The following is a 57,671-nucleotide window of genomic DNA, read 5'->3' as shown; positions in this document are numbered from 1 at the left end:
CATTCCGAACTCAGGCAAACTCGCAATAAATCCCGGATGCGGCAAAACAAGCAATAAACCTGCCAAACCAAATACCATTGCAATAACGTGGCTCCACAATAAGTATTCTTCCGGTTTGAGACTTATTTTCTTCATAACGAACGATGACCTCCTAGCATTCCCGTGGCGCGTTGGCTTGAGACCAAGGGCAAGTAATACTCCCTAGTTTACAAAAAATTGTTAAAAAAAATGTATTTTTATTGCGCCGTTTGTGAAATAGATTCTCATTCAATAGACTTTGATGCGTTTCTCTTATCCTTTCCAGAAATACCGATTCCCAAGCACTAGCCTTACCTACAGCGCTAAACACTCATAAATTTTTTTATTCACAATTTTTCCTGTGATGTCAAAGCATCGCAACATCTCACGAGATACAGTCAAATTCCTGAAGTTCAGCTTGGAGTATTGATCAATTAAGGCGATCGCCCCCAGCACTCCCGTATATTCAAAGCGAACAAGACTATCGACTTTGCGCATAAACGCTGAAATATCGACAAAATCATTGAGGAATGATAACTTTTCAGCAATTTTCCCGATGTAATTTTCAGATTTTTAATCGAAAGCCATTAAGCTGTAGGGTAATAGCCTTAGCTTTTTTGTCCGAAAAGCTTCTTTCCTAACTACTCTCACCTACATTTACTGAACGCAATTGACATCATGAAACGAGTTTTGGTCGTAGATGACGACCCTATCCTACGCAAAATATTGCAAAATTTTCTGGCCCAATGTGGGTATCAGGTTGAAGTAGCAGTCTCTGGGGATATGGCTCTCCAAATTTGGGAAAAATACCAACCAGATGTGATCGTTTCAGATGTAAATATGCCCTCAATGAATGGGCTAGAGTTTTGCCAGCGCCTACGGGCTACACCATCTGGCCAGCTCGTTCCCTTCATTTTTCTTTCCGGTCAAGATGAACTTGAAGATCGTCTCAAAGGTCATTCCTCTGGTGGCGATGATTATTTAACGAAACCTTTTGAGATGCAGGAGTTGCTCGCAAAAATTGAGCGGCAGCTAGAACGTACTCAGCAAATCCATGCAGAAATTCTGCGTCTCGTAAATTCGGTCAATATAACAGAAGCGAAGCCAGAACCAGAACCAGATCCATTACCTCTAACTCCCGCCGAAATCCGTGTTTTTTGGGAAGTGGTTCAAGGCCTCACAAATAAACAGATTAGCGAAAATTTATTTATTAGCCCCCGTACAGTACAAACTCATTTAAGTAATATCCTAGGTAAATTACAACTTGATAATCGTGCTCAATTAGTGCGTTTCGCCTATGAAAATGGCTATCGAGCACCAACAAAATCAGAAGATGAAGAATGATCAGGAAATGGATCAGGTTTATAGCTTGGCTGAGCTAAAGCAGGCGATCGCCACAAATCCAGAGCAATGGCGGCCCCTCATCTTCACCAATGGCTGCTTTGATTTATTACATGTGGGACACACTCGTTATCTTGCTGCCGCCAAAGCCCTCGGAAAAACCCTAGTGGTTGGTCTCAATAGCGATCATTCTATCCGTCAGATTAAGCCACAACCCGCCCATTTGCCCCAACGTCCCATTGTCCCTGAAGCTCAGCGCGCTGAACTACTCACTGCTTTGGGTGCAGTAGATGCGGTTGTCGTTTTCGATGAGCCAACAGCTCAAGAGGCGATCGCAGCCTTACAGCCCGACATTTACGTCAAAGGGGGCGACTACACCCCTGAGACTCTTCCCGAAACACCAACTGTAAATAGCTATGGTGGCAAAATCGAACTTATTCAAATCGAAATTCCTACATCGACCAGCGGAATCATCAAAAAGATTCTTAAAGAACAGTAAACATTTCTCATAGTCTCCTGTGATAGTGTGGTTTGATAGCGAATTACATCGATTTAGCTTTAAGGAAAGGTGCGCAGCACATAAGTTTTGTTTCGTTCCTGATCGCAAGCTCGATTAACAATAGAACTGATCCGACGGAGAACCAATTTGTATGGAGGCAACTAGCGATTTACTGCAAGATTTTTCTGCATTGACTGCTAAAAAGCAGCTTGCTGAAATTCCTGCGCTAGTTAATCAAGGTGAGCTTGGCTTTAAGTGTTTGCGGGACTATCTACTCTCCCAACAAGATCAAGATCCAACCCCAGTGATGGGACGAATCGTGCAGGTTCTCAATCAGCACCAGACTTCTGAGAATTTACTTTTTCTCCAGCAAGAATGTCCCGAAGGGGTTGTTGAACTGACATCGACGAAGGGAGTGAACTACCAAGAAATTCAGGATAAGTTAATCGAAGAGGATTTTCTTGAAGCTGATTTACTTACTGTCCGCAAAATGTGGGAATTGGCAGGGGCATCTGCAGTAAAGCGAAAATGGCTTTATTTCACTGAAGTTGAACGTTTCCCTGTCCAGGATCTCTATATGATCGATCTGTTGTGGCGTGTATATTCTGGTGGGAAATTCGGTTTCTCAGTACAGCGTAAAATTTGGCTTTCTCTAGGCAAAAATTTCAATTCGCTCTGGGATAAGATTGCTTGGCGTAATGGCCGAACATTTGCAAGATACCCTAGTGCCTTTACTTGGAATTTAGACGCTCCGCAGGGTCATCTACCCACAACAAACCAACTCCGAGGCACAAAGGTTATTTTGGCTTTATTTCAACACCCAGCTTGGCAAAAGAAAGATTAAGTCCTTTGATAAGAAGGATTGCCAAGGGTCAATAACTTTTCTTCAAAGTTGGACGTAGGTTCTAGTCGTAAACTAGCAAAGGACTAATTTACGAATGTTTTGCTATGACGATGGAATACCGCATTGAAAAAGACTCGATGGGCGATCGCCAAATTCCCAACGACGCCTACTACGGCATCCAAACTTTACGGGCAACTGAGAACTTTCCGATTAGTGGTATTAAGCCTCTACCAACTTATGTTGATGCCTGCGTCCTAATCAAAAAGGCAACGGCGATCGCCAATGGAGAGCTTGGCTGTATTCCCCAAGACATTAGCGATGCCATCGTCAAAGCAGCAGATGAAGTCCTTAAGGGCGGATTACGAGAGCAATTTGTGGTGGATGTCTATCAAGCTGGTGCAGGCACATCCCATCACATGAATGTAAATGAGGTACTTTCTAATCGTGCCCTCGAAATTTTAGGTGGCGAAAAAGGTGATTATAAAAAAGTCAGCCCCAACGACCATGTAAATTACGGCCAATCTACCAATGATGTCATTCCCACAGCAATCCGAATTGGCTCTCTCTTAGCCCTTGAACATTGTCTCTACCCAGCTCTCTCTGGGGCGATCGCCACCCTTGATAATAAAGCGGAAGAATTTGCCCACATCGTCAAATCTGGCCGCACCCACATGCAAGATGCCGTGCCTGTGCGTCTCGGTGAAAACTTTTGGGCATGGGCGGAAATCCTTACGGCTCATATGGGTCGTATCGAAACCGCTGCCAAAGATTTAACAGTCTTAGGTTTAGGTGGTAGTGCCACAGGAACAGGCTTAAACACCCACCCAGACTATCGTTTTCGTGTAGCCGAAATCCTCGGTGAGTTAATCGGACAGCCATTAACCTCAGCGCCTCATTTAATGGCAGCAATGCAAAGTATGGCACCTTTTGTAAATGTGTCCAGCTCCCTTCGTAATTTGGCCCAAGATCTCGTCAAAATTTCCCACGACCTCCGTCTGATGGATTCGGGGCCAAAAACAGGTCTAAAAGAAATTCAGCTACCTCCTGTACAACCGGGCTCCTCGATTATGCCCGGCAAATATAATCCTGTGATGGCAGAAATGACATCGATGGTTTGCTTTCAGGTGATGGGCTATGACACGGCGATCGCCTATGCAGCCCAGGCTGGTCAACTCGAACTAAACGTAATGATGCCACTGATTGCCTACGATCTCATTCACAGCATCGAAATCCTTGGCAATACAATCAAAGCTCTCAGCGAAAAATGTCTTGCGGGTATCACTGCCAATGAGACCAATTGCCAAAACTTTGCCGAAGGTAGCCTTGCACTTGTCACGGCATTAAATACTCATATTGGTTATTTGAATGCAGCCGATGTGGCAAAAGAGTCGCTCAATACAGGTAAACCAATCCGCCAAATTGTTCTCGACAAAGAACTAATGGACGAGGCAACCCTTGCCCAAGTCCTTGACCTCGAAAAGATGAGTCAAATACCCACAAATTAATCAGATAAAAACTGGATGATTAACGTGAGTTCTGGATAAGGAAAGAAAAGGAGAAAGCCCATATCGTGGAAGTTGTAACGAATCCACAGCTTTCTCCTATGTCTAGTCTAGAGGCTCTGTTTTGCCATGTTGATGATTTCTGTCAAATCTTTGAACCCTTATGGCATGAAGCGTTACTCAGCTCTGGCAAAAAGTACCGTCACCGTCAGAGAAGCCTCAGTCTGAGTGAGGTGATGACTATTCTCATTGCTTTCCATCAATCTCACTATCGAAATTTCAAGCATTTCTATCTCATCAAGGTGAAATGCGATTGGCAACAAGAGTTTCCTCTAGCTGTGAGCTATCAACGCTTTGTGACATGGATACCATCGAGCTTGATTCCTCTCTGTACATATCTGCGACGATGCTTCGGACAATGCACTGGCATTAGCTTCATTGATGCCACCAGCATCAAGGTTTGCCATAATCGCCGTATATCTCAACACCGTGTTTTTGGAGGTCATGCGGCAAGGGGCAAGACTTCGGTGGGATGGTTCTTTGGCTTCAAGCTGCACCTGGTCATCAATGAGCGAGGAGAATTACTCAACGTCCAAGTGACGCCCGGGAATACTGATGACCGCAAACCTGTAGTGGAGTTATTGCAATGTTTATGGGGCAAAGTCTTTGCCGATAAAGGCTATGTCTCACAATCTTTAACCCAGCATCTTCAAGAGGAACATGAGGTTCTCCTAATAGCTAAACCTCGTCGAAATATGAAGAATCATTTGATGGTTTATCAAGATAAACTTCTTGCTCGTAAGCGGGCTTTGATTGAGACAGTCATTGACCAACTGAAGAACATCTCACAAATTGAACATTCCCGACATCGTAGTCCCGCAAACTTTTGTGTGAACTTGCTGTGTGGGCTGATTGCTTACTGCCATCAACCCAAAAAACCTTCTTTACAGCTTGATTAGAGCTATCATTTCTTATCCAGAACTCACGTGGATGATTACTTCTTTTTTCTGGAGTGATTATTCAGTTTTGCATTAATTAAAAGCCTAGGAATTACAAATCGAATTCACCATTAGCAATTAATCTGACCTTCTCCCAATCAATAATTCTTTGGGTTAGCTTCCAACTCTTACTAATTTTCCAAAACCAACCTAAATCTTGACTCAATGCCCCAATAAAAATACCTCCAGCAACTAAAAACAAAACTTGGCCGCTGATGTTAAACCCATAGAAGCTTAGAGCAATCAAGATTATTCGGAACCCAAATAAACGCTTTGAACGATTAAGCAATCTTAAGATGGTCAGTCCTTTAGCTTGGTTTTCTAAGAGGAGTTTACATTCTCTTTTGGCATTCATCTATTTATTACTCCGCGGCAGACAATAACAGAACCACTTGTAGATAACATTAAAGTGAGAATCTCTAATCACCCAAAAAGACAAAACCTCAGACAAAATTTTTACAACACAGAAAGACTTCATCTAGGGTCGCAAAAGGGGAAAGATCAAATGTAAAGTTCATAATAGTGCTCGCCTTTTGAAAAATAATTTCATTGTAATCAACAATAAAAAAGTGGATTAGCCTTACAACTAATCCACTTTTTTCATAATTTAACGAATTTCAGTTCGATTTATTGTCCCTTAAGCCAATTATCATCGATCATTGCATCATCGTTAATCACGGGAGGTTTTTCACGCACATTAGACGGAATCGGCGTGTCATCGGAAATCAGCTCATCACCCGAGATGATCGCTGGGTCATTGTTACTTGGACTAGCAAAAGCCCGAGCCGTCTTATCATCAAGAATCTCACTACCATCCAAGTCCTTATAAGAACGATGGGACACAACATTAGCACCAGTCTCTGTGTTGTCAGGAACGACATTACTATAACCAGTAGCGACATTGCGATTAGTACCGAGATCGTCCGCAGAATCATCTTGGTTATTAAAGCCTGTACCAGCAGGAATCAAGCGACCAATAATCACATTTTCCTTTAGACCACGTAACCAATCAGACTTCCCTTCGATCGCAGCTTCCGTCAACACACGTGTTGTTTCTTGGAAGGACGCCGCCGAAATAAAGCTATCAGTATTCAAGGAAGCTTTCGTGATACCAAGCAATACAGGTGTATAACGTGCAGGAGCACCACCAGTAATCGACATCGCCTCATTAACTTGCTCAACTTGACGCAATTCGATCAATTCACCAGGCAGCATAATTGTGTCACCACCATCATCAATCCGAACTTTCGCGGTCATTTGACGGACAATCACTTCGATGTGTTTATCAGAAATATCAATGCCTTGGGATTGATAAACGGCCTGTACTTGTTCCACGAGGAATCGCTGTGATTCTCGCAAACCAACTAATGCAGCATCGTAAATACCTTCATTTTCTGCGTAATATTCGAAGAAAATCTCAAGGATTTCATGGGGATTATTCAAACCATCTGTAAGAGGTTCCGCAGGTCCCACCTGCTGACCATCGATTACCATCACGCTCTGGTTGATGTTGACAGGGTAGTCTGTCACGACGCCATCGTCTTCAATGACTTTAACGTCAACGCTTTCATCTTCTTCATAAACCACTTGGCAGGTACCAGGACGACGCGCCAAGAGTGCAGCCTCCTTAGGTTTCCGTGCTTCAAGGAGTTCTTCAATACGTGGTAGACCTTGAATAATGTCACCAGTCTTCGCACGTTCAAAGACGAGAAGAACAAGGTTATCACCTCGTTGCACGAGATCACCTTCATCAATGTGCAGAATCGCACCACCGGATACGCGGTAAGGACGTGCATGACGGACGATGATTGCGGAATCACTAACCTCTAGAATCTGAGCTGATTCTTCAATGAAGATTCCTTCTGCAATTTCAGTACCAGAAACAACGAGTTCATCAGCGCTGACTTTAGGATTACCGTTAATCTCGATGGTGTGGCGATCGCTATCCCGAACGATTAACAAACGACGAATCGCTTCCTCACCACTGCGGATACCACGAACTTCACCAACTTCCTTACATTGAATTTCTGTACGAGCGACAACGGCTCCTGGCTCCAATTCCTGGCCATCTTCGACCATTAAGCGGGTTTGAATCTGACCACCTAAAGGATCGCTATCAGAGTCGCGGCGTAGAATTAGAGATTCGAGAATCACAAGTTGTAATCGCTGAATCTCAGAGTCAGTGGCATCTTCTTGTAATTCAATATCTGCGTAGAGGTTCGCAAGCACATCATCGTCTTCGCCCTCTATAGCTTCGATTTCAATAATGAGCTGTGTGCTGAGCAGGGAAACGCCATCGACAGATTTAACACGCTCACCATCTTTATGGAAGAGGCGCTGCACAGAATGGAGTGTAATGTTACGACCAGCATCCTTTTCATTAATCGAACCTTGGGAAGGTTCAATCGGCTTATCGTTAACTTGATATTCTTCAACAGGGCGAACAAGGAGGGCAATCCCCTCAGTGCTAACGATTTTTTCACCGTAGCTGAGAGATTCAATTGTGACACCTTCAATTACTTCGGTACCTGGTTGGATTAGTTGTTCATGGTATTGATCGGCGATCGCCTCATCCGTGAGATGCAATTCACCGGGCTTCACAATTACTTCGCGTAGAATGTCATTCTTTTCAATGACCTCAACGACACCTGCGGATTGCGAGAAGATATCCTTAACAACTTCAGTACCAGCTTCGATAAACTGACCATTATCAACAATACGAAGAGAACTATCCTTGTTGACTTCGTGGCTTTCCTCAGGAATCCAGAGTAATGTGCCACCCTTAGTAACTTCATAGCCTAGCTTCTTCGTACCCTTAGCGATTTCAACCCCAGCATATTTGAGGATACCGCCAGTCTGAGTTTGGTAACGACTATCAATTAACTCAGCAATATTGGTATTGTTTTGAACCTTTGTACCAGGAGCAGTCTTTAAGAGGAACTGATCACCACGGGACGTTTCGATGACATATTGCTCCGTACCACCACCACTTTCGAGCAGCACTTTTGCCTCATCAAGAAGGACAGAAGCTGTAACAATTTCAATCTCGCGGCTATCAGGCACCAAACGCACCACACCACCAGACAGAGAAACCAATTTTGTTTCTGCAAGAACATCGCCTTGGACAACATGAGTGTTGTTCTCGACCACAGGTTCGGCACCAGCAGGCAGATTATAAACATCACCAGCAAGCACCCACATTAAGCCACTTCTTTGGGCCGAACGAGTCATATTGCCTTGGCGGTCTGTTTTCTCTTCTGCCACCAAGTTATCGAATAAGACTTCCCCGGCAAGATCAGAGGAAACGTCCTTCGTTGCCTTCTCAGTAGATTTTTGGGTTTTCTTCGCAGAAGCCGCCTCAACCAAGAGATCACCTTTTTTCACCGAGGAGCCTTCCGGTGCCCAAACCAAAGAACCTGTCGGTAGAGAGTGGGTAATCATTTTGCCGTTATCGCTTGGCTTAATAACAAGATTACCTGCAACTTCAACTTGCTCTACTTCATCACCATGGCTTGTACGGACACGACGGGTGCTTAGGCCATCCTTAAATTGGATCACACCAGCTTTAGAAGCACGGATTTTCTTCGCGGCTTCCTTCGTAAATACACCACCAGTGTGGAATGTCCGCATTGTGAGCTGTGTACCGGGCTCTCCAATAGACTGCGCAGCAATAATACCAACGGCTTCGCCCATATCCACCATGTGACCGTGAGCCAAACTCCAGCCATAACACTTACGGCAAACGGAACGGGCAGCTTCACAAGTCAAAGGCGATCGCACTTCAACTTCTTTAACCGTTTCAGCAATCTTCCTGGAAAGATCCTCATCCATATCCTGGTTTCTAGTGGCAATCACCTCACCAGTCTTCGGATCGACAACATCAGCATTCAAAACACGACCAAACAGTCGGTCCTCAAGGGGAATCTGAACCCTCTCACCATCGGTCATTGCCTGAAGCTTTAGACCTCGGGCAGTACCACAATCCTCTTCACGGACAATTACATCTTGTGAAACGTCGACTAAACGACGGGTCAAATAACCAGAGTCAGCTGTACGCAACGCCGTATCTACAAGACCTTTGCGCGCACCATAAGACGAAATAATGTACTCAGTAACCGTCAAACCTTCACGGAAATTCGTCTTAATGGGAAGGTCAATAATTTCACCTTGCGGATCTGCCATCAAACCTCGCATACCAACAAGTTGACGAACTTGAGACAGATTACCCCGCGCCCCACTAAACGCCATCATATATACCGAGTTCAACGGGTCAGTATCACGGAAGTTTTTAACAACCTCTTCTTTCAGTGCTTCAGATGTACTGTTCCAAGTATCAATTACCTTTTGGAAACGCTCAACTTCTGTGATTTCACCTCGGGAGTAACGCGATTCAGTCGTCCGAATTTCCTGTTCTGCGCTTTCAAGCATTTGACGCTTAACGGGTGGTACTTGCAGATCATTCACACTAATCGATACACCGGCTTGGGTCGCATAGCGAAATCCCATAGTCTTTAGTTCATCTGCCATCGTCGCACAATGGGCAGAACCATACTCGGTATAGGCCCAAGACATCAGCTTCTTGAGACGACCTTTATCAATAATGCGATTGTAAAAAACGGCTGGCTTTTCCTTTGTCATTGTTTTTAGGCGTTGGGATATGGGCAGAAGAAAATTAAACGAGGTAATAATTCAAGTGAGCGAAACAACCAGATTACTGATTTCGACTCACTACAGCAGCAACGTTAGATGACAACAGTCTCTAAATTAGAATTGGGGTTCAGACCAAGGGCATCTTGAATTGTTTTGTTATAAATAATTCGTCCAGGTGTGGTCTTAATGTATTGGCTTAGTAGCTCACCATCAGCAGACTCTCTGACCTTACGCTCTCGATAAACTTTCAAAACTGAACCGTCTTCACTGGTTTCACTTTCAAGCACTTCGTTATCGGCTTCGTTGGTATCCACATCACCGAGATAACGCAACCAGATATACGCATGAAGGTCAACATCACCGAGTTCATAAGCTCGAACAGCATCTTCCATGTTGCCAAAATATCGACCTGCTCCTCTTTGAGCACCAGGATTATCGGCTGTGAGGTAATAACACCCCAAAACCATATCCTGGGAAGGTGCCACAATCGGCTTACCTGTTGCAGGGGACAAGATGTTATGACAAGCCAGCATCAATAAACGTGCTTCAGCCTGAGCCTCTAGGGATAAAGGCACGTGAACAGCCATTTGGTCACCATCAAAGTCAGCGTTAAACGCCGGACAAACGAGTGGGTGTAACTGAATCGCACGACCTTCTACAAGAATTGGTTCAAAAGCTTGAATACCAAGACGGTGGAGTGTCGGAGCACGGTTAAGCATGACAGGGTGACCGCTGATCACTTCAGCCAATACATCCCAAACGCTCTCATCACCACGCTGAATTAATTTTTTCGCAGCTTTGATGTTATTCACCATGCCACTCTTGATGAGGCGGTGAATGACAAAGGGTTGGAATAACTCAATTGCCATCTCACGAGGCAGACCACACTGATAAATCTTCAGTTTGGGACCCACAACGATTACGGAACGGCCAGAGTAGTCAACACGCTTACCTAGTAGGTTTTGCCGGAAACGACCTTGTTTACCTTCAATAATGTCCGAGAGGGATTTGAGGGGACGGTTATTTGCTCCAACAACGGTACGTCCACGACGACCATTATCAATGAGTGCATCTACTGCTTCTTGAAGCATCCGTTTTTCGTTACGGACAATGATTTCTGGCGCCAAAATTTCTTGGAGACGAGCCAAGCGATTATTCCGGTTAATCACGCGACGGTATAAATCATTCAGGTCGGAAGTCGCAAAACGTCCACCGTCTAGTTGCACCATTGGACGCAAATCAGGCGGAATAACTGGGATGCTATTTAATACCATCCATTCTGGACGGGCTCCTGTTGCGATGAAATTATCGATAACCCGCAAACGCTTAATGAGCTTGGCGCGTTTTTGTCCTTTAGATCCGGCGATCGCCTCTCTGAGTTCCTCGGCCGTTTCTTCGAGCTCTAGCTCCTGTAGTAAGCGCTCCACGGCTTCAGCACCAATGCCCACTTCAACATCTTCGAGTTGGGAATCTTCGCTATAAAGCTGTTCTTCAATTTCAAGCCATTGATCCTCTGTGAGGAGCTGCTTGTAGTTTAGGTTAGTTGCATTACCAGGATCTAGAACAACATATGCATTGAAATAAACAACTTGCTCAACGTCGCGGAGCGCCATATCAAGCAAAATACTCAGATAGCTCGGAATACCCTTGAGATACCAAACATGAGTAACAGCGGCTGCAAGCTTGATATAGCCCATGCGGTGACGACGCACTCGAGATTCTGTAACCTCCACACCACAACGTTCACAAACAATGCCACGGTGACGTACACGTTTGTATTTACCACAATGGCATTCCCAATCTTTCGCAGGACCAAAAATGCGCTCACAGAAAAGACCATCCATTTCCGGCTTTAACGTCCGGTAATTAATCGTCTCTGGCTTGGTCACTTCGCCCACAGTTTGACCATTAGGCAATGTACGCTCACCCCACTGCCGTACTCGCTCAGGGGAAGCGATACCAATTTTGACGTAATCGAAATGTTGTTCTTGTTGATGTTTCATGTCTGTGGCTGTTGCTCGTTCTCTACTCAATAAAACTGCACAATGATTTGTGATCACAAAAGGGACGGCGATCGCCCCTTAGCGCTAATTTGTCCTAGGATTCAGTGGCTTCAACCTTAGGTTCAGATGGCTCTTCATTGGAAATCGATTCATAGGTCGGACGATTCGGTGCACGACGCTGATTATCCATCATCAAATCAACCTCAACATCACGGCTCGTACCATCCTCAGCCGCTTCCACCTTATGCACCGCAATATCAAGACCCAGAGATTGTAGCTCTCGCATCAAGACCTTAAACGACTCAGGCGTACCTGGACGAGGGATTGGCTTGCCCTTAACAATGGCATTCAGAGCTTCATTTCGACCCTGCATATCATCAGATTTCACAGTCAACAGCTCTTGGAGTGTATAGGCTGCACCATAAGCTTCAAGGGCCCAAACCTCCATCTCACCAAAACGCTGACCACCTTGCTGGGCTTTACCACCAAGCGGCTGTTGTGTAACGAGGGAGTAAGGACCAGTCGAACGAGCGTGAATTTTGTCATCCACAAGGTGAACAAGTTTCAGCATGTAAGCCTTACCAACAGTCACTGCACGATCAAAAGGTTCACCAGTTCGGCCGTCATAAACTTGAATCTTACCCGGATCATCTTCATTAAAGACCCAATCTCGATTCGGCTTTTTCGATGCTTCACGAATTTTGCCATGCACCGTCTCACGGGATGCTTCAGCCCCATGCATTTCATCGAATGGCATCATCTTAAAACGCGCATTGAGATGTTCACCAGCCCAACCCAGAAGACACTCAAAAACCTGACCGACATTCATACGAGACGGTACACCGAGAGGGTTCAACACGATATCAATCGGGCTGCCATCAGGGAGATAAGGCATATCTTCAATCGGTAAAATCCGAGAAATAATACCTTTGTTACCGTGACGGCCAGCCATCTTATCGCCGACCTGAATCTTACGCTTCTGCGCCACGTAGACACGGACAACCATGTTGGCACCCGGCGGCAATTCATCACCTTGCTCACGAGTGAAAACGCGGACATCAACGACACGACCCTTCTCACCATTAGGAACTTTCAGAGAATTATCCCGAACATCCCGTGCTTTTTCACCGAAGATTGCGCGGAGTAATTTCTCTTCAGGCGGCTGATCAGATTCACCCTTAGGCGTTACTTTACCGACGAGAATATCTCCAGATTCTACCCAAGCACCAATCCGGATAATGCCTTGCTCATCAAGATTTCGAAGAGAGTCTTCACCGACATTAGGGATTTCACGGGTGATTTCTTCAGGGCCCAGCTTCGTTTGGCGCGCTTCAATCTCAAATTTCTCAATGTGAATACTGGTATACACATCGTCATAAACCAAACGCTCACTGATGAGGATCGCATCCTCATAGTTGTAGCCTTCCCAAGGCATATAAGCGACAGTGACATTTTGACCGAGAGCAATTTCACCGCCCTCTGTCGCAGAACCATCAGCTAAGACCTGACCAGTAACAACATCTTCACCAATATCTACTAATGGACGTTGGTTTAAGCAAGTATCCTGGTTCGAGCGTTGATACTTTTGGAGATAGTAGACAATTTCCCGAGCATTTTCTTGACCTTCGCCAGTGGGTTGAACACGGATCACCGTTGCATCGACAAAGGTAACAACACCATCACCACGCGAAACAATCACCATACCGGAGTCACGGGCAGCTTGTGCTTCTAAGCCAGTACCAACAAGAGGACGTTCAGGCCTTAATAGAGGCACAGCCTGACGTTGCATGTTCGAGCCCATCAGAGCACGGTTCGCATCATCATGCTCAAGGAAAGGAATCAGGGATGTTGCAACAGAAACAATCTGAAGTGGAGAAACGGCTACATAGTCAACTTGTTCAGGCGTTGTTGTCGAAAACTCCCGACGATAACGGACAGGAACAGTTTCACCAAGGATATTGCCATTTTCATCGCGAGGGACATCTCCCGGCGCGACGCGCATGTCATCCTCTTCACCAGCTGTTAGATAGACAGATCCTTTATCAAATTGGATCTTTCCGTTTTCAACGTGATAATAGGGCGTTTCGATAAAGCCATACTCATTAACACGGGCATAGGTTGCAAGAGAGCCAATCAGACCTGCATTAGGGCCTTCAGGTGTTTCAACAGGACAGATACGGCCATACTGAGTAGGGTGAATGTCGCGGACTGCAAAACCCGCACGCTCACGGGTCAAACCACCAGGACCAAGCGCAGACAAACGGCGCTTGTGAGTCAATTCAGCTAATGGATTTGTTTGGTCCATAAACTGAGACAGTTGTGAAGATCCGAAGAATTCTTTAATCGCGGCAACTAAAGGCTTCGGGTTCACAAGAGAAGCTGGTGTCAAAGAATCAGATTCACTGACAGTCATCCGCTCACGAATAATTCTCTCAAGACGGTTGAGACCAACACGAACTTGGTTCTGTAACAATTCACCAACTGAACGCACACGACGGTTACCCAAGTGGTCGATATCATCGATATTACCGGTGTCAAATTCAAGGTTGATCAGATAGTCGATCGCCGACAAAATATCGACGGGCGTCAATACGCGAACAGTATCAGCAATGTTGAGACGTAACTTTTTATTAATCTTGTAACGACCTACCTTACCGAGGTCATAACGCTTATTATCGAAGAATCTTGATTCTAAAAGTTGCTGACCACCACTTACTGTCGGAGGCTCACCCGGACGCAGCTTACGATAAAGTTCGAGGAGGGCATCTTCTTCGCTAGGATTACCTTCTTTATCAAGGGTCTTTTGATAAAAGTCAGCGTGGCGGAGGGCATCCAGAATTTCGCTATCAGACAAGCCCATTGCCTTCAACAAAACTTGGGCAGATAGCTTACGCGTTTTGTCAATTCTGACCCAAACGATATTATTTTTGTCGGTTTCAAATTTCAACCAAGCGCCACGGTTGGGAATTAGAGACGCGGAGTATGTCCGACGGCCATGCTTATCAACTTCTGACTTGTAATAGACACCAGGCGATCGCACGATCTGATTAACGATGACTCGTTCAGCACCGTTAATAATGAAAGTACCGCGATCCGTCATTAGAGGCAGATCACCAATAAAGACTTCCTGCTCTTTAATTTCACCTGTTTCTTTATTGATTAGACGTGTGGGTACATACATCTGAACGCCGTATGTACTATCCCGACTCTTCGCCTCAGTCATACTGTACTTAGGCTCTTTGAGACGGTACTTTTCTCCAATGAAATGTAGCTCTAGCTTCCCTGTGTAGTCCGTAATCGGCGAGAAACTATTTAATTCTTCAATTAACCCTTTTTCAAGGAACCAGCGAAAGCTTGACCGTTGAATATCAATCAGGTCGGGAAGCAGGCTTTGGGTGATGTGAGTCATAGGAGTTGTCTTTGGTCGGGATAACTGGGCAACAATGGCGCAATGCAGATTTTGGCAGCTAATCGGGCGATCGCCTTTTAAAGATTTTCGCGTCAGAATAAAGTCATAAGAAATTATTTACAAAACAACAAAACGTCAAAAGACATCCTCTGTGGTGTAGGTCCAGAGAACGTCATCTAAATATGAAATTACAATGCAAATCGGAATAGTTCACTTGCATTTAGAGTTGTTTGCCTCGCAAGGGTGTCTAGGGCTGTACCACGTAGCTCAGCGAGATAAGTTGCAACATGCTGCACAAATGCGGGTTCATTGCGTTTGCCTCGCTTCGGCACAGGTGCCAAAAAAGGGCAATCTGTTTCAATTAAAAGCCGCTCATTTGGGACAAGCAAAGCAGATTCTTTAACTTGTACTGCATTTTTAAAGGTCACTACGCCACTAAAACTGACGTAAAAACCAAGATCCAAGAACCACTGAGTTTCTTCAGGTGTACCCGTCCAGCAGTGCATCACCCCTCGCAAACTACGACCACTAGCAACAAAGTTTTCGACAACTTGCCTAAACTCTGGTGCAGCATCTCGACAATGCACAATAATCGGCAAATCTAGTTCAGCAGCCACCTCTAACTGAGATTCCAAAACGTGGATTTGATGCTGCTGATTGTCGGCTTTAAAAAAGTCTAGACCTAACTCACCAATAGCAACCACTCGGCGATCACTTTTTGCATAATCACGAATCTCAGCAGCCATACCTTCCGTCCATTTATCTGCATCTAGGGGATGGAGACCAACTGAAAATTTCAGTTCAGGAAAACGGTCAGCGAGAGATCGAATTACAGGAAACTCAGATGGTTCGACGCAAGAATGTACTAGGTGGGCTACATTTGCATCACGCCATCGCTGGGCAACTAAATCGATGTCATCTTGGAAAACGTCAAAGTTGATGTGAACATGGGTGTCAACAAGTTGCATGCAGTGCTAGATAGCTCCTCAAAAAATGACGAAATACGTTCTAACGGCAACGAAAGCGAAACTTTACGCCAGATTTATGCGGTTGCAGCTTGCTTAAACTCTTTCGCTAAACGAGCTTTCTTACGAGCACCAGTGTTGCGGTGGTAAACACCTCTTTTTACAGCTTTATCAATTTTGCTGTAAGTTTCGGAGATACATTGTTGAGCCTCAGCTTTTGCTGTATCTGAAGGTTCAGTAGCACAAGCTTCGATAGCCTGAAAAGCTTTCTTTGTTAATGTTTTAACAGCAGATTTGTAGGACTTATTGCGGAGACGATTGCGCTCGGCAACCTGAATTCGTTTAAGAGCAGACTTAATATTAGCCACGGTTGTCTGGATTAACTTTAGGTGAACAAGTGAGTATAGACGATCAAAGAGTTCATTGTAGCAAATAAGTGTCTACAACATGAGGCGATCGCAAGAAAAATAAAATTTCAGAGAAAATATTCCGATGTGAGATCTTAGCACAAAAGAGTGAACAGGACGAGAATGGTCATAACCAATGAGGTATTAAATTCAGTAGAATGGGATGAGATTTTAAAAATACCTGTTCAATAAAGATTATTTTTTCTATGCTGCGAATCCTTTATCAGCAAGCTGAAGCAAAAGATGAATTAGTACGAATCGCAAATCGAACATCTCATGATGTGGCAGTGGAGCAAGAAGCGACGGTCAAAGAGATTGTTAGTGCGGTGAAGGAGTCGGGCGACCAGGCAGTATTAGCGTTTACAAAGAAATTTGACCATCAAGATTTGACATCTGATCAATTACGGATTTCTGCAGCGGAATTAGACGCGGCTTATCAGCAGATCGATCAATCATTATTGCAAGCGATTCAGTTAGCAAGTAAGCAGGTTGAGGCTTTCCATCGTCAACGGACACCGAAATCTTGGGTGCAATTTGGAGACAATGATGTTGTGCTGGGAAAACGCTACACAGCAGTTGACCGGGCTGGTTTATATGTCCCTGGTGGACGAGCATCTTATCCAAGCACAGTTTTGATGAATGCGATTCCGGCGAAGGTTGCTGGCGTACCGCGTATCATAATGGTGACTCCGACAGGAGAAGCTCAAAAAATCAATCCGGCGGTTTTGGTAGCAGCACAAGAAGCAGGGATTGAGGAAATTTACCGGATTGGTGGGGCTCAGGCGATCGCCGCGCTAGCTTATGGAACAGAAACGATTCCAGCGGTGGATGTCATTACAGGGCCAGGGAATATTTATGTCACCCTCGCCAAGAAAATGGTTTACGGACGGGTCGGCATTGATTCTCTAGCAGGGCCTTCTGAAGTGTTAATAATTGCGGATGAAAGTGCAGATCCCGCCCATGTAGCAGCAGATCTTTTGGCACAGGCAGAGCATGATCCCCTTGCGGCAGCGATTTTGTTGACACCCAGTAAAGATTTTGCAAAAGCAGTACAGACAGAAGTTTCGAAGCAACTCCAAGGGCATCCTCGTCAAGAACTAACAGAAAAGGCGATCGCCCACTACGGCATTGTCGTTGTTGTTGATTCTCTTGAAGATGCAGCAGAATTATCAAATTTATTCGCGCCGGAACACCTGGAGCTTGAAATCGACGAACCATGGGAACTGTTGCCCCAAATTCGTCACGCTGGAGCAATTTTCCTTGGACATTCGACACCAGAAGCAGTGGGAGATTATTTGGCAGGGCCAAACCACACATTACCGACTGCCGGTGCTGCTCGTTATGCTTCAGCCCTTGGTGTAGAAACCTTTATGAAGCATTCCAGCATTATTCAATATTCTGAAAAAGCGCTACGGAATGTTGGTGATGCCATTCAATCGCTCGCACAGGCTGAGGGGTTAGCTTCCCATGCCGAGTCGGTCAGAATTCGTGTCGAGAAAAAACCAAAAGGTTAAATACCAAATGCAATAAATTTTTGGAGATAATTCACCCATTTTGCGGCTAAATCAATTTGGGTAAATGGAATTTGAGTGCTGTCCTGTTCTTCCTTGTAGTTAAGGCTGAGGACAGCTTTACCTTTGGCGGGTAATGCATCTAAATTTTCAGGGTCGACCTCTGCAATGGTTTCACCATCAATTTCGAGACTAATGTCTGATAGTTTGGCGATCGCAACTGTTTGGGTCTCAACAATGCCTTTGCGGGTAGCTTTCCCCCAAGTAATTTGACCGTTGCGGTAGCCCATCACGGAATACAAATCATATTTAGCTTGCTCAAAATTATCAGCCCAAACTTTGTAGGCTTCTAATTTCTTGTACTCAGCCGAGCCTGCCCAAGCCAGACCGATAAAAGTTGCGAGTAAAGGTAACCAAAGTAGACCCCGTTCCATAATTATTCCGTCCTAGTTCTTTCCTACGACTGCTCCGATTCTCGTGATTCAACAAAATGACGCAGACTGAGCAATGCCACAGTCTGACCAAGGTTTAAAGGTAGCAAAGAAATGCCTTCAAGACGAGATTGGAGCCAGCCATCGTCCCACGACCATTCATGAAAGCCGTCAATACCTTGACTCAATAAAAACCGCACCCCATGATCATGGAGCACATCAACGTGATGTTTCACGGGGACAACGCCCAAATAAGTTGTAAATTCTGAATTTACATCTAGCTGACTGGGCAATGATTCAAATCGCTGCATCCATAACCATTTTTTCAGTTGGTCAGGCTGGGTGAGACTGTTTTGAATGATTTGGCTAGAAGCTTTTACTTCGAGGCGAATATTACTCTGCTGAAATTGTCCAAACATCCGGCTACGCTATCGTTCTCACTTCGGGTAATGCCTAAGATTATAACGAGTGAGATTCGGTCGGGTGGGAAACAATTTATCTGGCAGCTCGTCTCAAACACCACAGCAGACACAACATGAGGACTATATTTGTTATGTCTTTCTCCGCTTCTCACTCACGCAAATCCGGAGCGATCGCCCTTTTTGGCACGCTATTTATTAGTTCGGCGATCGCCCCATTTATCTCGATGAACGCCGCCCAGGCACAACTTTTCAAAAATCAACGGCCGAGCACTACCCAAAACCGTAATCAAAACAATAATCGTAACCGCACTGTAAATATTGCCGCTGGCGCAGAAATTCCAGTGATGGTGCCCGAGGCCGAAAAGATTTTGGTGGCTCCCGACGAAACGATGGAATTGACCGTTGAAGTCGCAGCTAACCTAAAGGATCGCTATGGAGAAGTATTGATTCCCTACGGCACAAAAATTGAAGGGCGCATCGAACCTGTTGATGGTGGTGGCTCCCAATTTGTCGCAAGAGAGTTGATTTTTGATGAGGATGATACCCAGGCAATCTACGGTGAATCCCGCATTATTACTCGCACTGAAACGATTGAAAAAGGTGCTGATGGTGGCGATATCCTTGAAGGCGCTTTAATTGGTGCAGGTGCAGGCTTATTAGTCTCCATTCTCACAGGCGACCCCGATGTTGACTTCAGCACAATTCTTCTCGGTGGTGGTTTAGGTGCCCTCGGTGGCTGGGCTCTCGGCGGTGAAGAAGCTGAAGTGGTTGCTATCGACCCAGACCGCGATCTCGATATTATTCTCAGCGATCGCCTCACCCTCCAGCCCTACGATTATCGGACGACTCAAACTGCGCGTAATGATGATCTCATCTGGGATTAAGGCAAGTTTGTAAGGCATAACCCACTCCGCTATGATGGTACGAATCTTTAGATTTCCCAGCAATCACACTAATTTCCATGGATATCAAGGCATTTGTCCATCAGAGCGCGGGTGACTGGTTTACCCAACGTACGTTCTACCAAGCGCATACCCCAGATCCTGATAACAGCAAAGCCAATGTGTCTTTTATGTTGTTAGAGGAAGGTCATCCAGAAGTAAAGCGTATTGCGACAGCAATCGGTCAACAGCCTGATGAGCGCTGGTTTGTTTTCCAAAGTAGCTGGGATACTTCCATCGACTGGGCAAAAAAGCCTGCGGTTAAGGGAACATCATTAATGGCATTTATCTTTGATCCAGAAAAGCCTCAGGAAGCTCAAGCATTTGCCCTCAGCAAGACTTTGTCGAAAGGCTCCTGTGTCCTTGGGGATGATGAGATTTTGATTATGACGCTCACTGAAGGCGATCGCACTATTGTTGAACGGCAATGGTTTGGTAGCGAAAACCTCAGAATGCGCACCAATATTGTCAGCGATTCAACGGGCGTTTTACAGACTAGTTTTTATTCTGAAATTCGCCGAAATGTTGCGCCACCGAAACCTGCCGAGGAAGCAGTTGAAGCAGCCAAATAATTGTTTATAACAAGTCTTATTTGTGCTCGAAAACATTGTTATAAAACGCGAGATCTAAAGTCACAAAGGTGGGGAGACACCGAATACACTCCTCCATTAGGTGCCAGCGATCCTCGCGTTTTAACATGTCAATGAGTTTATGCATCATTGGGATGAGATAACGCACATCATTAGAGGCATAGCTAAGCTGCTCAGCACTAAGCGCCGCCACATTACCCCAGTCAGAGCTCTGGGCAGATTTATCTAGTTCAATGCCCATTAGCTCTTTCACCAGGGACTTTAAACCATGGCTAGAGGTATAGGTGCGGGCAAGTTTACTAGCAATTTTTGTACAGAAAATTGGATTTGTTTCAATACCAAATGTGTGGCGCAATTGAGCGATATCAAACCGTCCGAAGTGAAAAACCTTAGTGATATTTTCCGCCTCCATCAAAGTTTTGAGATTGGGGGCTTCTGTTTGGCCACGACTAATTCGAACAGCACTGACATAACCGTCATCATCACAAAGCTGCACCAAACAGAGGCGATCGCGGTGGGGATTTAAGCCCATGGTTTCTGTATCAACGGCGATCGCCTCGGATTTTAGATAGCGTTCGAGCAGTTCAGTGCTGATGTCCTGGTCGCAGAGTTCAAACTTGTCCATTGTGTCCCCAAAAGATTGCCCAGATATTATGCCGGAAAAAGCCCAGCAATCCCCATCTAGTTAAAAGGAAGAACCAGGTTTACTGAGAAATTCTAGTTCGGCTTCTGTGCTTTCGCGCCCAAGAATTTTATTACGGTGGGGAAATCGGCCAAACTGATCGATCACATCAAAATGTTTTTGAGCATAGTCGATATAGCTTTGGCTAATCGGATTATCTTCTAACTGAGCAAATAATTCGAGCGATCGCCGTTGATCTTCAATATCTTCACTATGTTCAAACGGCAGATACAAAAATAAACGCTGCACTACCAATAAATCTTTGTCGAGGTTCTGGGCGATCGCCTGCTTTGCAATACCCAGCGCTTTTTTATCCGTTGCGAATGCTTGAGGAGAATTGCGAAATAAATTGCGGGGGACTTGATCGAGCAAAATCATTAGAGCAACACAACCCATTGGCTCTACTTGCCAAGAATCTAACGTGTCATTTTTTGCCTGCTTGTGAAAACTGCCTAAGGTTTCGCGAACTTGGTCATCAAACAAAGGATTTTTAATAAACCATTCCTTGCGAGAAGTGCCATAAATTTCGCTATGCAGCTCTCCAAACCAAAAATCATTGACGATTTGCCAAGCTTCTCTCATCTCGCGTCATCCAACCCGTAAAAATATGCCAAAATTCTATCATTCATAATATTGAGAGTTTAGTTTTGACGTTCTATCAAAGTAGCGATCGCCTCGAAGAGTTAGGTCAACAGGTGTTGCAGAGTGTATGGCAAAAATTTCCCACGCTCAAACCGGAACAGCTAGCTCTGAGTTGGATTGTCTACGATGAGCCAGTGATTGTGAATACGGGTGGAGCCCTATCTCCTGAGGCTTTTTGGCAGCATCCAGTGAGGGGTTTTAGTTATCGCGGTGATGAGCGTATTTATCCAGCAAGTGTCATTAAACTGTTTTATCTTGTGGCTATTCACGAATGGCTAGAGGGTAATATGGTGGCAGATTCGGCAGAATTGCAGCGAGCGATTCACGACATGATTATTGAGTCGAGCAATGATGCGACCAGCTACATTTTAGATACGCTCAGCGGCACAACCAGTGGGCCCGAACTACCACCAGAACCATTAAAAACGTGGAGCTACCAACGCAATATCGTAAATCGCTTCTACAAAAATCTCGGTTGGGAAGAACTCGCCTCGATTAATGTGAATCAAAAACCTTGGGGAGATGGCCCCTACGGCAGGGAACGGCAATTCCTCGGCAAGAATTACGACAACCGCAATATGCTCACGACCAAGGCGATCGCCCGATTATTTCACGCGATTATGGGAGGCGTAGCAGTTTCTAGTGAACGATGTCAGTCAATGGTGACGTTGTTAAGTCGCAGCATTAATCCGCAGAGTCTCGCCGCTATCGATGAAGATGAAAACCAAGTGACTGGTTTTCTCGGGGAAGCATTACCTGAAGGTAGTCAGCTTTGGTCAAAGGCAGGTTGGACAAGTCATGTCCGCCATGATGCCGCTTATATTGAAGTGCCCGAGCAACCTCCTTATCTTTTAATTGCATTTACTGAAGGACAAGAACACGCTAAAAATCGTGAGATCCTACCGTTTATTTCCCAAGAAATTTTGGCAGCTTCATCTCAAACTGCGCCGTAACGATAAAGCGTTATGAGCGTAAGTTCGCAGTCAAATCCTGTTTGAGGCGATAGAGAATCGATTCACGGTCTAGAGAGTCAATAATTTTGCGTACTACTGCTTTTGGATTATTATCGCCCCATGCTCCTCCTGTGATGAGATAGCTTTTCGTCGCCTCGCCAATAATTTTTGTCGACAGTCCAGCGATCGCCCCTTGAGTTATGGCCACAGAAATGTAAGGAGCAAGGGACAATCCTCCGGTGGCTGGGATCGAAAATCCAAGCATCCCTTTAAGGGAACTCAACCCTAAATTCGCGATAAATTCCCCTGCTGTCATCCCACCCATACTCAACGCAATTTTTTGTAGTAGGGCGATCGCCTCAGTCTGTTGCAAGTTCAGCCCATAAAGTTGAGACAGCCGAATAATTAAGACAACATCAACCATTGCCCCACTAAAAATATCCAGCACAGTCACTGGATTTAAGGCCACAGCTGCCGCTTTTGTCACCATCGCCTTTTCAATAAGGTGATCGCTTGCCCTTTCTCGCAATAGCAACTTTCGTTGGAGAACTTTTTTGTGAGTCGCATCCGCAAAAAGCATCGAGTTTAGTGCCAGTAATGCTTTTCCTTCCCGCTCCAGAATTTCGAGAATTTTGAGCTTTAGATCAACGACATTCGATTGACCTCGTTCTCGCGTGACCTGACGTTTACCCGTTGCATCAACAGAAACTTTTGCCACTAAAGGAGAAGCCGCGACCATTACAATCTCATCCGGCGATAAAATTTCCTTCACGCGGCGATCGCAAATCGTTTGATAAATCAGCTCCCGATCAGTCTCAGGATATTGATCCACTTTATTGAAAACCAGAATCATCGGCTTGCCGACTTCCCGCAATTGCGACAGAGCCTCAAATTCCACTCGACTCATATCCCCGGCGACCACAAACAAAATCAAATCCATCTGCTGAGCAATCAACTTTGCCAGCTGCTCACGCGTTTCACCATTCACTTCATCAATACCGGGCGTATCAACTAACTCTAAACGGCTATGTTGGCGATCGCTCAGCGAGACACGTTGCACCCGACTATCACCAATATTTTCTTCACTTACTTGCCAAATTGCTTGCCCAATCTCTGTCGTCACCCCATGCAAAGCGCCAGTCTGAAACACAGACTCTCCTAGCAATGCATTCAAAACTGACGACTTACCTCGACCCACCAACCCAAATGCCGCAATCTGAAGCACCGAATGCTCCAATTTATCGAACATCAAACCCAGTTGCTGAATATCCTGTTGTAACCCATATTGCTCTCGCTCCGTCAGATCCAAATTCTGAAGCAATTGCTTAAGGGTTTCCTGAGCCTCATGATAATTAATATCCGTCTGGATTTCTGTAAAGTCGGCGATCGCCGCATCAAATTCCTCAGAAGACCAATCTGCCGACTTTTCCATTCTTCTTCAAAAGTTTTTTCCCAGACCCACTCCCAATTAAACTCCCTAGTTTAAAGCGTCTTTTAATGCAGTACGCGCCGCCAGATGATTCCGAGTTGACGTTAAAATTTCCACTTCTCTACGCAAACGTTCCTGAGTATTTTGTAGTTCTAATAAAGCTTGCTGCTCTTCTGCCACACCATACAAACTACCCGCGATCCAATAAGACAATTCTCGTGGCAAATCAGGCAACTCATCGGGCAATTCTAAAGGCTGATCCGCTAACTTTGCCGAAAGGCTCACCACATCCATCAAAATCTGTTTTGCATCCACTGCCAAAGAAGACAAATTACCACTCATCGGATCATCCTCGATCCACTCAACCAAACCGACTCGATAGGGCTTTTCTCGAACATAATCTAAAACCCGAAACCGCTGCTGACCAATCGTCAACATCTTCATACGACCATCCGGCAGTTTTTCGCAATGAACAACCTCTGCACAGCACCCAACATTTGCGATACTGCCATCAACAGGATCAACCATCAGCACACCAAAACGCCGATCATTTTCCAAAATTGTATTCATCATGATGCGATACCGAAACTCGAACACATGAAGAGGTAATGGACGAGAAGGAAATAACACCACTTCGGGAAGCGGAAACAAAGGCAGCTCTCGAACAGCAACAGAGGAAGGAGTCATTGGCAGCGACAGAATCAGGATGTATATATACTCTAACGGATATAGAAAACTTAAGCTAAACCAACAAAACTCCCGCTGGCTTCAAGCCGATTCGGGAGTCTTTAAATAATCCTATTAAAAATCAGGAGGTAAACTCATTTAGAGCTTGACTTCAATATCAACACCAGCAGGAAGATCAAGTTTCATCAAAGCATCAATTGTCTTAGAAGAAGGCTGATAAATATCAATAATGCGACGGTGAGTACGAGTCTCAAAGTGCTCACGAGAATCTTTGTCTACGTGGGGAGAACGGAGCACACAATAAATCTTACGCTTAGTGGGAAGAGGGATAGGACCAATCGCTGTAGCGTTAGTGCGATTAGCAGTATCAACAATCTTTTCACAAGAAGTGTCGAGTAAACGACGATCAAATGCTTTCAAACGGATTCGTATCTTTTGCTGTTGTAAAGTAGCCATATTTTTGATTTTTCAAGGTACAAATTGTGGGTAGATTCAAGCTGAGAGTTACCCAATGCTTATCGAAGAGAACAAAGGAGCAGGTCGATAAGCTTTAACCTACTCCTTTTGATATTTAGTTGATGAGATTACTCAACAATCTTAGAAACCGCGCCCGCACCAATAGTACGACCACCTTCACGAATCGCAAAGCGCATACCTTGCTCAATTGCAACGGGGCAGATGAGCTCAACACTCATCTTGATGCGATCGCCAGGCATAACCATTTCAGCTGCAGAACCATCATCAGCAGTGAAGTCAGTGATTACACCAGTTACGTCAGTTGTACGAACGTAGAACTGAGGACGATAGTTAGGGAAGAAAGGAGTGTGACGACCGCCTTCATCCTTAGTCAAAACGTATACCTCAGCCTCAAACTTAGTATGAGGCGTGATGGACTTGGGCTTAGCAAGAACCATACCGCGCTCAATATCTTCCTTCTGAACACCACGGAGAAGTACACCAACGTTATCACCAGCAAGACCTTCATCGAGAGTCTTTTGGAACATCTCAACACCAGTCACAGTGGTTTCGCGAGTGTCTTTAATACCAACAATCTCGATAGTCTCACCGACGGTTACCTTACCGCGCTCGATACGACCAGTTGCAACAGTACCACGACCAGTAATTGAGAAGACGTCCTCAATCGCCATCAAGAAAGGCTTATCAACATCACGCTCAGGAAGAGGCATGTAGCTGTCAACACTCTCCATGAGAGCAAGAATCTTGTCTACCCATTCGTTCTCACCAGCTTTAATAGCGGGGTTCTCAGTCAAAGCTTCAACAGCTTTGAGTGCAGAACCAGTTGTGATGGGAATATCATCGCCGGGGAAGTCGTACTCATCAAGAAGCTCACGAACTTCAAGTTCAACGAGTTCTAGAAGCTCTTCATCATCAACCTGGTCTTCTTTGTTAAGGAAAACAACCAAGCTAGGAACACCAACCTGCTTTGCAAGAAGAATGTGCTCACGAGTCTGGGGCATAGGACCATCAGCAGCGGAAACAACGAGGATACCGCCGTCCATTTGTGCTGCACCAGTAATCATGTTCTTGACGTAGTCAGCGTGACCAGGGCAATCAACGTGAGCATAGTGACGCTCACCAGTTTCATACTCTACATGAGCAGTATTGATTGTGATACCACGTGCTTTCTCCTCAGGAGCAGCATCGATATCTTCATAGTTTTGAGCTTTTGCGCCGCCAGCTGCTGCCAAAGCCATTGTAATAGCCGCAGTTAGAGTGGTTTTACCATGGTCAACGTGACCAACAGTACCAATATTGGCGTGGGGTTTGTTTCTTTCAAACTTTTCGCGTGCCATGAGTTTTGTTTTTCCTTAATCGTTAAAAGTGTGCGTTCCCTTTGTTTTTGGCGATGATGGCTTCAGCCACGTGGTGAGGCACTTCATCATAATTGCTAAATTCCATAGAGAAGATACCACGTCCTTGGGTTTTAGAACGGATATCAGTGGCATAGCCAAACATTTCAGCTAGTGGAACTTTAGCTGAAACCTTAGCAATACCGTCATCGGAATTCATGCCTTGGATGTTGCCCCGTCGGGCATTGAGGTCACCCATAATTTCACCGAGGAAATCTTCAGGTACTTCAACCTCAACCTGCATAATGGGTTCTAACACTACTGGGGCTGCTTGGTCAACAGCATCGCGAATTGCAATGGAACCTGCAATTTTGAATGCCATTTCTGAAGAGTCCACATCGTGAAATGATCCATCGAGCAAGGTTGCTTTGAGATCAATCATTGGGTAGCCAGCAATAATACCAGATTCACATGCCTCTTTCATTCCTTGCTGAACGGAAGGAATGTATTCGCGTGGAATGGTACCACCGACTATCTTTGATTCAAATTCAAAGCCACTGCCTTCATCTCCAGGTTCAATCTGGATGACAACATGGCCATATTGACCCTTTCCGCCGCTTTGACGGATAAATTTACCTTCAGCATCAGCTTTCTGGCGAATTGTTTCACGGTAAGCGACTTGGGGTTGACCAACATCTGCTTCAACTTTGAACTCGCGAAGCATCCGGTCTACAAGAATTTCGAGATGTAACTCTCCCATCCCTGCAATCACGGTTTGGTTGGTTTCCGGATCGACACTGACACGGAAGGTCGGGTCTTCATCGGATAGTGATTGGAGAGCCTTTGAGAGCTTCTCCATATCTTGCTTGGTCTTGGGCTCTACTGCCACAGAAATAACGGGCTCTGGAACATAGAGTGATTCGAGGATAATCGGTTCATCTACATTACAGAGAGTGTCGCCTGTGGTGGTATCCCGCATACCAATTACTGCACCGAGATCCCCAGCCCGCAATGAGTCAACTTCAATGCGCTCATTGGACTTGAGGACAATCAATCGAGAAATGCGTTCTTTTTTATCTTTCGTAGAGTTATAGATATAACTACCTTTCTCAATTGCCCCGGAATAAACTCGAATAAATGTCAGTCTGCCATAGGGGTCAGACGCAATTTTGAATGCTAGAGCAGCAAATGGCTCATCATCACTAGCTGAACGGCTTCCTTCACTACCATCAGGAAGTTCACCAGTAATTGCGGGGACATCCAAAGGGGAAGGCAAGTAATCTACAACTGCATCAAGCAGTAGCTGCACTCCTTTGTTCTTAAAGGCTGAGCCACAAAGCAAAGGAACAACTTCTCCGGAAATCGTGCCATTACGCAGAGCTGAAATGATTTCTGTCTCGGTAAACTCTTCGCCTTCTAAATATTTCTCAAGTAAAGCTTCATCGGCTTCGGCGATCGCCTCTACCATTAATGTTCGATATTCTTCTGCTTGCTCTTGAAGGCCTTCTGGGATATCACAGACTTCAATATCCTGACCGATCTCATCCTTGTAGATATTGGCCTGCATTTTGACGAGGTCGATAATCCCTTCAAAATTATTTTCTGCACCAATGGGAATTTGAATAGGTACAGCATTCGCTTTTAAACGTCCCTTGATTTGATCGTAAACCTTAAAGAAGTTCGCACCAGTACGATCCATCTTATTTACGAATGCAATCCGGGGAACGGAATAACGATCTGCTTGTCGCCAAACAGTTTCGGATTGAGGCTGAACGCCACCAACAGAGCAAAAAACAGCGATCACACCATCAAGCACACGCATCGAACGTTCCACTTCAATCGTGAAATCTACGTGCCCAGGGGTATCAATAATATTGATCTTTTGATCACGCCAGCTAGTACTAATGGCCGCCGCAGTAATCGTAATGCCACGCTCACGCTCCTGCTCCATCCAATCAGTTACAGCATTACCATCGTGAACTTCTCCGATCTTATGAACAATACCGGAGTAGAACAGAATTCTTTCAGTTGTCGTGGTCTTACCCGCATCGATGTGCGCAGCAATTCCAATATTTCTGACATGCTCTAGGGCGATGCTTCGTGACATTATGTTCTCCTGCATCTAAAAGATTTTTGGGAGCTAAGATCATTGCAAAGGTTCAGCCACGAGCAGTGTCAGAGACTCTGACAACGGAAGCGTAATATTTCTTTGCAATCGCGACTCACAATTATAGTGTTGCTTGCCAAGTTCGTCTAGCGAAAAGGGGAATTCCGGCCCAAAATCTCAACATGCTCTCGCAGATTGAGACTTCGATTAGCGAGACTCCCCTCAGGCAATCATCAAAGTTTTAATAGCGATAGTGAGCAAAAGCTTTGTTTGCTTCAGCCATGCGATGAGTATCTTCGCGCTTCTTAATCGCGCCACCAGTCTCATTCGCTGCATCCATCAATTCATTGGCAAGCTTCATCGCCATGGTTTTACCAGAGCGTTGACGAGCATAGCCAATTAACCAGCGCAATGCTAATGCGGTGCCACGGCCTTGGCGAACTTCCATTGGTACTTGATAGGTTGCACCACCAACACGACGAGCTTTCACTTCGACGAGGGGAGTGAGGTTGCGAATTGCTTCTTCGAAAACTTCGATAGGATCGCTTCCTGTTCTGTCTTTAATAATGTCTAAGGCATCGTAGACAATCCGTGCTGCCAAGGACTTTTTACCGCTGCTCATTACGCGGCGGATGGTCATACTGAGTAGGCGATTGTTGTACACCGCGTCTGGGGGTACTTCACGCTTTTTTGTTACTGAACGACGAGACATCTTTGTACAGAGTTTAAATAAGGGTGTGCTTAGGGTTTATACGCTAGCAAAAACGTATGGGGCAGCAGTTTTACTTGATTTATTCTTCGCTTAGTCGTGAGCTAAATAAAGGTATCAATTCAAGTTTTTATCATAAAAATATATTTTAGACGTGACTAGTAATTTCTAGTCTTGTCTTAGTTTCTGTAAATTGGCGATCGCAACTCTACGCCAATAAACAAACTATAGGGAGAATAATTTATTCTTTAGGACGCTTCGCGCCATACTTGGAACGGCTTTGACGACGGTCTTTAACGCCAGTCGCATCAAGAGTTCCACGTACGATGTGATAACGAACTCCGGGAAGATCTTTTACACGACCACCACGGATTAGAACAACGGAGTGCTCTTGGAGGTTATGACCGATACCGGGAATGTAAGCAGTCACTTCAAAGCCAGAAGTCAGACGAACACGTGCAACCTTACGGAGTGCAGAGTTAGGCTTCTTCGGCGTAGTCGTATATACACGAGTGCAAACGCCACGACGCTGAGGGCATTGCTTTAGTGCAGGCGACTTGGTCTTTTTCTTTAGCTTAAATCGTTCAGAACGAATAAGTTGTTGGATAGTTGGCATAAAAAAACTGCCCTACACGCAAAAATTGGCATAGGCCATTAGCATTGACAAAAGATCATTTTATTGAGTTCTAATCCTATCTGTCAAGGTGAGGTCTGAAAAGATTGGCCGCAATTACAGATTTTTGTGGCAATAGGGTTGCTAAAGCGGAAGCCACCTCCCATCAAGTCTTCGGAAAAATCAAGGTTTAGGTCTGCCAAGGATGTTTCGTCTGAAGGGTCGACCAATATTTTAATGTTGCGACTACTGTATTGGCGATCGCCCTCTTGGGGTTCCATTTCGAGAGAGAACTGATAAATAAAATCGAGACACCCACCTTTAGCTATTGAAAGACGCAGGAAGCTATCAGGAACATTACGGCTACGCTGAATGCGTTTAATCTCTTGGGCAGCGGTGGGTGTAATTTGAATCATGGTTTAGCTTTGAGAGCCAGTTAACCTAGGCACGGGAATAATCGTCTTGGAAACGAATAATATCATCTTCGCCAAGGTACTCGCCGTTTTGAACTTCGATTAGGACGAGGGGGACAACGCCAGGATTTTCGAGACGATGGTTCGTGCAAGCAGGAACATAGGTGGATTGGTTTGGGGTAAGAAGTTCTTTTGTTTCACCACATTCAACAAGAGCAGTACCACAAACAACAATCCAGTGTTCACTGCGGTGATGGTGCATCTGGAGGCTCAAGCGATGGCCAGGATTGACTTCAATACGCTTAATTTTGTAACCAGGGCCTTCGTCTAAAACGGTAAATGTTCCCCATGGTCGAGTATCAGAAATAGGGGCTTTAATAGTGAGGCGATCGCCCTCTTGCTTGATAGAAGAAACTGTTGCCGACTGAACCATGATTTAGACCTCGTGAAGCAATTACTTAGTAATCTTATATAGTTCTAAGTTACCCATTTGTATGCGATTTGGCGGCATCTTTACCGATTCCTCATAAACCAGGTTTGTAAAAGTTGACGACAATCATTCGAAGCAATACCACCAATCACATTAAGACGATGATTGGAGAATAAGGCGTCGGGAAAATTGGCGACACTACGTAATACACCAGTTTTGGGATCATCAGCGCCATAAATAACAGTTTTTAGGCGGGAATGAATAATCGCCCCCGCACACATTGGACAGGGCTCAAGGGTTACATATAGAGAGCAATCATTTAAGTGCCAATTTTGACGATGGCGACTCGCAGTCCGAATAGCGAGTACTTCGGCATGGGCAGTGGGGTCAGTTTCTTTTTCTTTCCTGTTACCGCTCTGGGCAAGAATTTGATCCCGATTATCCACAATAATTGCCCCCACCGGTATTTCCCCAGACTGTCCTGCAATCTCTGCAAGGGCGATCGCCTTTTTCATCCAAAACAAATGGCGCTCATATTCAGCGTGAGTAATCACTTCTGTAACAGTATCTTTAATTCACCCCGTTGATCTAAATCAAACAGATCAGTACAGCCGCCAATATGATCATCATTAATGAAAATTTGGGGAACTGAACGTTTACCATTAGCACGTTCTGACATCTTGTCACGAGCTTGGGAATCTCCATCGATTTTGTATTCCGTAAACTTTACGCCTTTCAAAAAAAGAAGAATTTTCGCAGCAATGCAGTAAGGACAAGTTTGCCAAGTATAAATTTCGACAGTTGCTTTAATACCCTTGACTTTTTTCCCAAAGAGCGAGGAAACCCAATCAAACATTTTTATATGTTTCCTAAATTGTTTTATTTATTTTGGCGTGTCGCAAAAACTTCACCCAATCCTTAGAGGATGTTTGAAAAAGGTATCGCAAGCAGAAAAAAAGAGATTTAGTCTGTAGAAGTACTGAAATCTCTGAATAAAATCATGTCTGAATCATATCCAACAAATCTCAGTGATGACCAGTGGCATCTCCTAAAACCATTATTGTCATCAGTAAAGTCTGGAGGAAGACCTCGCTCCGTTGACTTGAGACAGGTGGTGAATGCCCTGCTGTATATCCTGATGGGAGGGATTGCCTGGCGTTCCTTGCCCTATGACTTTCCCAAATGGCAAACAGTCTATTGGTACTTTGCCCAATGGCGCGATGATGGCACCCTCGAATGTATCAATCAGACCCTCTACGAGTATGAGCGTACAGCTAATCATGACCGCCCTCCTCTCCTAGCTATGTGGTGGTGGATTCTCAGTCGGTGGATAGTGCCTCGATGATTCATGAGCACGTTGGGATTGACGGCAATAAACGGGTAAAGGGGAGGAAACGACACATCATAGGAGATAGCCTTGGTCTTTTGATGGTTGCTGTTGTCACTGCCGCTAATGTTAGTGATACACAAGGATTACGACTGCTATTAGAGAGATTACGACAGAGTTCATTCAATTTTCAACGATGGTATTTGCTCTATGTCGATGGAGGCTATCGAGGTCAGGCGCTCTGCCATTGGGTAATGGATACTTTTGGCGTTATTTTGCAGATGGTGCTGCGCCCATCTGAACGCAAAGACTTCTGCTTACTCCCTCGTCGTTGGCTTTGGATGGTTTTATTGGTGTCGTCGTCTCAGCCGTGATTATGAATACACGACTGCAAGTGCGGAGGCCTTTCTCTATCTTGCTTCTATTCGGTTATTACTGAGAAGACTTGCTTAAAACTTTTACTTTTCAAACATCCTCTTATCTAAGATACATCTCCCCAAAAACTGTGTAGCTCAGGATGCAGCAATATTCTTCGGTGAAGATGAGACATTACCACAGACAAAAGGGGTTATGCACTATGGGAATGAAGTCTAAGCAGGTGTTGCAGGGAGGTGATCGCCAAACGCAAGTGTCAGAGGGAATATGGCAAGAAGCAATTCAGACGAATATCAATAATGGACTTTTCTTGTACAAAATATCTTGAATTTTGATGAATCATCCTAATTGGGAAAAACTGACGAATCCCACTAGCTTAAGGTTACGTTACACTTTAAATTGTTTTTAGCATTGCTGATCCTTGAGATGATTTTGCCTGAGCAATACAGATCAATAGTCTTGATTACTAGATCGGTTCATCCCCTAGATCAGCTAAAGCTTATTTTTTGATCAACTCTCTATGGATATTAATTGGATAGGAGATTTATGAGCACTTCAACACTCACCCGTGACTATAAGGTCGCTGATATTAACCTAGCGAGCTGGGGACGCAAGGAAATTGCGATCGCAGAAGGCGAAATGCCTGCCCTTATGACTATCCGAAAAAAGTACAGCAACAGCAAACCTTTGGCTGGCGCCAAGATTATTGGCTGTATTCACATGACAATTCAGACTGCTGTGCTGATTGAAACCCTAGTCGAACTAGGTGCGGAAGTGCGTTGGTCATCTTGCAATATCTTCTCCACCCAAGATCACGCCGCTGCCGCCATTGCTGAGTCAGGAGTGCCTGTCTTCGCCTGGAAAGGAGAAACCGAAGAAGAATATATGTGGTGCATTGAGCAAACCTGCCGTACGCCCGAAGGTGACCTATGGAAAGCCAACATGATTTTGGATGATGGTGGTGACCTCACTGGCTACATCCACGAAACCTACCCCAACATGCTGAACAGCATCCATGGTGTGACCGAAGAGACAACGACTGGTGTACACCGCTTGTATGAAATGCTCGAAAAAGGCGAGCTAAAAATTCCCGCTGTTAACGTTAATGACTCCGTTACTAAAGCAAAAAATGATAACAAGTATGGCTGTCGCCATAGCTTGAACGATGCGATCAAGCGCGGTACAGACCACCTTATGGCTGGCAAGAAAGCCCTCGTGATTGGTTATGGTGATGTCGGTAAGGGTTCCGCCGCTTCTCTTCGTCAAGAAGGGATGATCGTCAAAGTCGCTGAAGTAGATCCCATCTGTGCAATGCAAGCTTGCATGGACGGTTATGAAGTGGTTTCTCCCTTCATCAACGGCGTTAACACGGGTGCTGAGAGCATTGACAAAGACCTATTGGCAAAAACTGACCTCTTGGTTACTGCAACTGGTAACTTCAACGTTTGTGATTCCAATATGCTCGCAGCGCTCAAGCCTAGTGCAGTAGTCTGCAATATTGGTCACTTCGACAACGAGATTGACACTGCTTTCATGCGTGAAAACTGGAAGTGGGAAGAAGTTAAGCCACAAGTTCACAAAGTTTACCGTAGTGACGATCCCCAAGATTTCTTGATTCTCTTGGCGGAAGGTCGTTTGGTTAACCTCGGTAATGCGACGGGTCATCCCTCTCGGATTATGGATGGCTCCTTTGCAAACCAAGTCCTCGCACAAATGTTCTTGTTTGAGCGTAAGTTTGCTGACCAAGCACCTGCTGAGCGCTCCATTACTGTTGAGGTTCTTCCCAAGCATCTCGATGAGGAAGTGGCTCGCTACATGGTTGAAGGCTTTGGTGGTGTGGTTACCCAACTCACTAAAACTCAAGCGGACTATATCAATGTTTCCGTGGAAGGTCCTTTCAAGACTGATAGCTATAAGTACTAAGTATTCGATGTCATTGTGATCATGATGTCGCTTTAAAAATTCGGAACGGTTTCGTTAAGTGAATGCTTGATGGAATCGTTTTTTGCTTGCAGTAATTTGTTTACAATAAAAGCTGTCTTACAGAAATGATTTGACGACCTTGCCGGATAGAGAGCGATTCCACCAAGGAGTATTGGTTTGGGGGCAATGGAGATTGTCATGGTTGACCTGCCACGTTTTATTCGGGTCAAACAGAATTAGAGGTTGAGGATTTTCGGGGGCGATCGCCTCCATTTTTTCACCCAAACATTTTTGAGGATTAATACTGAGAGCCCGCCAGAGTTCGAGGGGTTGCCAATCTTGGGACACAACAAAATTTTGCCAAAGGATCGGTAGCGCGAGTTCTAAGCCGATGACACCCACCGGTGCTTTGCCAAAACTGACGGTTTTTTCTTCGTAGAGATAAGGCTGGTGGTCGATGGCGATCGCCTCAATAATGCCTGTTTTAACCGCTTCAATAAGAGCCGCTTGGTCACTAGGATTGCCGAGAGGTGGGTCAAATTTGAGGAGGGGGTCGTAGGTACTAAGGGCTTTTGTATTCCAGAGGAGGTGCATCCATGTAGTGCTGGCAGTAATAGGCAGCCCTCGTTTTTTCGCGTCGGCGATCAGTTCCACACCCCGCGCCGTCGAAAGACGCATCAAGTGAACAGGGGTTTTGAGTTCGGTGACTAATTCACAAATGGCGGCGATCGCCGTAGTTTCGACGGAGACCAATTCTTCGACCAAACCATACATCAAACTCGCTTTGCCATAACGGGCTGTTCCACCATTGTGGAGGGCAAGATTTTTAGGAAAGAGGGCAATAGGTTGATTTAGGGGGCGTAAATATTCGAGGGTACGACGCAACAAACCCCAATTATTAATAGCTCTGCCATCGCTAAAGCCGCAGATATTACCTTGGGTTAATTCGCCCAATTCAGTTAGGGCTTCACCTTGAATATTTTTGGTGATTGCGGCCCAAGACTGAAAAGTGGGCTTGGGTTCAGGTAAGGCGGTAATTGACTGTTCAAAACTTTTGAGTTGTCCTAAGTTGTCTAAAGTTGGCTGAGTATCCGGCAAAATTCCAACTTGAGTAAAACCACCAGCGATCGCCCCCTGAGCAAATTGCGCTAACGTTTCGCGGGATTCATAACCGGGTTCACTGCAATGGCTATAAAGATCCACCAATCCGGGAGCAAGGATCAGTTCATCAGCTTCTCGTTCTTCCACACCGTCTGGAATATCGGTTAGCTGCGCGGCGATCGCCTGAATTTTACCTTCTCGAATTAAGAGATCCTGTGGTTGATCTAAATTTGCCACTGGATCGAGCACCCGTACCCGGCGCAACACCACATTTTCTAAAGCCTGACTCAAAATTTATTTCCCCCGTAAGCAAATCCGCCCATCATTCTACTGTGGAACTCCAGCATCACCTTTGACTTTGTAAATCAGCGCTATGGTTCGTGAAATTCGGCAATGTTTCTGACAAAGGGATGGGCTCACGCTTAAGGCTTCTTATTTACAATGAGTTGAAAGTTGGATTGGAGCGATCGCCAGTGCTGGATGGAGAAAAACTTTCGCATATCGTGTCTCAAGGATGTCGTCATTATCAATTTTCCGACGCGATTCGGCAGCGAGCCTGGGTAGAGATTAATCATGCTGCCCTCGCGCATAATATCCAGGCTTTAAAAGCACTACTTGCGCCTCACACTGAACTGTTAGCGGTAGTTAAAGCAGATGCTTACGGTCATGGCGTCATCAAAATTGCAGAAACGGTTTTAGCCAATGGGGCAACTTGGTTGGCGATCGCCACATTAGGGGAAGGCGTTGAACTGCGGGAAGCTGGTATTACTGCCCCGATTTTAGTTTTGGGAGCAACAAATACTGCGATAGAAATTGAGGCGATCGCCCATTGGGAATTACAACCGACTCTCTGCACCATTGAGCAGCAACAATTATTTCAAAAGACAATGGCGAGATTGGGTAAAACATTGCCCGTTCATCTCAAAATTGACACTGGTATGTCACGCCTCGGAACCCGTTGGGAGGAAGCACCTCTATTCATTGAAGCGGTACATTCTTCTGAAAACTTGGAGATCGCCAGCCTTTATTCCCATTTTGCGACCGCAGATGAACAAGATTTAACGATGACCCATCTGCAACATCAACGGTTCAAACAAGCTCTCGCTGAACTTAAACAACGAGATATTCCCTTGCCGAAATTGCATCTTTCTAATTCGGCGGGAACGATTCTTGGGCAAGCATTTCATTACGATTTGGTGCGAGTCGGTTTAGCGATTTATGGTGCGTATCCGGCTCCCCATCTCGAAGAAAAAGTTGATCTCAAACCAGTAATGCAAGTAAAAGCCCGTATTACCCAACTCAAAACTTTGCCACCGGAAACGGGAGTAAGCTACGGCCATCGTTTTGTCACAGCAACAGAAACCAAAATTGCGGTAGTGGGAATTGGCTATGCCGATGGGATTCCGCGAACTTTATCCAATAACCTCAAAGTTTTAGTGAATGGTCAGTTGGCTCCCCAAATCGGGTCGATCACAATGGATCAAATCATGCTCGATGTCACCCATTTAACCAATGTGCAGGTGGGCGATGTCGTGACCTTGATCGGCGAAGATGGGAGCGATCGCCTCACGGTAGATCAATGGGCAAATCAGCTCGGCACCATTTCCTACGAGATCATGTGTGGCTTTAAACATCGCCTCCCTCGCATCAATCTTTAACACCATCCCCTTGGTATGATGAGCACACAGCAATTTCTGAGGGGAATGTCATGGACAAGAAGTTCGGTTTAGGGTGTTTGGCGATCGCCACATGTTTCGGTTTGGCCCAAAAAGCGACAGCAGACGAAGTTTGGCGCACAGAAGAATTTGGCGTGGTCTACGCAGAAGATCGGGGCAGCACAGCAATTTGGGAATATGGTGGTGGTTTTGGCACAGTATTTCTCGATGGCTTAGCCGGACAATACGAAGATCGCGGCACATATTACGGATACTGGGTACAAGCATCTTCCTCTAAAAAATGTGACACTTTCCGCGAAGGAGCAGATGGCGAACTCACCTATTACTGGGGCAATGTCAAAGTCGAATTTATTGATGCCGATTTTCCATCTCGCTGGAAATTAGGGCTAGGCCTCTGTGATGGCGAAAGAACTATTGAGCTTAATGGCACACCCGTCATCCCATAAATTGCTGCCAGAGAATTTAAGTCACTAATACTTCAATTGCAGCGACCAATTCTTTAAAGAGCCAACATCAGTAGGACTGAGATCCAGTACCCACAATGTCCATTCACCGGTGATATCCAGGCCGATTAATTGTTTAAGGCCAGGAGTATTCACCGGAGTATAGGTTTTTTGCAGATAATTACGGCTGCCCAAAGAACGGTTTTGCAGCAGAAAAACTTTGCCATTAGGAGTACGCAAATGTACTTCCACATCACCCATATATTCATGATCTATCTCCACTGTCACCGAGATATCGCGGATTCTGCCCTGCTCTACAAAAGCCACTAAACTAGTGATGCCTTCCTCAGTGCCATCTGGAATTTCCAGCTCTAAGTCATTGCTTTGCTCAACAACAAATTCTGGCTCCTCGACATCCACAAACCGATTTGTTGCCGCCTCAACAGCGCGACGAGCATTCACTTTGCCATAGCCAAACCACCGCGAATGTCCCAGTGCATCATAGGTACCGAGCTGTAAACCTAATTGGCGATCGCGGGTCGAATCCACGATTTTATCGGCAGTATTTTCGAGAATCTCTTTCACCTCAGCCGCAGACAGCATCGGATTTGCAGAGAGAACCAAAGCCGCGACTCCAGCAACTAATGGACAAGCGCTAGAAGTCCCACCAAAATCCCGAGTGAAGTGGCCATCACTATAGCCAAATTCACCCATCACATCGGTACTCAAAATCCCTTGTCCTGCAAGATTTTCCTGTACCTCAGGAGCTGTCGGTAAATAGCCATGTTCCGCAAACCACATTACTGGGGGCGCATTATTACTCGGTGCACAAACAGAAATCTCCGAACCCCAATTACTGTAAACAGCCTTTTGATTTTGACTAGTGCAAGCACTCACTGCAATCACATCCGGGTGATTTGCATAGCCATTGAGCCATTCTGTTGGTCCATACAGCATTTTGTTATGCCAGCTTCGTTCGTAAATCGTCCCGTCTAAGGGCCGATTAGCATTGCCTGCCGCAAATACAATGACACAACCTTTCCCTTCCCGTCCTGCCGTTGCTGCATAGTGAATCGCGGCATTTTGACGAAGAGACAAAGGGAAGTGAACAGCCGCCGCATTCCAGCTACAAGAAATAACATCAGCACCTTTCTCTACAGCCCACAAAAATAACGATTCGATGGAATCATCATCGAGATAACCTGTGGTTTTCAAAGGCATCAGGGCACAATCTGGAGCAACGCCAACAATTCCAGTTCCAGTCTCCTCAGCAACGGCTAAACCAGCGCAAGCAGTTCCGTGGCTTTCCTGAGTGTGCTCTGGAGTCGGTAAAAAATCACGCTCGCCGAAATCGTACGGTGCAACAATTTTTCCTTGACCTTGGAAATCGGGATGGTTGAGATCAATGGCATCATCGGTCACAGCAATTACAATCGAGCGATCGCCCTTTGTTGTTTCCCAAGCTCCTACTGCATCAATTCCTTGGGGCTGATCAGGTTGATCTGGATCTGGCGTGTGGAGATACCATTGCTCCTGGAATAACGTATCCGTGGGCAAATCAAATCCGAGAGATTCCTGCGGCAAAATCACATTGGCTTCTGCAACATTGACCCCAGCCAATATCCGCAATTGATTTGCAAGTTTAATTGGGTTAATAGCTGTTTCTTTTGTGAGCTCATAAATAAACGTATTTTCTAAACCCAAAACTGGACGCACTAATTTCAAACCGTGGCGATCGCCAAACCCTTGATGCTCATAGGGAGATAGACTTTGAGCAAACTGAACCGTTAGCTGATTGGTGAGATAGACAAAACTATCAATTGAATAAGCCAGTTGGTAGACATGGCTTGCAAACAAAATCTCATCACTTTGTCGCGCCGAATCAAGAACCGACTCCAAGTCCTCTGGCGGCACAATCACTTCCTGCATGAAAAAATCTTTGCCACATAATGACAACGGACGATACATTAGACCCGGAACAATTTCGAGCAGGTCAACATCTTGATCTCGAAACGCAACAGTTAGGCGATCATCCAGCTTATGCAATAAAAGTTCTGCTTGTCCCCGTTGTAAAATAAGACCTTGTTGTGGCGATACCTCTGGTGCTGCCATACCGCAAACCCTCTCCTTGTCCATCCCCTACGTGGGATCGAGATGTACACATTCAAAACGTTACCGTGTCAAATCACCGCTTGACGACAATTATGAAAGCAACAAACATCCATCGTTTGATTCCACTAGCTAGTTTGGCAATGGGATTCTCTCTGGCAATTATGCCACCGATTTTGGCACAGCCTGAGCCTACCCAACAAAACTTAAGTGAACTGCGCCCTCTAAAAAATGGTGACAGTCTCCTCAGCATGGCCGGTGGCTCCGAACTCATGGACGAGGCAATCGCGGCGATCGCCGACAAAGATTATGACGTTGCAGTCGAAAGACTCCAAGAAGCCCGTCAAATCTTCAACCAACTGTCTAACTTTCACATCGATATCGCCAATAGCTTCCAGGGTATCGATAACGCTGTCTACGATGCAGAAAGAGTTGCAGCCATTGAAGCTGGAGATATGCGTGACACCGCAACATACCGCCTTGCCTTAGTCCATCGCGTCCAAGGTAAACCAGAACTTTCTGTACCACTACTTATTCAAGTCATTCGCTCTCAGAGTCCCGCAAGCGATCTTGGCTCAAAATCCTACAAACAACTTTATGAACTCGGATTTGTCAGTAGCGAATTTGAACAGCCTCAATTCTAAAATTCCAGCAAACTAAAAGCTGAAATCAATCAGTGTGTACTTCCCAAAATGACCAAAGGGAAAGATCTCAATCAATCTTTCCCCTCGTCTTTTATATTTTTTAATTGGTAATCACCCTAGGAAAACACTAAAGAATTAAGTTTCCACTAATTAAACGTAACTAGTCTACTCAAGTCAGCTAAACCGCTTTAATTTACTTGAAAGACAAATTACCCATATCAAGCTCATGCTCAAGCTTTCTGAGAGCATCAAGCATTTGTTTTGTCATAGGGGTACGCCACAAAAGCTGACTAATGCATTGTTCTTCTTCCGAAGAAATTGTCCCTGAACTTAAAACCGATTGAATTTGTTGCAAAAGATCATTCATCACATCACCAACTGCCTATATCAACATCAAAGTCGTTAGAACATATAAAACCCAAGCCTATATATCTATCCCAAAATAATGGGCAACTTAAAACTATTAAGTCTATCTTAATCAAACAAGTTTCAAAAAGCCTTTAAAAAGCTACCGTTAGCAAACTTCGCCAATAAAACTCTACATTTCTTTATATCCTGCCTTCCTATTTCTGTCTGCAAATACTGCCATGAAAAATCACATAATTTTTTACAGCAAAAAAGGTTGCCATCTCTGCGAAGGCTTACATGACAAACTTACTTCTATACAGGATTTCGAATTACAGATAGAGATGCGTGATATAGAGACCAATGAAGATTGGTTTGCACGCTATGAATATGAAATCCCTGTTTTAACAATCATTAAAAATGGTTCTGAGGTGATACTACCTCGATTTTCACCGCGTCTATCTATACAAAAAATAGCCCAGAAACTAGCCACATATTTTTGAAGTATCAAGGAGAAAGCAATTGCTAGTGATGAAAAAGCCTCTGCTCACTATCATTTCAAAGTAAACAGAAAGGGCCCGAATTAGTGATGATGCCTTGCGCAATATCATTTTCAAGACGCAAACGAGCAATATGTGTAGCGTTATAAGAAGACATTTCCAAAAATAGTCTTCTCAATTCCTTCGCTTGACTTTGATCCATGTGGCCACGGTCATAAATATCTCGAAGCAACTCAGTAAAATGTTCATGCATCATCGGAGCTTACTCAAATATCAATAAGAAGATTTAGCCAAAAGCAATAAACTTTCTTTATAAGTAATCGCTGACTTTTGCAGGAAGAAATTGTACCTGTAGTCTAGCGTTTCTCTGTAGGTGTAGATGTCAGTAATTTGACTGATTTAATACTTTTCTGAGCGAAATCACTCACTCTATCAATCTTCTTTTATCTTATTGGACACAACATATAACTATCAATGGGAAGAAAAAAACTACGCTATTTAGCTTACAAAGAACAGCCTCAAGTAAGCCAAATGGCGTAGTACCAAACAATATGTCAACTTAATCAATCCAATATCAAAATACTAAAAGCTATTTCTTCATATACTTTTGCGTAGTGAGAATAGTAAAAATAGCAATATTTATCCTTTCATCAGTTTTATCGTTAAGTTAATCAGCAAAGTTTAGAATCAGCAAAATTTGTGTTGAACTATCCCCTTTTAATCAGCATCTCACTCTAGTTTTATGGGCTCAATTTTCAAAAAAGTTAGTGCCGACGCGCAGTTTTTCAACATCAAGAAATACCACAAAAAAAAGGAAGGCGATCGCCTTCCTCTTAGGAATACTAACTTATAAGATTCAACTGACAAGTTGTCGCACTGTACTGACAATTTCATTACCTTCTACAGGTTTTGTGAGATAAGCATTTGCTCCTTGTTTTAAGCCCCATTTCCGATCCATGCGTTCTGATTTGCTGGAACAGAGAATAATGGGAATATTAGCTGTCGACTCACTCCGCTTAAGCTCACGGCACAGGCCATAACCACTTTTTCCAGGTAAGACGACATCTAAAACAATGCCATCAATAGTGACATTCTCTTGACCGAGGAGAGCTTCTCCAGCTTCTGCTGTTGTGACATTAATGACATCAAAGCCTGAGTCTTCGAGATGAGTCCGCAAAACATGGGTATCGACGGGATTATCTTCGATGATTAATAATGTTGACATAAGGTGTTCTCTGAATACGATCTGAATTTAGATACAGTAATGACGAATTGAAAAGCTTTTTTCTAACTCAAAGATGTTACTAAATAGTACATTGTAAAAATTAGTTTCCTCGAAATAACAGCAATGAAACTAATTACGACAACGTTGACATTAAGTTCTTCGACTTAGACCGTAAAGCTTGAGGTGTCTGGTATTAATAATTTCAGATTTCAGAAAACGACTAAAATACTGATTTCTTTTGATACACGACTTACCCTGATGAGCTTAATATCTCATGCAATGGTCATTGCAGAGATTGTAACAGAATATTAAGAGCCTCTGCTTTGACTCGACCAATGAAGTGTTGTGATCAGGATCTTAATTTAGTTAGTGGAAGTATTATTTTTGTATTGAGTGAAGTGTTTTAGGGTTCAGACATTTCGTAGTATCGTGACGTGATGGCTAAGGCGATCGCCACTACTTGGTGTTGAATTCAGCACATCTTCAAGGGAGTAGCTATCCATCAATGAATATTTAATTGAATATCCATTGCTAATTTTTTCATCTCCCTCGTATCGAGGAGTCAACAATGATGCACGGTCTTGTCAATATTAATTACGAAGCAATGCTGCGACTTGTGATTGAAACTGACCAGCAACGGCAAAGTATTGATGCCATTATCAACACAACATTTAAAGGATACTTGGGCTTACCGAAACACATGATCGCAATGCTTGATCTTCCCTCTTTGCCTCAAGATTCAGAGGAAGAGACAACAGAGACTTTTTATCGGGCGACAGTAATCTGGGGAAATGAGACCCGTAGCATCCCAATTACGGTAGTATCAGGCGAGCCTGTGGTTGGCATGAGTCTTTTGCAAGGCTATTCGCTCCAGATTCAAGTGACACAACACGGTCTAGTAACAGTCAATCAGATTCGTTAGTATCTTTTCAGCATTAAAAGCAAAGCATTGCGGAATTTAGCGATCTAATGAAGTCTAATCCGTTCTTCTTTAAGCCGAAGAATTATCTCATAAGGCATTGGCAACACCCTCACCAATATCGATTAAAGAAAAAACTCCACAGATATAATTGTGGAGCTTTTTTTGATTAAGATTGGAATTTTTTTCGTTCTCTACTTCGCAGGATCAAGCTTCGCAATTTCAGCTTCCATTTCCGCTGCAACTTTAGATTCGAGATCCGCAGAATCAGTTTCCATGTACACACGCATCAAAGGCTCAGTACCAGAAGGACGGAGGAGAACCCAACTGCCATTTTCGAGGTAGAGTTTAACGCCATCTTTGAGGCCAACTTCCTTCACTACCAAGCCTGCAACGGTTGCAGGAGGGGTTGCTTTGTAAAAATCGAGGGCTGCTTTCTTGTGGTCTTCTTCGAGGTGAAGATCAAGACGCTTGTTAAATAGAGGGCCATTAGCCTCTGCGATCGCCTCTGCAACTAATTGAGATAAGGGCTTGCCTTCGTAAGCGATCGCTTCAGCCACAAGCATGTCAGCGAGAATGCCGTCTTTCTCAGGAATGTGACCCAGTACACTTAAACCACCAGATTCTTCACCACCGACGAGGACGTCAGTTTCACGCATCTTCTGACCAATATATTTGAAACCAACTGCGGTTTCGTAAATATCAATGCCGTAGGATGCCGCCACATTATCAAGAAGGTGTGTAGTCGCAACAGTTCTTACAATTGCACCCTTTTGACCTTTGTTCTTAAACAAGTGGCGGGCAAGAAGCAAGAGAACTGTGTTAGGTGTGAGAACATTGCCAAGTTCATCTACGACACCAAAGCGATCGCTGTCACCGTCAGTTGCCATACCAATATCAGCACTGTCAGCCTTTACCTGATCAATTAAGCCAATAAGTTGTGACCCCTTAGGCTCAGGCATACCACCACCGAAGAGAACATCGCGAGTCGTGTTGAAAGACTCAGTCTCACAACCACAGTGAGCGAGCACTTCATCGAGGTAACCTCGGGAGGTGGAGTAAAGCGCGTCATATTTGACCTTTAGGCCAGCAGAACGAATACGTTCCACATCAAGAAGCGTATAGATAAACTTCAAATATTCAGGCTTGGGATCAAAACGGCTAATTTTGTCGCCATTCTTGCCTGTGGGCATATCATCAGAAGAACTAGCAATATTTGCAACAATAGTATCTGTAATTTCAGGGGTCGCAGGGCCTGCATAATCAGGAATATATTTAATTCCGCAATAAGGAGCAGGGTTGTGGCTGGCAGTAAACATCAAAGCACCAGCCGAATTCAGGAATTTTGCATTGTAAGCAATGACAGGAGTTGGACAATCGCGTTCCACGACTTTCACTGTCCAACCGAGATCCGCGAGTACTTCTGCCGCAGTTTGGGCAAACTCATCCGCAAAAAAACGGGTGTCATAGGCGATCAAGACAGGTCGATCTTTGGCATATGCCGTTTCTAAATAACTGGCGATCGCCCGGGTAACCTTACAAACATTAGCGAACGTAAAATCATCGGCGATAATGCCGCGCCAACCGTCTGTGCCAAACTTAATCGGAGGATTGCTTGCGATACTCATGGATTAAAAATTGAGATTATTAAAAAATCATCATTATCTTATCCGGACACGGCGACGTTCTTTCGCGGCTTTTTTTACAAAATTGGCTCTAAGAGGCTCATTTTCGCGATGTATTAGATATTATTGGGTTTATACTGACGCAATACAGTAAAAAGTAATAGGCGAAAGCTGTCATTTATAACCATTGGGCGGCGCGATTTTGTCTAGACTTTAATTAAACTTAGATCTATTTAGCAGTAACCTCTCGCTATTGAGGAGTCCTAAAGCACCGTGGCAACAACAGATAACATTCAAGACACCCAACCCCAAAGCAACGAGCAACTCCAGCAGGAACTCCAGCTCCGCGACCAACTTGTGCAGCAACTTTCCCAAGAGTTGTTTCGCTTAGTCAAAGGCAACGACGAGTTTACTCCTCAGCCGGAATTTTCTGAGCGGCAACAAGCAGAATTACGCCTACTCCGCGAACAGCTCCAAGAAGTTGAACAGCAGGTTTCCTTTTACCAAGAGCAGCTCACCCAGAAAGACCAAGAAATTTATCAACTGCGCCAATCCGTTCAAGAACTCAGCGATCGCAGCCGGATGTTGGAGCAAGTTGTCCAAGAATTGCCTCAAATTTACCGCCAGAAATTCGCTGAAAGAATGGCCACTGTTCGCGATAAAGTAGAGAAGCTGCAAAACGAGAATCGTCAACTCCACGCTGAGTTACAGAGCGTTAGCTATCGCTTAGCAGTGAAAAACCGTCGTCATAGCCTGTCTGAGATTGAACTACCCACATTTAACCCCAAAGGTGGCAGCCCCATCCCGACCTTCGGCACTGTCTAAGGTTGTTATTCTGGTTAATGCCGCTCTGAAACATTCCGGTAAATTAATCTCCGCTTCACCCGTTACGGAGCGTATGCTCGGAGCTTTAGAGAAGGCGATTCTCAGCGAATTTCCTGAGGTTGAAGTCAATATCGTTACACCTGCCATGGTGCGCTACCACAACTTCCCTCAGGACGATGGCACATTAATTTGTCCCCTAACAATTGACTTGCCAGACCGCTTGACCTTTGAGCAGCACAATATTTTTGAGGCTTGTCGCAAAATTGAAGCCCGGCGCGAATGGGTTCTTCAAAATACCTCCCACAAAGTTTGTAATCATAATTCTCTCGGCGATCATTGGCTCCCCATCATCTACACAGCGAAGGGGCCGGTTTATGGCGAAGTGATTGGCGAAGGGGTCATGCCGAATTCTTATCATCAACCGATTGATCTCGGAGATAAGCAGCGGCAACCTTTATATCAACTAGGGTTTCAGATCTTAAAATCAATTGCTGCAGAGCCAAGTGTTTACCTGATGCAGTTTGGGTATTCGCCAGATAAAGAAATTTTGTTTGATCGTCTATGGCCCTTTCCAGCAGCTCCGGCGATCGCCAGTTTAAGTCTTCAGCAACCAGATCTATTTGCTTGCCATTGGCGCTGCTTAACAAAGCAACCGATCAAAGATATTGTGATCCCCCACAAGCTGGCTTCCTAAGAATAATCAGCAAATCATGACTCTACGTCGCCGAGGGTGACGAAAGAGTGAATAACTGTCAAAAAATTCAACGAAACATCTCAAATTAGCCCTGTCACCATCTATTTCCCCTGAGAATGGAGCCACAAAATTTCGGTTCATATTTATCAGTTGAGATTAGAGAAATCCTATGACAGCATCGAAGAAAATAGGTATTCTCACAAGCGGTGGCGATTGCTCAGGTTTAAATGCAGCGATTCGAGCAGTCACCCATTGTGCGGAGAATGTTTACGGTTGGGAAGTAGTTGGTATTTGTCGGGCAACACGCGGTTTATTGCGCCAGCCACCTGATGTAGTGCGTTTAACTGCGTCACAGGTCGATAATTGGTTGACTATGGGCGGCACAATGCTCGGGACAACCAATAAGGGTAATCCTTTTGCTTTCCCGATGGCAGATGGCACAAGACTCGATCGCTCCCAAGAAATTATTGATAATTACCACAGCCTTGGTCTGGATGCATTAATTGGCATTGGTGGTGATGGCAGTTTAGCGATTTTGCATAAGCTAGCAATGCAGGGCAATATTAATTTTGTCGGTATTCCAAAAACAATTGATAATGACGTCAGCATTACAGAGCGTTCAATTGGATTTGAGTCGGCGGTAAATATTGCGACGGAAGCATTGGATCGGTTGCACTTCACAGCAGCGAGCCATGATCGAGTCATGATTGTCGAAGTGATGGGACGAGATGCAGGTCATATTGCCATCAATGCAGGCATTGCCGGTGGTGCTCATGTCGTACTGATTCCAGAGATTAAATATGATCTGAAAACAGTTTGTGATTTTATCTGCGATCGCCAAAATTCTGGCCAAAACTACACATTAGTGGTGGTGTCAGAGGCAGTCTGTACTGATACTGGCAAAACACTACAAAAAGAATTGCAATTTGGAGAACGTCGCCTCGGTGGTATTGGTCAATATCTAGCGGATGAGGTCGCAGCAAAAACAGGATCTGAGACCCGTGTGACAGCCTTGGGTCATATCCAGCGTGGTGGTACGGCTTCACCTCTCGATCGATTACTGGCTTCGGCTTTTGGGGTCGCAGCAGTGAACTTAATTGCAGAAGAAAAGTTCAACCAAATGGTGACTTGGGAACAAGGACAAGTTTCGAGTGTGCCCATCACTGAAGCAATCAAAACATACCGTACTGTCGACCCGGAAGGTACTTTAGTGAAAACGGCGCGGGGTCTCGGCATTTGTCTCGGTGATCTCCCCATTACTGAGAAGATTTCTGAGCCGGAGCGTCAGCTTCAAGAAATGGCTTAAGATCAATCCGTGATAAACCTTGGGGCGGTTGTTCTTCACCAGTAGAGAAGGTGGCGATCGCCCCATTGCTTTGGGTTTGCTGAGTTGAACTAGGCTGCTTTGCAAACTCCTGGAGATCAACGGTAAACCGTTCAAAAAATCTCTGGGGCTCAATATTTTCTTTTAAAATTACGAGATTCGCACAATCACTGTCCCCGTGAGCAGCCGTTTGCACACAAACAGCATGACGGTTTGGTGTTGCTGGATTAGGGCGATAAAACAGCGCTTGCAACTGATCAGCAAAATTCACATCAAGAGTATGGGCAATCTCTTCGCATCGTTGCTCTGGCGTTACATCTCCTTCCAGACCAGAGATCATGCGCAGCCAAGGCTTTTCTTCCCCACCATTTTGAAACACCACAGTCCAAAGTAACTCACTACTTTGCGGCTCAGATAATTTTTCACAAGAAAATTGGCGCGATTTTAAAACATTGCGTCCAGTTTTCCAACTCACGCCCCAGATTAAAACAATCGTTAAACTGGCGATCGCCGCCGCACCGAAAAGTAATAAGCGATAAGGTTCTGGAACATCAGACTTAGTCATTAGGCAAGTTTAATAGGATTTAAGGTCAGCATCTCTAAAAGATGATAGTTGAACCAAATTGTTTCAACACAACAGGCGATCGCCAACATATCACCATCCACAAAAAACCAGCATTAGCGCTCTTAATGCTGGCAATATCAATTCAATTTTCAACCCTTATAGGCTCAATATTTAGAGAAAAATCTCATCAGAAAGTTTTTCCTAGTAAGGCAGTTGCGCATAAGCAGCCTGAGAAATAGTTGGTAGTTCCGCATACTTACCCATCACTGACTGGAACATTGCATAGAAACAAGCAGCCAATGTCCCAAGAAACGCCACATTAGAAAGCGTTTCGATGAGAATGCCACCGCCGCCAACACCAAAGAGTCGAATGACAATGCCCAACAACACTAAAGCAATATCAATCAAAATCGCTTGCAGCGTATTAAAACGAATAAAGTGACTAATCTTAGAATTGCGAACCACAGCGCTGTAAAGGATAAAGAAAATAATTAGTCCCGCGAAAGGAAAAGAGTAAATCGCGAGCAAGGGCTGTAGGGGCACATAGATGATGCCGAGAAGAGGAAATTTCGAGAGAAAAGGAATCCCAAGGGGAAGCGCATATACGATAGGCAAAAGGTAAGGCAAAGTGCCAAACAGACGATCAGTGGGCTCAGTGGTGGTGGTGGGCATAAAATTGCTTATTTTGCTTTTTCTAAATTGCAGTAATTCTATTTTACCTATGGCATCGCTCATCTAGCATCGCGGCGATCACCATGATTTTTTGACATGATCTCAATGTCCTGCAGAGATGAATTCTGCGAACCTGACCACGACACTAACCAAAAAAGAGTAAAATCATTAAAATTTGTAAACTGTCTTAACTTATCTAATGCAAATATCAGTTGCTTCGCCGGAGAGTCGTGAATCTGCTAGACAAGATTTACCATTCACGCTCAAGGACGTTAAAGACGCGATTCCAGAATATTGTTTTCAACCATCGGTTTTTCGCTCCCTCGCTTATTTTTTCCTCGACCTCGGAATTATTGCCGGGCTTTATGCGATCGCCGTATATATAGACTCTTGGTTTTTCTATCCCATCTTTTGGTTCGCTCAGGGCACAATGTTCTGGGCTTTATTTGTGGTTGGTCATGATTGTGGTCATGGCTCTTTTTCTCGCTCGAAGCTTCTCAACAACATCATTGGTCACCTCAGCCACACGCCGATTTTAGTGCCGTTCCATGGCTGGCGCATTTCCCATCGGACTCACCACTCCAACACAGGTAACATCGACACAGATGAAAGTTGGTATCCCGTCACTGAGTCTAAATACGATGAAATGAGTACCCTCGAAAAGTTTGTGCGTTTCTACGCACCACTCATTGCATATCCTGTATATCTCTTTAAGCGCTCTCCTAGCCGTGACGGTGGTTCTCACTTTGCCCCCAGCAGCCCTCTTTTCAAGGCTTCCGAGAAAAACGACATTATCACGAGTACTGCAGCGATTTTAACGATGGTTGCCTTCCTCGGCTGGTTTACGTTCCAGTTTGGGGCGATCGCCTTCTTTAAGTTCTACTTTGTGCCTTATGCGATTTTCGTAATGTGGCTCGACCTTGTGACTTATCTCCACCACACCGAAGATGATATTCCTTGGTACCGTGGCGATAACTGGTATTACCTCAAAGGTGCTCTCTCCACAATCGACCGTGACTACGGCATTTTTAATGACATCCACCACAATATTGGAACTCATGTCGTTCACCATATTTTCCACACCATCCCCCACTACCACCTCAAGGATGCAACGGAAGCAGTGAAGCCCCTCCTCGGCGATTACTACCGCATTAGTCACGAGCCCATCTGGAAGAGCTTCTTTAAGTCCCAGAAAGCTTGCCACTACGTTGAAGATACTGGCGTAGAAGTGTATTACAAGCCTGAGAAATAAGACTCACAACGGTTGAATCAATTTGATTTAATCTTGCAACATCAAAACATTTCACACTGAATTGTTTTAATTTATCTCTAGTTTCTACGGAAGCTAGGGATTTTTTGCATTAAAGGGGGAATGACAACCAAATATTTATCCATCAATTCACTAAATCTAATTCTCGTCGCAATAACTCCATTGATTGTTCGCTAATGTAATTTTTGCAAGGCAAGACATTGGGTTTACGAATCAAATCTTCCCGTGCTCCTTGGATCGCTTGTTCAACGAGGGGGGTACTGGCTGGGTCACAAATAATGGTTTGGCTCGAACGCACCAACGCATTTAAGCGGCGGCGATCACCCGCTTGCGCAGTAAAAACATAAACCTCATTAGCACGCAAACTAAAAATAATAATTTCAGCAACTCGCAAAATACCAGGACTAAGGCTAACAATCCCGAGACTATGCTCTTGGGGGAGTTCTCTGATTAGTTTCAATTCGTCTGCATAATCATATAAATCCACTGGAATCACTCGAATGCCTTTGGGCTTAGCGATATCCTCGGCTTCTTTCACAAAATAATGGGTCGTTAACACAGTGCCCGAATGAGTTTGCGCTAATGTGCCATCCAGTTCTTCAAGAGGGACAAGCTGTACCGGGAGGGCGATCGCCTGTTCCAGTTCCTGCGCCATCAATTCCCCAGCACCAATATCCTGCATTGGCACCGTCACCACAACCTGAGCACCAGAACGCAATCGCCAATCAATCTCAGCCATAAACAATTCCCGCGCTTGGGAAAGCGTACAGCCTTGGTCGAGGAGCTGATCGATTGTGCCTCCAATTAAAGTAGAGGCTTCCGGATACTGAGCCAGCAATGGTGATTTGCCAGTATCAACGTCTGTAGACCGATTTTCTTTGATATAAATGCCTGAGCCAGCAATGGATTCAACTAAACCCATTTCTTCGAGCTGATGATAAACCTTACTAATCGTATTGCGGTGCAAACCCGTGACCATTTCCAACTGCCGCAAACTAGGCAATCTTTGTCCCGCCGGAAACTGACGCGAGGCGATCGCAAACTGAATTTGGTCGAGTAGTTGCCGCGAAGCAGGAAGATCACTATCGCTCTGAATATTAAACTGCAACATTATTGGTCGCTCACCCTGTACTCAAAGACATCCAGTTGTCATTATCTCCCAAGGATAGAGCCAAGGATATTATCTCGATCACAGATCTTACGAATTGAAACGCAAAATCAGAGTCTAAGGCTATTCAGTCTGATTACGACGATGGCGGCAACGCTCCGAACAATATTTGACCTCATCCCAACATTTCTCCCACTTTTTGCGCCAAGTGAAAGGTAGCCCACAAACTACACAGGTTTTTGTCGGTAAATCTGACTTTTTTCGTTGACGACCCATCTTTGCTTTTTAGTACAAACGACTCAAGACATAGTCGATTAGATCAGTGAGGGCATCCTTCGAGGGAGAAGGAGATAAACAAGCCAAACTCTCTAGGGCAAGACGACCATGGTGAGCCGCCAACTCCTTAGAGCGGCGCACTCCTTCACTATTGCGCACAAGTTCTAAAGCTTTTTCTGCATCACCTTCCTCTGCAAATTCCCGATCAATTAATTGAGTAAGAACAGAATGCTCTTCCATTGCATATAGCGCGGGGGCAGTCACGTGACCACCGATTAAATCAGAGCCAGCAGGCTTCCCTAATACTTCAGTAGAAGCCGTAAAATCGAGAATATCGTCAACAATTTGAAACGCTAATCCTAAATTTCGACCGTAGTCATAAAGGCGCTGACCAACACTTGGAGCTGTTTCGCTGAGTACTGCTGCCGCTTTGGCACTATTCGCAATCAGCGAAGCCGTTTTGTAATAAGACTTTTGGAGATAGGTTTCGAGGGTAAGACTTGTATCAAAACGATTTAAACCCTGTTGAATTTCGCCCTCTGCAAAATCCTTAATTACCTCAGATAGAAGTTTCACAACTTCAAGGCTATCGAGATTTGCGAGATACCAAGATGACTGAGCAAACAAGAAATCACCCGCAAGTACAGCAATGCGATTATCAAACAGACTATTCACTGTTGGGACATTTCGTCGCAGGGATGCATCATCCACGACATCATCATGAACCAGGCTAGCAGTGTGAATCATCTCTGTGATTTCTGCCAGACGACGATGCCGTTGTGTCAGGGGGCGATCGCCAAGTGTTGCCCGAGCAACCAATAAAACAATCGCTGGCCTAACCCGTTTACCACCCGCCGCAAATAAATGTTCCGCAGCAACCCCCAGAATCGGATGACGTGCACCAATCAAGTTCGTCAGGTTCTCACTGAGCTGTTTGAGGTCGGCTTCGACGGGGGAAAAAAGAGTAGTCGCTGAAATCATTATTAAGCCGCGGGAAACTTGTTCACGAAAATTTACATAGCTATATTGTATTGCAACAGACTCTTTTCAGCAGAAAACTACCGACTTTCATCATTTTATCGTCTTTTTTTTCAGCTAAAGACCTTCAAGATTTCTTCAAAAAAAAGATGCTAAATGTCCTTCAATATCTGGATCTGCGTGTTATCCTAAGGATATAGGGTCTTAAGTATTTTATTACAATTCAAAAAATCGAGCGCTGAGGCAATTTCGGTTGTTGTTTTCGCTTTTGGGATTGTGAAATTGTTAGGCTTGGGTGGAGTTATCAGAAAATATAGTCTCTCGTTTTTGGTGTGAGGAAACTATAGTATTCGCTCTTCTCGCAACGTTTACTCTTCAGTTATCAATATTCGGTAAAAAGTTTTGAGCAATTGTTAGAAGCTTTTCCGGTTTGGGCTATTTGCATTGCAGGTAACCTACTTTGGTTTACCTAGATAACGTTAGATATAGAGTAATTTGTTTGATATTTGCGAGAAGAAGATGAGGTTGCCCAGCTAACTCAAAATTTAATAACGCGATCCTAGCAATGTCAATTATTGAAAGCTTGGGGGGCTGATAACAATGAGTTATTTTGACATTCCGCTAGTTGTTTTGCTGTTATCAGCGATTTATCTTTGTGTGGTCTATTTCGGACTAGGTTTGTTACAACGAACGTGTTCTAGCCAACGTGATGATAAACCGCTGGATTCGACGGAAACGGCGCGACCGTCTTAGTTCGGTTCACTGTTTTCCTTAAAATCGCTCAATTATTGCATCATCCCACTGAAGAATTCTGAGAATTCTCTCGGTACAAAAAATAAAAAATGTTTGGCGATCGCCGTCCTGATATTTATTATCAGAGTTCCGGTGATCGCTTTTCATCGCAACATTTTTCAAGTTATAGATTAGTGATATTGCTGGCGATACCATTGGCGGAGTGTTTCAGGATTAATGCCAAGGTGATAACCCAAAATAATGACTTGATTAATAACAGTGGTACGCCAGACTCCTAATTTTTGCCAGCGACGAGCAGATGTTTTAACCGCAGTTGGAGCGAGAAGTATTTGACCTTGTTTTTTGAGGCGGCGTACAAATTCATAGTCTTCCATAATTGGCAGTTCAACATAACCGTCTAATTCGCGAAATACTGAGGTTTTCACAAAAATAGCTTGGTCGCCATAGGGTAACGAAAAGAATTGTGATCGCCACTGCACCATTCGTTCAATCCACCGCAAGCTTGGTTGTGGATCATCAATCTGTAATCGAAAAGCACCTGCAATGGCTTCAAAGTTAGTCAGGGTTGTTTCAATAGTCTCAATAAAATCTGTAGGTAAACGAGTATCGCTATGGAGAAAAAGCAAGATATCTCCTGTGGCGATCGCCGCACCATGATTCATCTGTGCACCTCGTCCCAGGGTAGATGACACAAGTTTCACAGGATACTTCTGTACTATCTGTCGAGTCTCATCATGGCTTCCACCATCAACAATAATCAGTTCGAGGTGATCGCCACAAGGAATGAGTAAGTCCAAGCAAGCGGCAATACCTATAGCCTCATTCAAAACTGGAATAATGACACTAATCAAGCTTTAATCACACCTTGCAAGCGCTCAAAATATAAATTCAAAACTTACTCACCGTTACATGACAGGGTTGCCAGAAAGATTAGGGCGTACCTTCACTCGCACTAATACCGCAGTGATATTGTCATGGCCGTTATGTTCATTGGCCAACTCAATTAACTCTTTTACCCCTTGGTCAAGATTTGCCCGTGAACTGAGTAGTGGCAATAAATATTTTTCCCAATACTGCTCCAAAAACTCATTATCAGACAGGCCATCGGAACAGAGCAAAAATAGACTGTCTTCGTTGATATCAATAAACGTCACATCGGGTTGCACAAACGTATTATCGCGAGGGCCGATCGCCTGGGTCAATTGGTAAGCATCAGCGCGACCATAGGCAATATCTGGCTCAACACCTTTCTGAATTTCCCGCTGTCCCACTTCATGATCTACGGTGAGTTGCTGGAGATCCCATTTACGACTGATGCGATAAATACGACTGTCTCCTACATGGGCGATCGCTGCCTGATTATCTTGCACCAAAACCATGACGAGAGTTGTTCCCATCCGACCACTGCCAGAGCGAGCATTATTCAAATTAATATCGTAAATTTTTTGGTTTGTTTGCCAAACACCTTCTTGTATCGTCGCCTCATTGGGTAATTGATCTTGCCAATGTTTCTGGAAATAATTTTGTAGACTTTCCACGGAGAGCGCACTTGCTACCTCGCCTGCAGCATGACCTCCCATCCCATCACAAACAACATATAAACCGCGAGCTTTTACCTGTTTTCCTAAAAGATTTTCGTGCTTTTCAATTTGAGTCTGAATACCAAAATAATCTTCATTATGATCACGCTGGCTACCAATATCACTTAGACCAGCATCCTCTAAATTCAGCAGATGCATCGGTAAAACAACCGTCGGTTGCTCATCACCATCACTGCTATATTTCATCTGATCGAGATCAACGGCTGTCGTAATTGTGGCTTCTTCCGTTTCAGCGTCATTAGCTGTTTCAGAGTCTGGAGTAGAATCAGTATCTTCTTCCTGAAATTCTTCGCGATTTACCCAGTCATCATTTTCATCAAAATCGATATCACTCGGCGACTGAATAACGGTCGCCACACCCGCACTTCCACCGGTAGCTAGAGATTTAATTGCACCCATTAAATCATTAGATTTTGTGAGATTTGTTGCCACACTCTGTTCAATCACAGTTTGGAGATCTGCAAATTCTGAAGCTTCTGAGGTGTGAAATAAATTTTCCCAAAGGTCAGTCAAATCTTTAAGGTTGGGAAAATGCAGGGGATCATCTTCAATTAACCGCTCGATGACAAGGTTATGGTCTTCATCAATAAATAGATTATTAACTTTCAACAGAGATTGGCAGCATCGCAGTGGCTCTAGCTCACGCCACATACTGACCATTTGGTATGTCCACTGCAAAATCTGATTGTATTCGGGGGTCGCTTGAGCGAGATGATCGGAGACTAGCACCGTATCGTGGCGTTTATCCAACAATAAAATATGATGATCTGCACTCATCCATGCATCTCGCAGCAGGGGAAAGCCAAAGGACATTTCCTGAAGACTCAAATAATGGCGGGCGATCGCCGGAATCCCCATTTGCAACCAGAGTTGAGGATTGGCAAGACCATCTTTATCTGTCGCAACGAGAATTTGGAGGTTTTCTGCCTCTTGCTCTAAAACTTGCTCCAAATAAGAAAATTCTTCTGGTTGCCCATCCATCACAGGAATACCGCCGAGAACAGATTGTGCTTCTGGCGAAACGGGGGCGATCGCATAACGTTGCTGCATGTCGAGATGAGTTGCTGTAGCAAAAGCTTCAGGGTCACCTTCCAAGACAATCCCAATAAGCGTCGGGACAAGCTGACCGCCACAACTATGACATTCCATATCTTCGAGTTTCACCTGAGCCTCACAATGGGGGCAGGGAACCAGCAGTGACGCACCACAATATTGACAGAAGCGATTTTCGAGAGGATTTTGCTGACTGCACTTTGGGCAAGTGATCATTGGAAAACTGTCCTTACGCGGTAGGACCTCAGGTGACGAAATAAGCTTAGCTTAATTTTACTGAACGCAAGTACAGATAAACCCACTATATTGCGGAAAATTGTGAAGTTAAGTCCAGGGAGTCATACTGTTTGTTCATTTCGATAGGACATTACGAACTTCAGTGACGTAAGTACTGGGAAATATTGGAAAATTTGTTTTAAGTGAGTGGGTAGCTTATACCGAAAATTAGAAAGATCAAGCTGACTGCCATTCCATGTAAACACCACGCCACCATTGGGCAATCAGCATTTGATCGGTAGTTCATTAGAGAACCAAGACATTACTAAATTTGCATTAGTAAATCTGAATTAGAAAAATCACAAAGATTAATTGACTTTTTTAGGTGCCATAATCATCATCATGTTGCGACCTTCACGTTTAGGGCGCTGCTGGATTTCACCAACTTCTTCTAGATCTTTTGCCATACGATCAAGCAATTTGTAGGCAAGATTAGAGTGTTGGATTTCACGGCCCCGGAAAGTAATGGTGGCTTTAACTTTGTCACCAGATTTCAGGAAACGTAGTGCATTATTGACGCGCACTTGATAGTCATGCTCCTCGATTTTATAGCGCATTTTGACTTCTTTCAAGTCAGCATTATGCTGCTTCTTCTTCGCTTCGCGGGCACGCTTTTCTTGTTCAAATTTATATTTCCCGTAGTCCATGATTCGACAGACAGGGGGTTTAGCGCCTTCACTTACCAACACAAGGTCGAGTTCTTCCTCTTCGGCAACTTCGAGAGCCTCCGCTGGGGTCATGATACCCAGTTGATCGCCTTCGGTACCGATGACACGAATCTTGGGGAAACGGATTCTTTCGTTGATTTTCGGGAGGTCGCGCTTTACGCGTCTTCTATCTTTCACAGGCTATGAGTTAATGGTTGCTAAAGTTTTTAGTATGTGGGTTTTAGATGGATCAATAGGTTGTTGAAAAACTATTGAAAACTTACAACTATTCTACCTATTCGTCGTCTTTTCGCTATTTAAAGTATAAATTTATGTTGCTCTAGGAATCTAAATTACAGAGATCACGAATCAATGTACGTTTTATGACGGGCAATTGGGTGATGGGACTT

At 44.6% G+C, this 57,671-nt stretch carries 55 protein-coding genes and 1 pseudogene (1 of these 56 only partly in view); 20 read left to right on the top strand and 36 right to left on the bottom strand.

Annotated features, from left to right (window positions below):
• Both cruF and LEPTO7376_RS12280 read right to left on the bottom strand, forming a co-directional pair.
• Positions 1–135: the 5' end (the start) of a gamma-carotene 1'-hydroxylase CruF gene (gene cruF / locus LEPTO7376_RS12285; protein ID WP_015134494.1), read on the bottom strand. Its footprint begins 783 nt before the window's first position; 135 of the gene's 918 nt are visible here — the first part of the coding sequence; it begins with the start codon at positions 133–135; its stop codon lies off the left edge, out of view.
• Between the two features lie 198 nt (positions 136–333).
• A complete protein-coding gene (locus LEPTO7376_RS12280; RefSeq protein WP_015134493.1) occupies positions 334–516 on the bottom strand; it encodes a hypothetical protein in 183 nt (60 codons plus the stop codon).
• Between the two features lie 180 nt (positions 517–696).
• Between LEPTO7376_RS12280 and LEPTO7376_RS12275 the strand changes: the two genes are divergently transcribed.
• From LEPTO7376_RS12275 to LEPTO7376_RS12255, 5 genes are all read left to right on the top strand, one after another.
• Positions 697–1,362, top strand: coding sequence for a response regulator transcription factor (locus tag LEPTO7376_RS12275; RefSeq protein WP_015134492.1), 666 nt, complete (start codon positions 697–699; stop codon positions 1,360–1,362).
• On the top strand, positions 1,352–1,858 hold the full coding sequence (locus LEPTO7376_RS12270) for an adenylyltransferase/cytidyltransferase family protein (RefSeq protein ID WP_015134491.1): 507 nt from the start codon (positions 1,352–1,354) through the stop codon (positions 1,856–1,858). The genes LEPTO7376_RS12275 and LEPTO7376_RS12270 overlap by 11 nt, the downstream gene beginning before the upstream one ends.
• A 151-nt stretch (positions 1,859–2,009) precedes the next feature.
• Positions 2,010–2,702, top strand: coding sequence for a GUN4 domain-containing protein (locus LEPTO7376_RS12265; protein ID WP_015134490.1), 693 nt, complete (start codon positions 2,010–2,012; stop codon positions 2,700–2,702).
• 104 nt (positions 2,703–2,806) lie between these two features.
• Positions 2,807–4,207, top strand: a complete 1,401-nt coding sequence (locus tag LEPTO7376_RS12260; protein ID WP_015134489.1) for an aspartate ammonia-lyase — start codon at positions 2,807–2,809, stop codon at positions 4,205–4,207.
• A gap of 98 nt (positions 4,208–4,305) precedes the next feature.
• The gene (locus LEPTO7376_RS12255; protein WP_015134488.1) at positions 4,306–5,163 is read left to right on the top strand and encodes an IS982 family transposase; all 858 of its coding nucleotides are present in this window, start codon (positions 4,306–4,308) and stop codon (positions 5,161–5,163) included.
• A gap of 91 nt (positions 5,164–5,254) precedes the next feature.
• Here LEPTO7376_RS12255 and LEPTO7376_RS12250 read toward each other — a convergent pair whose 3' ends face one another.
• The 6 genes from LEPTO7376_RS12250 to rpsT all read right to left on the bottom strand — a co-directional run bounded on the left by LEPTO7376_RS12250 (position 5,255) and on the right by rpsT (position 16,597).
• Positions 5,255–5,557, bottom strand: a complete 303-nt coding sequence (locus tag LEPTO7376_RS12250; RefSeq protein ID WP_015134487.1) for a hypothetical protein — start codon at positions 5,555–5,557, stop codon at positions 5,255–5,257.
• A gap of 272 nt (positions 5,558–5,829) precedes the next feature.
• Positions 5,830–9,840: a DNA-directed RNA polymerase subunit beta' gene (locus LEPTO7376_RS12245; protein ID WP_015134486.1), complete on the bottom strand. Its 4,011-nt coding sequence runs from the start codon at positions 9,838–9,840 to the stop codon at positions 5,830–5,832.
• Between the two features lie 104 nt (positions 9,841–9,944).
• On the bottom strand, positions 9,945–11,855 hold the full coding sequence (locus tag LEPTO7376_RS12240) for a DNA-directed RNA polymerase subunit gamma (RefSeq protein WP_015134485.1): 1,911 nt from the start codon (positions 11,853–11,855) through the stop codon (positions 9,945–9,947).
• Positions 11,856–11,949: 94 nt separating this feature from the next.
• A complete protein-coding gene (rpoB, locus tag LEPTO7376_RS12235; protein ID WP_015134484.1) occupies positions 11,950–15,264 on the bottom strand; it encodes a DNA-directed RNA polymerase subunit beta in 3,315 nt (1,104 codons plus the stop codon).
• A 188-nt stretch (positions 15,265–15,452) separates the two neighbouring features.
• Positions 15,453–16,232 (bottom strand): TatD family hydrolase, encoded by a 780-nt coding sequence (locus LEPTO7376_RS12230; RefSeq protein WP_015134483.1) that lies wholly within the window; start codon positions 16,230–16,232, stop codon positions 15,453–15,455.
• 74 nt (positions 16,233–16,306) lie between these two features.
• A complete protein-coding gene (gene rpsT, locus LEPTO7376_RS12225) occupies positions 16,307–16,597 on the bottom strand; it encodes a 30S ribosomal protein S20 (RefSeq protein WP_015134482.1) in 291 nt (96 codons plus the stop codon).
• Between the two features lie 245 nt (positions 16,598–16,842).
• On the opposite strand from rpsT, the gene hisD reads away from it, so the two are divergent.
• The gene (hisD, locus tag LEPTO7376_RS12220; RefSeq protein ID WP_015134481.1) at positions 16,843–18,150 is read left to right on the top strand and encodes a histidinol dehydrogenase; all 1,308 of its coding nucleotides are present in this window, start codon (positions 16,843–16,845) and stop codon (positions 18,148–18,150) included.
• Here hisD and LEPTO7376_RS12215 read toward each other — a convergent pair.
• A complete protein-coding gene (locus tag LEPTO7376_RS12215) occupies positions 18,147–18,581 on the bottom strand; it encodes a hypothetical protein (protein ID WP_015134480.1) in 435 nt (144 codons plus the stop codon). The two genes, hisD and LEPTO7376_RS12215, sit on opposite strands and share 4 nt — an antisense overlap.
• Before the next feature lie 23 nt (positions 18,582–18,604).
• Entirely contained in the window at positions 18,605–18,997 is a 393-nt protein-coding gene (locus tag LEPTO7376_RS12210) for a hypothetical protein (protein WP_015134479.1), read from the bottom strand.
• 134 nt (positions 18,998–19,131) lie between these two features.
• Here LEPTO7376_RS12210 and LEPTO7376_RS12205 point away from each other — a divergent pair, with 134 nt between their 5' ends.
• Together LEPTO7376_RS12205 and LEPTO7376_RS12200 are read left to right on the top strand one after the other, a co-directional pair.
• A complete protein-coding gene (locus tag LEPTO7376_RS12205; RefSeq protein ID WP_015134478.1) occupies positions 19,132–19,884 on the top strand; it encodes a hypothetical protein in 753 nt (250 codons plus the stop codon).
• 77 nt (positions 19,885–19,961) lie between these two features.
• Positions 19,962–20,513 carry a phycobiliprotein lyase gene (locus tag LEPTO7376_RS12200; RefSeq protein WP_015134477.1) on the top strand — a complete coding sequence of 184 codons (552 nt, stop codon included), beginning with the start codon at positions 19,962–19,964 and terminating at the stop codon, positions 20,511–20,513.
• A 16-nt stretch (positions 20,514–20,529) separates the two neighbouring features.
• On the opposite strand, the gene LEPTO7376_RS12195 is transcribed toward LEPTO7376_RS12200, so the two are convergent.
• The gene (locus LEPTO7376_RS12195) at positions 20,530–21,156 is read right to left on the bottom strand and encodes a ribonuclease H-like domain-containing protein (RefSeq protein ID WP_015134476.1); all 627 of its coding nucleotides are present in this window, start codon (positions 21,154–21,156) and stop codon (positions 20,530–20,532) included.
• Positions 21,157–21,216: 60 nt separating this feature from the next.
• Positions 21,217–21,795 (bottom strand): DUF924 family protein, encoded by a 579-nt coding sequence (locus LEPTO7376_RS12190; RefSeq protein ID WP_015134475.1) that lies wholly within the window; start codon positions 21,793–21,795, stop codon positions 21,217–21,219.
• Between the two features lie 65 nt (positions 21,796–21,860).
• On the opposite strand from LEPTO7376_RS12190, the gene LEPTO7376_RS12185 reads away from it, so the two are divergent.
• Positions 21,861–22,808 (top strand): serine hydrolase, encoded by a 948-nt coding sequence (locus LEPTO7376_RS12185; protein WP_015134474.1) that lies wholly within the window; start codon positions 21,861–21,863, stop codon positions 22,806–22,808.
• Positions 22,809–22,818: 10 nt separating this feature from the next.
• Here the strand turns inward: LEPTO7376_RS12185 and LEPTO7376_RS12180 are convergent, their stop codons facing one another.
• The 11 genes from LEPTO7376_RS12180 to grxC form a co-directional block, all read right to left on the bottom strand.
• Positions 22,819–24,240 carry a GTP-binding protein gene (locus LEPTO7376_RS12180; protein ID WP_015134473.1) on the bottom strand — a complete coding sequence of 474 codons (1,422 nt, stop codon included), beginning with the start codon at positions 24,238–24,240 and terminating at the stop codon, positions 22,819–22,821.
• Between the two features lie 45 nt (positions 24,241–24,285).
• Positions 24,286–24,924: an LON peptidase substrate-binding domain-containing protein gene (locus LEPTO7376_RS12175; RefSeq protein WP_015134472.1), complete on the bottom strand. Its 639-nt coding sequence runs from the start codon at positions 24,922–24,924 to the stop codon at positions 24,286–24,288.
• Positions 24,925–25,062: 138 nt separating this feature from the next.
• Positions 25,063–25,380 (bottom strand): 30S ribosomal protein S10, encoded by a 318-nt coding sequence (gene rpsJ, locus LEPTO7376_RS12170; RefSeq protein WP_002800099.1) that lies wholly within the window; start codon positions 25,378–25,380, stop codon positions 25,063–25,065.
• A gap of 128 nt (positions 25,381–25,508) precedes the next feature.
• Positions 25,509–26,738 (bottom strand): elongation factor Tu, encoded by a 1,230-nt coding sequence (gene tuf / locus LEPTO7376_RS12165; protein ID WP_015134471.1) that lies wholly within the window; start codon positions 26,736–26,738, stop codon positions 25,509–25,511.
• 22 nt (positions 26,739–26,760) lie between these two features.
• Positions 26,761–28,842 (bottom strand): elongation factor G, encoded by a 2,082-nt coding sequence (fusA, locus tag LEPTO7376_RS12160; protein WP_015134470.1) that lies wholly within the window; start codon positions 28,840–28,842, stop codon positions 26,761–26,763.
• Between the two features lie 241 nt (positions 28,843–29,083).
• The gene (gene rpsG / locus LEPTO7376_RS12155; RefSeq protein WP_015134469.1) at positions 29,084–29,554 is read right to left on the bottom strand and encodes a 30S ribosomal protein S7; all 471 of its coding nucleotides are present in this window, start codon (positions 29,552–29,554) and stop codon (positions 29,084–29,086) included.
• A gap of 238 nt (positions 29,555–29,792) precedes the next feature.
• On the bottom strand, positions 29,793–30,167 hold the full coding sequence (gene rpsL / locus LEPTO7376_RS12150) for a 30S ribosomal protein S12 (RefSeq protein ID WP_015134468.1): 375 nt from the start codon (positions 30,165–30,167) through the stop codon (positions 29,793–29,795).
• Positions 30,168–30,250: 83 nt separating this feature from the next.
• The gene (locus LEPTO7376_RS12145) at positions 30,251–30,580 is read right to left on the bottom strand and encodes an iron-sulfur cluster assembly accessory protein (RefSeq protein WP_015134467.1); all 330 of its coding nucleotides are present in this window, start codon (positions 30,578–30,580) and stop codon (positions 30,251–30,253) included.
• 25 nt (positions 30,581–30,605) lie between these two features.
• Positions 30,606–31,010, bottom strand: a complete 405-nt coding sequence (locus LEPTO7376_RS12140; protein WP_015134466.1) for a phosphomannose isomerase type II C-terminal cupin domain — start codon at positions 31,008–31,010, stop codon at positions 30,606–30,608.
• An 80-nt stretch (positions 31,011–31,090) separates the two neighbouring features.
• Positions 31,091–31,561, bottom strand: a complete 471-nt coding sequence (tadA, locus tag LEPTO7376_RS12135; protein WP_015134465.1) for a tRNA adenosine(34) deaminase TadA — start codon at positions 31,559–31,561, stop codon at positions 31,091–31,093.
• Positions 31,558–31,863 (bottom strand): glutaredoxin 3, encoded by a 306-nt coding sequence (gene grxC, locus LEPTO7376_RS12130; protein WP_015134464.1) that lies wholly within the window; start codon positions 31,861–31,863, stop codon positions 31,558–31,560. Before grxC ends, tadA begins: the two co-directional genes overlap by 4 nt.
• 144 nt (positions 31,864–32,007) lie before the next feature.
• On the opposite strand from grxC, the pseudogene LEPTO7376_RS24790 reads away from it, so the two are divergent.
• Positions 32,008–32,787 (top strand): annotated as a pseudogene (locus tag LEPTO7376_RS24790) (IS5 family transposase).
• A gap of 468 nt (positions 32,788–33,255) precedes the next feature.
• Positions 33,256–34,632, top strand: a complete 1,377-nt coding sequence (ahcY, locus tag LEPTO7376_RS12120; RefSeq protein WP_015134463.1) for an adenosylhomocysteinase — start codon at positions 33,256–33,258, stop codon at positions 34,630–34,632.
• A 117-nt stretch (positions 34,633–34,749) separates the two neighbouring features.
• Here ahcY and LEPTO7376_RS12115 read toward each other — a convergent pair whose 3' ends face one another.
• Positions 34,750–36,024: a dihydroorotase gene (locus LEPTO7376_RS12115; RefSeq protein ID WP_015134462.1), complete on the bottom strand. Its 1,275-nt coding sequence runs from the start codon at positions 36,022–36,024 to the stop codon at positions 34,750–34,752.
• A gap of 182 nt (positions 36,025–36,206) precedes the next feature.
• Here LEPTO7376_RS12115 and alr point away from each other — a divergent pair, with 182 nt between their 5' ends.
• A complete protein-coding gene (gene alr, locus LEPTO7376_RS12110) occupies positions 36,207–37,391 on the top strand; it encodes an alanine racemase (protein WP_015134461.1) in 1,185 nt (394 codons plus the stop codon).
• A 50-nt stretch (positions 37,392–37,441) separates the two neighbouring features.
• On the top strand, positions 37,442–37,855 hold the full coding sequence (locus LEPTO7376_RS12105; protein WP_015134460.1) for a hypothetical protein: 414 nt from the start codon (positions 37,442–37,444) through the stop codon (positions 37,853–37,855).
• Positions 37,856–37,879: 24 nt separating this feature from the next.
• Here LEPTO7376_RS12105 and LEPTO7376_RS12100 read toward each other — a convergent pair whose 3' ends face one another.
• A complete protein-coding gene (locus LEPTO7376_RS12100; protein WP_015134459.1) occupies positions 37,880–39,964 on the bottom strand; it encodes a S8 family serine peptidase in 2,085 nt (694 codons plus the stop codon).
• A gap of 92 nt (positions 39,965–40,056) precedes the next feature.
• On the opposite strand from LEPTO7376_RS12100, the gene LEPTO7376_RS12095 reads away from it, so the two are divergent.
• Complete coding sequence (locus LEPTO7376_RS12095) at positions 40,057–40,605, top strand: hypothetical protein (RefSeq protein WP_015134458.1); 549 nt, start codon at positions 40,057–40,059, stop codon at positions 40,603–40,605.
• A 193-nt stretch (positions 40,606–40,798) separates the two neighbouring features.
• Here LEPTO7376_RS12095 and LEPTO7376_RS26425 read toward each other — a convergent pair whose 3' ends face one another.
• Positions 40,799–40,972, bottom strand: a complete 174-nt coding sequence (locus LEPTO7376_RS26425; RefSeq protein ID WP_015134457.1) for a hypothetical protein — start codon at positions 40,970–40,972, stop codon at positions 40,799–40,801.
• 220 nt (positions 40,973–41,192) lie between these two features.
• Here LEPTO7376_RS26425 and LEPTO7376_RS12090 point away from each other — a divergent pair, with 220 nt between their 5' ends.
• Positions 41,193–41,453, top strand: a complete 261-nt coding sequence (locus tag LEPTO7376_RS12090; protein WP_015134456.1) for a glutaredoxin family protein — start codon at positions 41,193–41,195, stop codon at positions 41,451–41,453.
• Between the two features lie 853 nt (positions 41,454–42,306).
• Here LEPTO7376_RS12090 and LEPTO7376_RS12080 read toward each other — a convergent pair.
• On the bottom strand, positions 42,307–42,675 hold the full coding sequence (locus tag LEPTO7376_RS12080; protein WP_015134454.1) for a response regulator transcription factor: 369 nt from the start codon (positions 42,673–42,675) through the stop codon (positions 42,307–42,309).
• A 568-nt stretch (positions 42,676–43,243) separates the two neighbouring features.
• On the opposite strand from LEPTO7376_RS12080, the gene LEPTO7376_RS12075 reads away from it, so the two are divergent.
• On the top strand, positions 43,244–43,597 hold the full coding sequence (locus LEPTO7376_RS12075) for a hypothetical protein (protein WP_015134453.1): 354 nt from the start codon (positions 43,244–43,246) through the stop codon (positions 43,595–43,597).
• Between the two features lie 191 nt (positions 43,598–43,788).
• Here LEPTO7376_RS12075 and LEPTO7376_RS12070 read toward each other — a convergent pair whose 3' ends face one another.
• Positions 43,789–45,222, bottom strand: a complete 1,434-nt coding sequence (locus tag LEPTO7376_RS12070; protein ID WP_015134452.1) for a phosphoglucomutase/phosphomannomutase family protein — start codon at positions 45,220–45,222, stop codon at positions 43,789–43,791.
• A gap of 270 nt (positions 45,223–45,492) precedes the next feature.
• On the opposite strand from LEPTO7376_RS12070, the gene LEPTO7376_RS12065 reads away from it, so the two are divergent.
• The 3 genes from LEPTO7376_RS12065 to LEPTO7376_RS12055 all read left to right on the top strand — a co-directional run bounded on the left by LEPTO7376_RS12065 (position 45,493) and on the right by LEPTO7376_RS12055 (position 48,044).
• On the top strand, positions 45,493–46,044 hold the full coding sequence (locus LEPTO7376_RS12065; protein ID WP_015134451.1) for an Npun_F5560 family protein: 552 nt from the start codon (positions 45,493–45,495) through the stop codon (positions 46,042–46,044).
• Complete coding sequence (locus LEPTO7376_RS12060; protein ID WP_015134450.1) at positions 46,010–46,738, top strand: hypothetical protein; 729 nt, start codon at positions 46,010–46,012, stop codon at positions 46,736–46,738. The genes LEPTO7376_RS12065 and LEPTO7376_RS12060 overlap by 35 nt, the downstream gene beginning before the upstream one ends.
• A 169-nt stretch (positions 46,739–46,907) precedes the next feature.
• The gene (locus LEPTO7376_RS12055) at positions 46,908–48,044 is read left to right on the top strand and encodes an ATP-dependent 6-phosphofructokinase (protein ID WP_015134449.1); all 1,137 of its coding nucleotides are present in this window, start codon (positions 46,908–46,910) and stop codon (positions 48,042–48,044) included.
• On the opposite strand, the gene LEPTO7376_RS12050 is transcribed toward LEPTO7376_RS12055, so the two are convergent.
• Together LEPTO7376_RS12050 and LEPTO7376_RS12045 are read right to left on the bottom strand one after the other, a co-directional pair.
• The gene (locus LEPTO7376_RS12050) at positions 47,995–48,627 is read right to left on the bottom strand and encodes a COP23 domain-containing protein (RefSeq protein WP_015134448.1); all 633 of its coding nucleotides are present in this window, start codon (positions 48,625–48,627) and stop codon (positions 47,995–47,997) included. The two genes, LEPTO7376_RS12055 and LEPTO7376_RS12050, sit on opposite strands and share 50 nt — an antisense overlap.
• A 201-nt stretch (positions 48,628–48,828) precedes the next feature.
• Entirely contained in the window at positions 48,829–49,362 is a 534-nt protein-coding gene (locus LEPTO7376_RS12045) for a Tic20 family protein (protein ID WP_160148447.1), read from the bottom strand.
• Between the two features lie 136 nt (positions 49,363–49,498).
• On the opposite strand from LEPTO7376_RS12045, the gene LEPTO7376_RS12040 reads away from it, so the two are divergent.
• Entirely contained in the window at positions 49,499–50,551 is a 1,053-nt protein-coding gene (locus LEPTO7376_RS12040) for a fatty acid desaturase (RefSeq protein ID WP_015134446.1), read from the top strand.
• A gap of 142 nt (positions 50,552–50,693) precedes the next feature.
• On the opposite strand, the gene LEPTO7376_RS12035 is transcribed toward LEPTO7376_RS12040, so the two are convergent.
• The 6 genes from LEPTO7376_RS12035 to infC all read right to left on the bottom strand — a co-directional run bounded on the left by LEPTO7376_RS12035 (position 50,694) and on the right by infC (position 57,459).
• The gene (locus LEPTO7376_RS12035) at positions 50,694–51,680 is read right to left on the bottom strand and encodes a GntR family transcriptional regulator (RefSeq protein ID WP_015134445.1); all 987 of its coding nucleotides are present in this window, start codon (positions 51,678–51,680) and stop codon (positions 50,694–50,696) included.
• Positions 51,681–51,800: 120 nt separating this feature from the next.
• On the bottom strand, positions 51,801–51,953 hold the full coding sequence (locus tag LEPTO7376_RS24785) for a DUF2256 domain-containing protein (RefSeq protein WP_015134444.1): 153 nt from the start codon (positions 51,951–51,953) through the stop codon (positions 51,801–51,803).
• Between the two features lie 9 nt (positions 51,954–51,962).
• Positions 51,963–52,934 carry a solanesyl diphosphate synthase gene (sds, locus tag LEPTO7376_RS12030; protein ID WP_015134443.1) on the bottom strand — a complete coding sequence of 324 codons (972 nt, stop codon included), beginning with the start codon at positions 52,932–52,934 and terminating at the stop codon, positions 51,963–51,965.
• Positions 52,935–53,854: 920 nt separating this feature from the next.
• Complete coding sequence (locus LEPTO7376_RS12025; protein WP_015134441.1) at positions 53,855–54,535, bottom strand: TIGR04283 family arsenosugar biosynthesis glycosyltransferase; 681 nt, start codon at positions 54,533–54,535, stop codon at positions 53,855–53,857.
• A gap of 54 nt (positions 54,536–54,589) precedes the next feature.
• Entirely contained in the window at positions 54,590–56,554 is a 1,965-nt protein-coding gene (locus LEPTO7376_RS12020; protein WP_015134440.1) for a serine/threonine phosphatase, read from the bottom strand.
• Between the two features lie 368 nt (positions 56,555–56,922).
• Complete coding sequence (gene infC, locus LEPTO7376_RS12015) at positions 56,923–57,459, bottom strand: translation initiation factor IF-3 (protein ID WP_015134439.1); 537 nt, start codon at positions 57,457–57,459, stop codon at positions 56,923–56,925.
• Between the last annotated feature and the right edge of the window lie 212 nt (positions 57,460–57,671).

It is taken from the genome of [Leptolyngbya] sp. PCC 7376 (assembly GCF_000316605.1).
Lineage (GTDB): Bacteria > Cyanobacteriota > Cyanobacteriia > Cyanobacteriales > MRBY01 > MRBY01.
The sequence above is the reverse complement of the archived record's forward strand: the minus strand, read 5'-3'. Positions and strand labels throughout refer to the sequence as shown.

Coding starts and splice junctions, on each gene's coding strand:
- LEPTO7376_RS12280 (WP_015134493.1), bottom strand. CDS start 516: ATGCGCAAAGTCGATAGTCTTGTTCGCTTTGAATATACGGGAGTGCTG.
- LEPTO7376_RS12275 (WP_015134492.1), top strand. CDS start 697: ATGAAACGAGTTTTGGTCGTAGATGACGACCCTATCCTACGCAAAATA.
- LEPTO7376_RS12270 (WP_015134491.1), top strand. CDS start 1,352: ATGAAGAATGATCAGGAAATGGATCAGGTTTATAGCTTGGCTGAGCTA.
- LEPTO7376_RS12265 (WP_015134490.1), top strand. CDS start 2,010: ATGGAGGCAACTAGCGATTTACTGCAAGATTTTTCTGCATTGACTGCT.
- LEPTO7376_RS12260 (WP_015134489.1), top strand. CDS start 2,807: ATGACGATGGAATACCGCATTGAAAAAGACTCGATGGGCGATCGCCAA.
- LEPTO7376_RS12255 (WP_015134488.1), top strand. CDS start 4,306: ATGTCTAGTCTAGAGGCTCTGTTTTGCCATGTTGATGATTTCTGTCAA.
- LEPTO7376_RS12250 (WP_015134487.1), bottom strand. CDS start 5,557: ATGAATGCCAAAAGAGAATGTAAACTCCTCTTAGAAAACCAAGCTAAA.
- LEPTO7376_RS12245 (WP_015134486.1), bottom strand. CDS start 9,840: ATGACAAAGGAAAAGCCAGCCGTTTTTTACAATCGCATTATTGATAAA.
- LEPTO7376_RS12240 (WP_015134485.1), bottom strand. CDS start 11,855: ATGAAACATCAACAAGAACAACATTTCGATTACGTCAAAATTGGTATC.
- rpoB (WP_015134484.1), bottom strand. CDS start 15,264: ATGACTCACATCACCCAAAGCCTGCTTCCCGACCTGATTGATATTCAA.
- LEPTO7376_RS12230 (WP_015134483.1), bottom strand. CDS start 16,232: ATGCAACTTGTTGACACCCATGTTCACATCAACTTTGACGTTTTCCAA.
- hisD (WP_015134481.1), top strand. CDS start 16,843: ATGCTGCGAATCCTTTATCAGCAAGCTGAAGCAAAAGATGAATTAGTA.
- LEPTO7376_RS12215 (WP_015134480.1), bottom strand. CDS start 18,581: ATGGAACGGGGTCTACTTTGGTTACCTTTACTCGCAACTTTTATCGGT.
- LEPTO7376_RS12210 (WP_015134479.1), bottom strand. CDS start 18,997: ATGTTTGGACAATTTCAGCAGAGTAATATTCGCCTCGAAGTAAAAGCT.
- LEPTO7376_RS12205 (WP_015134478.1), top strand. CDS start 19,132: ATGTCTTTCTCCGCTTCTCACTCACGCAAATCCGGAGCGATCGCCCTT.
- LEPTO7376_RS12200 (WP_015134477.1), top strand. CDS start 19,962: ATGGATATCAAGGCATTTGTCCATCAGAGCGCGGGTGACTGGTTTACC.
- LEPTO7376_RS12195 (WP_015134476.1), bottom strand. CDS start 21,156: ATGGACAAGTTTGAACTCTGCGACCAGGACATCAGCACTGAACTGCTC.
- LEPTO7376_RS12190 (WP_015134475.1), bottom strand. CDS start 21,795: ATGAGAGAAGCTTGGCAAATCGTCAATGATTTTTGGTTTGGAGAGCTG.
- LEPTO7376_RS12180 (WP_015134473.1), bottom strand. CDS start 24,240: ATGGAAAAGTCGGCAGATTGGTCTTCTGAGGAATTTGATGCGGCGATC.
- LEPTO7376_RS12175 (WP_015134472.1), bottom strand. CDS start 24,924: ATGACTCCTTCCTCTGTTGCTGTTCGAGAGCTGCCTTTGTTTCCGCTT.
- rpsJ (WP_002800099.1), bottom strand. CDS start 25,380: ATGGCTACTTTACAACAGCAAAAGATACGAATCCGTTTGAAAGCATTT.
- tuf (WP_015134471.1), bottom strand. CDS start 26,738: ATGGCACGCGAAAAGTTTGAAAGAAACAAACCCCACGCCAATATTGGT.
- fusA (WP_015134470.1), bottom strand. CDS start 28,842: ATGTCACGAAGCATCGCCCTAGAGCATGTCAGAAATATTGGAATTGCT.
- rpsG (WP_015134469.1), bottom strand. CDS start 29,554: ATGTCTCGTCGTTCAGTAACAAAAAAGCGTGAAGTACCCCCAGACGCG.
- rpsL (WP_015134468.1), bottom strand. CDS start 30,167: ATGCCAACTATCCAACAACTTATTCGTTCTGAACGATTTAAGCTAAAG.
- LEPTO7376_RS12145 (WP_015134467.1), bottom strand. CDS start 30,580: ATGATTCAAATTACACCCACCGCTGCCCAAGAGATTAAACGCATTCAG.
- LEPTO7376_RS12140 (WP_015134466.1), bottom strand. CDS start 31,010: ATGGTTCAGTCGGCAACAGTTTCTTCTATCAAGCAAGAGGGCGATCGC.
- grxC (WP_015134464.1), bottom strand. CDS start 31,863: ATGTTTGATTGGGTTTCCTCGCTCTTTGGGAAAAAAGTCAAGGGTATT.
- ahcY (WP_015134463.1), top strand. CDS start 33,256: ATGAGCACTTCAACACTCACCCGTGACTATAAGGTCGCTGATATTAAC.
- LEPTO7376_RS12105 (WP_015134460.1), top strand. CDS start 37,442: ATGGACAAGAAGTTCGGTTTAGGGTGTTTGGCGATCGCCACATGTTTC.
- LEPTO7376_RS12100 (WP_015134459.1), bottom strand. CDS start 39,964: ATGGCAGCACCAGAGGTATCGCCACAACAAGGTCTTATTTTACAACGG.
- LEPTO7376_RS12095 (WP_015134458.1), top strand. CDS start 40,057: ATGAAAGCAACAAACATCCATCGTTTGATTCCACTAGCTAGTTTGGCA.
- LEPTO7376_RS26425 (WP_015134457.1), bottom strand. CDS start 40,972: ATGAATGATCTTTTGCAACAAATTCAATCGGTTTTAAGTTCAGGGACA.
- LEPTO7376_RS12090 (WP_015134456.1), top strand. CDS start 41,193: ATGAAAAATCACATAATTTTTTACAGCAAAAAAGGTTGCCATCTCTGC.
- LEPTO7376_RS12080 (WP_015134454.1), bottom strand. CDS start 42,675: ATGTCAACATTATTAATCATCGAAGATAATCCCGTCGATACCCATGTT.
- LEPTO7376_RS12075 (WP_015134453.1), top strand. CDS start 43,244: ATGATGCACGGTCTTGTCAATATTAATTACGAAGCAATGCTGCGACTT.
- LEPTO7376_RS12070 (WP_015134452.1), bottom strand. CDS start 45,222: ATGAGTATCGCAAGCAATCCTCCGATTAAGTTTGGCACAGACGGTTGG.
- LEPTO7376_RS12055 (WP_015134449.1), top strand. CDS start 46,908: ATGACAGCATCGAAGAAAATAGGTATTCTCACAAGCGGTGGCGATTGC.
- LEPTO7376_RS12050 (WP_015134448.1), bottom strand. CDS start 48,627: ATGACTAAGTCTGATGTTCCAGAACCTTATCGCTTATTACTTTTCGGT.
- LEPTO7376_RS12045 (WP_160148447.1), bottom strand. CDS start 49,362: ATGAGCGATGCCATAGGTAAAATAGAATTACTGCAATTTAGAAAAAGC.
- LEPTO7376_RS12040 (WP_015134446.1), top strand. CDS start 49,499: ATGCAAATATCAGTTGCTTCGCCGGAGAGTCGTGAATCTGCTAGACAA.
- LEPTO7376_RS12035 (WP_015134445.1), bottom strand. CDS start 51,680: ATGTTGCAGTTTAATATTCAGAGCGATAGTGATCTTCCTGCTTCGCGG.
- LEPTO7376_RS24785 (WP_015134444.1), bottom strand. CDS start 51,953: ATGGGTCGTCAACGAAAAAAGTCAGATTTACCGACAAAAACCTGTGTA.
- sds (WP_015134443.1), bottom strand. CDS start 52,934: ATGATTTCAGCGACTACTCTTTTTTCCCCCGTCGAAGCCGACCTCAAA.
- LEPTO7376_RS12020 (WP_015134440.1), bottom strand. CDS start 56,554: ATGATCACTTGCCCAAAGTGCAGTCAGCAAAATCCTCTCGAAAATCGC.